The organism is Gluconobacter sp. P5H9_a, from assembly GCF_018812085.1.
In the GTDB taxonomy this organism is placed as follows: Bacteria; Pseudomonadota; Alphaproteobacteria; order Acetobacterales; family Acetobacteraceae; genus Gluconobacter.
In genome coordinates, this window is sequence record NZ_JACRVW010000009.1 from 1 (window position 1) to 57,671 (window position 57,671).

Annotated in this window: 40 protein-coding genes and 2 pseudogenes (1 of these 42 running past the window's edge); 22 read left to right on the forward strand and 20 right to left on the reverse strand. The window is 54.4% G+C overall.

Features of this window, described 5'->3' with window-relative positions; genetic code table 11:
* A pseudogene (locus tag KP708_RS10005) lies at positions 1-1,356 on the reverse strand (hypothetical protein); the annotation flags it as partial.
* 806 nt (positions 1,357-2,162) lie between these two features.
* Positions 2,163-2,612, reverse strand: a complete 450-nt coding sequence (locus KP708_RS15770; protein WP_252348094.1) for an ATP-binding cassette domain-containing protein — start codon at positions 2,610-2,612, stop codon at positions 2,163-2,165.
* Between the two features lie 1,522 nt (positions 2,613-4,134).
* On the opposite strand from KP708_RS15770, the gene mgrA reads away from it, so the two are divergent.
* Positions 4,135-5,157 (forward strand): L-glyceraldehyde 3-phosphate reductase, encoded by a 1,023-nt coding sequence (gene mgrA, locus KP708_RS10015; RefSeq protein WP_215751119.1) that lies wholly within the window; start codon positions 4,135-4,137, stop codon positions 5,155-5,157.
* A gap of 144 nt (positions 5,158-5,301) precedes the next feature.
* Here mgrA and KP708_RS10020 read toward each other — a convergent pair whose 3' ends face one another.
* Entirely contained in the window at positions 5,302-6,192 is an 891-nt protein-coding gene (locus KP708_RS10020; RefSeq protein WP_215751120.1) for a LysR family transcriptional regulator, read from the reverse strand.
* A 349-nt stretch (positions 6,193-6,541) separates the two neighbouring features.
* Here KP708_RS10020 and KP708_RS10025 point away from each other — a divergent pair, with 349 nt between their 5' ends.
* The 4 genes from KP708_RS10025 to KP708_RS10040 all read left to right on the forward strand — a co-directional run bounded on the left by KP708_RS10025 (position 6,542) and on the right by KP708_RS10040 (position 11,050).
* Positions 6,542-6,772 (forward strand): alpha-galactosidase, encoded by a 231-nt coding sequence (locus KP708_RS10025; protein ID WP_215751186.1) that lies wholly within the window; start codon positions 6,542-6,544, stop codon positions 6,770-6,772.
* Between the two features lie 643 nt (positions 6,773-7,415).
* On the forward strand, positions 7,416-8,033 hold the full coding sequence (locus tag KP708_RS10030) for a sorbitol dehydrogenase family protein (RefSeq protein WP_371822784.1): 618 nt from the start codon (positions 7,416-7,418) through the stop codon (positions 8,031-8,033).
* A gap of 19 nt (positions 8,034-8,052) precedes the next feature.
* A complete protein-coding gene (locus KP708_RS10035; RefSeq protein WP_215751121.1) occupies positions 8,053-9,690 on the forward strand; it encodes a GMC family oxidoreductase in 1,638 nt (545 codons plus the stop codon).
* On the forward strand, positions 9,683-11,050 hold the full coding sequence (locus KP708_RS10040; protein WP_215751122.1) for a cytochrome c: 1,368 nt from the start codon (positions 9,683-9,685) through the stop codon (positions 11,048-11,050). The genes KP708_RS10035 and KP708_RS10040 overlap by 8 nt, the downstream gene beginning before the upstream one ends.
* Before the next feature lie 838 nt (positions 11,051-11,888).
* Here the strand turns inward: KP708_RS10040 and KP708_RS10045 are convergent.
* The 3 genes from KP708_RS10045 to KP708_RS10055 all read right to left on the reverse strand — a co-directional run bounded on the left by KP708_RS10045 (position 11,889) and on the right by KP708_RS10055 (position 16,191).
* Positions 11,889-12,854 (reverse strand): DMT family transporter, encoded by a 966-nt coding sequence (locus KP708_RS10045; protein WP_252347543.1) that lies wholly within the window; start codon positions 12,852-12,854, stop codon positions 11,889-11,891.
* 328 nt (positions 12,855-13,182) lie between these two features.
* The gene (locus KP708_RS10050; RefSeq protein WP_215751189.1) at positions 13,183-14,256 is read right to left on the reverse strand and encodes an L-dopachrome tautomerase-related protein; all 1,074 of its coding nucleotides are present in this window, start codon (positions 14,254-14,256) and stop codon (positions 13,183-13,185) included.
* 762 nt (positions 14,257-15,018) lie between these two features.
* Complete coding sequence (locus tag KP708_RS10055; RefSeq protein WP_215751123.1) at positions 15,019-16,191, reverse strand: FAD-dependent oxidoreductase; 1,173 nt, start codon at positions 16,189-16,191, stop codon at positions 15,019-15,021.
* Between the two features lie 513 nt (positions 16,192-16,704).
* On the opposite strand from KP708_RS10055, the gene KP708_RS10060 reads away from it, so the two are divergent.
* The 15 genes and pseudogenes from KP708_RS10060 to KP708_RS10130 all read left to right on the forward strand — a co-directional run bounded on the left by KP708_RS10060 (position 16,705) and on the right by KP708_RS10130 (position 39,858).
* Complete coding sequence (locus KP708_RS10060; protein WP_215751124.1) at positions 16,705-17,595, forward strand: LysR family transcriptional regulator; 891 nt, start codon at positions 16,705-16,707, stop codon at positions 17,593-17,595.
* A 140-nt stretch (positions 17,596-17,735) separates the two neighbouring features.
* Positions 17,736-19,343 carry a serine hydrolase gene (locus KP708_RS10065; RefSeq protein WP_215751125.1) on the forward strand — a complete coding sequence of 536 codons (1,608 nt, stop codon included), beginning with the start codon at positions 17,736-17,738 and terminating at the stop codon, positions 19,341-19,343.
* Between the two features lie 164 nt (positions 19,344-19,507).
* Positions 19,508-20,728 carry an FAD-dependent oxidoreductase gene (locus KP708_RS10070; RefSeq protein WP_215751126.1) on the forward strand — a complete coding sequence of 407 codons (1,221 nt, stop codon included), beginning with the start codon at positions 19,508-19,510 and terminating at the stop codon, positions 20,726-20,728.
* Between the two features lie 71 nt (positions 20,729-20,799).
* A pseudogene (locus KP708_RS10075) lies at positions 20,800-23,034 on the forward strand (penicillin acylase family protein); the annotation flags it as partial.
* Between the two features lie 7 nt (positions 23,035-23,041).
* Positions 23,042-24,232 carry a serine hydrolase domain-containing protein gene (locus KP708_RS10080; protein ID WP_371823799.1) on the forward strand — a complete coding sequence of 397 codons (1,191 nt, stop codon included), beginning with the start codon at positions 23,042-23,044 and terminating at the stop codon, positions 24,230-24,232.
* Positions 24,229-26,310 carry a prolyl oligopeptidase family serine peptidase gene (locus KP708_RS10085; protein WP_215757174.1) on the forward strand — a complete coding sequence of 694 codons (2,082 nt, stop codon included), beginning with the start codon at positions 24,229-24,231 and terminating at the stop codon, positions 26,308-26,310. Before KP708_RS10080 ends, KP708_RS10085 begins: the two co-directional genes overlap by 4 nt.
* 243 nt (positions 26,311-26,553) lie before the next feature.
* Positions 26,554-29,442: a TonB-dependent siderophore receptor gene (locus tag KP708_RS10090; RefSeq protein ID WP_215751130.1), complete on the forward strand. Its 2,889-nt coding sequence runs from the start codon at positions 26,554-26,556 to the stop codon at positions 29,440-29,442.
* Between the two features lie 120 nt (positions 29,443-29,562).
* Positions 29,563-31,068, forward strand: a complete 1,506-nt coding sequence (gene dacB, locus KP708_RS10095) for a D-alanyl-D-alanine carboxypeptidase/D-alanyl-D-alanine-endopeptidase (RefSeq protein WP_215751131.1) — start codon at positions 29,563-29,565, stop codon at positions 31,066-31,068.
* A gap of 40 nt (positions 31,069-31,108) precedes the next feature.
* A complete protein-coding gene (locus KP708_RS10100) occupies positions 31,109-32,404 on the forward strand; it encodes an exo-beta-N-acetylmuramidase NamZ domain-containing protein (protein WP_202208182.1) in 1,296 nt (431 codons plus the stop codon).
* A gap of 334 nt (positions 32,405-32,738) precedes the next feature.
* A complete protein-coding gene (locus KP708_RS10105) occupies positions 32,739-33,461 on the forward strand; it encodes a response regulator (RefSeq protein ID WP_215751132.1) in 723 nt (240 codons plus the stop codon).
* Positions 33,458-34,837 carry an ATP-binding protein gene (locus KP708_RS10110; RefSeq protein ID WP_215751133.1) on the forward strand — a complete coding sequence of 460 codons (1,380 nt, stop codon included), beginning with the start codon at positions 33,458-33,460 and terminating at the stop codon, positions 34,835-34,837. Before KP708_RS10105 ends, KP708_RS10110 begins: the two co-directional genes overlap by 4 nt.
* A 147-nt stretch (positions 34,838-34,984) precedes the next feature.
* On the forward strand, positions 34,985-35,740 hold the full coding sequence (locus KP708_RS10115) for a DUF3313 family protein (RefSeq protein ID WP_256445267.1): 756 nt from the start codon (positions 34,985-34,987) through the stop codon (positions 35,738-35,740).
* Positions 35,741-36,654: 914 nt separating this feature from the next.
* Positions 36,655-37,638, forward strand: a complete 984-nt coding sequence (locus tag KP708_RS10120) for a DUF1852 domain-containing protein (RefSeq protein WP_215751134.1) — start codon at positions 36,655-36,657, stop codon at positions 37,636-37,638.
* Between the two features lie 27 nt (positions 37,639-37,665).
* Entirely contained in the window at positions 37,666-38,694 is a 1,029-nt protein-coding gene (locus KP708_RS10125) for a methionine synthase (RefSeq protein WP_215751135.1), read from the forward strand.
* 267 nt (positions 38,695-38,961) lie between these two features.
* Positions 38,962-39,858 carry a LysR family transcriptional regulator gene (locus KP708_RS10130; RefSeq protein ID WP_215751136.1) on the forward strand — a complete coding sequence of 299 codons (897 nt, stop codon included), beginning with the start codon at positions 38,962-38,964 and terminating at the stop codon, positions 39,856-39,858.
* Between the two features lie 239 nt (positions 39,859-40,097).
* On the opposite strand, the gene pdeM is transcribed toward KP708_RS10130, so the two are convergent.
* Positions 40,098-40,763, reverse strand: coding sequence for a ligase-associated DNA damage response endonuclease PdeM (gene pdeM, locus KP708_RS10135; protein ID WP_215751137.1), 666 nt, complete (start codon positions 40,761-40,763; stop codon positions 40,098-40,100).
* Positions 40,760-43,177, reverse strand: coding sequence for a ligase-associated DNA damage response DEXH box helicase (locus KP708_RS10140; protein WP_215757175.1), 2,418 nt, complete (start codon positions 43,175-43,177; stop codon positions 40,760-40,762). The genes pdeM and KP708_RS10140 overlap by 4 nt, the downstream gene beginning before the upstream one ends.
* Before the next feature lie 70 nt (positions 43,178-43,247).
* Between KP708_RS10140 and KP708_RS10145 the strand changes: the two genes are divergently transcribed.
* Both KP708_RS10145 and KP708_RS10150 read left to right on the forward strand, forming a co-directional pair.
* Positions 43,248-44,270 carry a ligase-associated DNA damage response exonuclease gene (locus tag KP708_RS10145; protein ID WP_215751139.1) on the forward strand — a complete coding sequence of 341 codons (1,023 nt, stop codon included), beginning with the start codon at positions 43,248-43,250 and terminating at the stop codon, positions 44,268-44,270.
* Entirely contained in the window at positions 44,267-45,862 is a 1,596-nt protein-coding gene (locus KP708_RS10150) for a cisplatin damage response ATP-dependent DNA ligase (protein WP_215751140.1), read from the forward strand. Before KP708_RS10145 ends, KP708_RS10150 begins: the two co-directional genes overlap by 4 nt.
* A gap of 347 nt (positions 45,863-46,209) precedes the next feature.
* On the opposite strand, the gene KP708_RS10155 is transcribed toward KP708_RS10150, so the two are convergent.
* From KP708_RS10155 to KP708_RS10210, 12 genes are all read right to left on the reverse strand, one after another.
* Positions 46,210-46,938 carry an SDR family oxidoreductase gene (locus tag KP708_RS10155; protein ID WP_215751141.1) on the reverse strand — a complete coding sequence of 243 codons (729 nt, stop codon included), beginning with the start codon at positions 46,936-46,938 and terminating at the stop codon, positions 46,210-46,212.
* A gap of 23 nt (positions 46,939-46,961) precedes the next feature.
* Entirely contained in the window at positions 46,962-47,927 is a 966-nt protein-coding gene (locus KP708_RS10160) for an ABC transporter permease (protein WP_215751142.1), read from the reverse strand.
* Complete coding sequence (locus KP708_RS10165; protein ID WP_215751143.1) at positions 47,911-49,458, reverse strand: sugar ABC transporter ATP-binding protein; 1,548 nt, start codon at positions 49,456-49,458, stop codon at positions 47,911-47,913. Before KP708_RS10165 ends, KP708_RS10160 begins: the two co-directional genes overlap by 17 nt.
* 36 nt (positions 49,459-49,494) lie before the next feature.
* Entirely contained in the window at positions 49,495-50,415 is a 921-nt protein-coding gene (locus KP708_RS10170; protein WP_252347546.1) for a substrate-binding domain-containing protein, read from the reverse strand.
* A 99-nt stretch (positions 50,416-50,514) separates the two neighbouring features.
* Positions 50,515-51,285 carry an SDR family NAD(P)-dependent oxidoreductase gene (locus KP708_RS10175; protein ID WP_215751145.1) on the reverse strand — a complete coding sequence of 257 codons (771 nt, stop codon included), beginning with the start codon at positions 51,283-51,285 and terminating at the stop codon, positions 50,515-50,517.
* 20 nt (positions 51,286-51,305) lie between these two features.
* A complete protein-coding gene (locus tag KP708_RS10180; RefSeq protein ID WP_215751146.1) occupies positions 51,306-52,319 on the reverse strand; it encodes a helix-turn-helix domain-containing protein in 1,014 nt (337 codons plus the stop codon).
* A gap of 15 nt (positions 52,320-52,334) precedes the next feature.
* Positions 52,335-53,372, reverse strand: coding sequence for an NAD(P)-dependent alcohol dehydrogenase (locus KP708_RS10185; RefSeq protein ID WP_215751147.1), 1,038 nt, complete (start codon positions 53,370-53,372; stop codon positions 52,335-52,337).
* A 380-nt stretch (positions 53,373-53,752) separates the two neighbouring features.
* Positions 53,753-55,156, reverse strand: a complete 1,404-nt coding sequence (locus tag KP708_RS10190; protein WP_215751148.1) for a diguanylate cyclase — start codon at positions 55,154-55,156, stop codon at positions 53,753-53,755.
* A 107-nt stretch (positions 55,157-55,263) separates the two neighbouring features.
* Positions 55,264-56,322 (reverse strand): glycosyl hydrolase family 8, encoded by a 1,059-nt coding sequence (locus KP708_RS10195; RefSeq protein ID WP_252347559.1) that lies wholly within the window; start codon positions 56,320-56,322, stop codon positions 55,264-55,266.
* 49 nt (positions 56,323-56,371) lie between these two features.
* Positions 56,372-56,710, reverse strand: a complete 339-nt coding sequence (locus tag KP708_RS10200; protein ID WP_202208163.1) for a hypothetical protein — start codon at positions 56,708-56,710, stop codon at positions 56,372-56,374.
* 43 nt (positions 56,711-56,753) lie between these two features.
* Positions 56,754-57,185, reverse strand: a complete 432-nt coding sequence (bcsD, locus tag KP708_RS10205; RefSeq protein ID WP_215751150.1) for a cellulose biosynthesis protein BcsD — start codon at positions 57,183-57,185, stop codon at positions 56,754-56,756.
* Positions 57,186-57,671, reverse strand: partial view of a cellulose synthase subunit BcsC-related outer membrane protein gene (locus KP708_RS10210; protein WP_215757176.1) — the 3' end only. It continues 3,360 nt past the right edge of the window; only the last 486 of its 3,846 coding nucleotides appear in the window; the start codon falls outside the window, past its right edge — the gene reads right to left on this strand; its stop codon occupies positions 57,186-57,188.

A 57,671-nucleotide genomic window follows, 5' to 3' on the forward strand; every position in this document is an offset into this window, starting at 1 on the left:
GACCAGACCGCCATTGCTGTCAGACGACAGGGTATAGCCATACGTGCTGGCGTTCGGCACGTTCAGCGAATACGTGCCACCGGTGGTGTAGAACGTGATGCCACTCGCCGTTGTGCTGACACTGGTGACGCTGGCCTGCGGGATGGACGCCAGCTCAATCGTGTCTGTGGGCGACCAGCCCGAAATGGTATTCGTCGGCATGGTCGTGCCACTGATAACCAGGTTCGCACCATCACCAGAAAGCAGGATGCTATTGCTGCCAACAGTGCCGTTGACGACCAGTGTACCACCAGAAGAGACAACAGCCTGCCCTGAAATTGTACCCCCGGAAACAACAGATACAGTACCTCCACTCTTAATTGTAGGTGTAGAGATCGCTGCGCCATTCAAAACATTGAAGGTAACGTTATTGGAAACAGTCCAGGTTCTATTATCTTTAAAACCGGATTCCAGATTAACAACGCCACCATTTGACGTAAATGTTGTATTATTTGTTCCACCGGTCGCTGTGTAAACATTCATTGTTCCACCATCGACGACCGTGCTCGATACAACACCGCCCTGAACGTTTATCGTACCACCGGAAGGAATACGCGAAGCGGACAGAACAGCGCCCGAATTAACGGTAATTGTGTTTCCGCTGGTGGCGTAATTTCCGCTAGTGGCAGTAAATGTTACACCAGACTCCAGAATAAAGTTACCACCAGTACCAACGATAGTCGTGTTTGACGTATTGTTTGTGTATAAATCCAGCGTTCCACCGCTGATGACCAGATTTCTTCCTGCTCCTGCATTGGCGAGAAGAGTTGCAGATGCACCACTGCCGATTGTCTGGTTAGCAAGAACTGCACCGGAAGACGTGATTTCCGTTGTGCCAGATCCGGAAAGTACGCCGCCTGAAATAGTGGCTGCGTTTGTAATAGTGCCCTTCAGAACAGTTGCGGAATCCGCAATAATGGACGCACCAGTGGTGATCTCCGCCCCGCTAATGACAGCACCAGAAGTTGCGCTCAGCACACCACTGCTGAAAGCATAGGCTGCCAGTACTGTCGAACCACTCTGAGCGTCAACAGTTCCACCACCGGCGATAAACGGGTTATCGGCTGTGCCGCCAACGTAGACGTGCCTGATACCCCCGCTTTGAATCACCCCTTGATAGGAAGAGCCACCACTAGAGATATAATCCTGTCCTGCGCTGCCAACGACACCGTTGCGGACAATGCCACCGAAGCCAACGTAACGTTGCCCACTGTTGCTTTGATCCTGTGTGGCTCCGCCGGATGAGACAATTTCTACATCCCCATAAACGAGAGCATTTGAGACCACTTGCCCAGAAGTAACTCTATAAGTCGCCATTGCGTGTGCATCCTCAATCATCAGCCATCAAGCGTAATGTGAAAGTGTTCACGCTCTGGCCAAGTGAACTGTCTCACTGCAATTGCCGGTCATTTTTATGAGGGACAGCAGCGGTGAGAGAAAAATGTAAACACCGGAGAAACATGAGCTCAAGCTTTTTTCGTGGGAATATCTCAGGGAACTTTAATGTTTTATTTACGAATGGATGATGGAACCGATCTGAAGAAATAAGCAGATCAAAAAACTTGGGAAATAATCACATGTTTTTCTGTTTCCTCATTCTCATCCCTAGAGATGCTTTCAATTCGAACCTGAGAAATATAGATGGATCAAACAGAAGATTTTTCTCTTACAAGCAGGATCATATTATGGATTCGGACTCGCATTTGATGATTCTTGATTTAACTCATTCTTGAAATATAGTCCGAAACGGCACTTTTTTGAGGTCATGATGGGGCTTGAGGGTTTTATACCTTACCCTTCCCTTCAGCATGGTTAACGACCGCCTTTGATCATTTTGAGCCTTAAACCCTGCTGATATTTTGAACTGCTCCTACTGATGCCCCCCCTGTTGCGCCTGCCATTCCCATCACGAACAACAACGAGAGTCCTCGCGTTTCACGCATAAAATCAGACTGCGCGGCGTTTGGTGACATCCACTTTGACGTAACGTCGAAGTTCCTCTCCCGTAAGAGTATCTGTAACATTAACAATCGTGGATGCCTGACCAGCATACATGACCTTCCCTCGATCCAGCATTCGCTCCAAGGTCGATGATCCAGTCTGCCGCGAGCATTGCATCCAGATTATGCTCGACCACCAAAACTGTTATCCCGCGTTCTACAAGTCCGTTGATCACAGTCAATAACCGGGATGCCGTGCAAACCCGTTGTCGGTTCAGCAAGGATAAGTATATCGACATCCTCATCAAGCACGGACGCGAGCTTCACGCGCTGTCTTTCGCCCCCTGAAAGGATTGAAGTGGAGCGTCCGATTGTGAGATATCTCAGACCAACGTGCCGTAGACACTCAAGCATCTTTCCGGCATCCGGGTCCGTGAAAAACGATGCAACCTGATCTACCGGCATCGCCATAAGCTCGGAAATATTGCGATTATCGAAGTAATAGCCAAGTGCTATTTCATTAAATACAGTACCATTACAAACTTCACAGGTCATCGCCGTACTTTCAAGAAAAGCGAGTTCCGTCACAATGACACCGCCCCCTGCAGACGAGACAAGCTCCCTTTGACGCATTGGTAAACCAGCTACCGGATAAACCATTAGATCGCGCAAACAGATCTCGGATGTGCTCCGTGCCCCCCCCCCTGTAAGTCGCGACCATAGATGTCGTGCTCCCACGTAAGAGGCTCTGGTTGATAGCCGTCGCGGAAGGCATGACCTCTAGAGTTTTCTTGATAAGAGAGCTTCTGCCGGAGCCGACAACCCCGTCAGGGCAGTGAGAACCTTACGGGGAATATCGACGTCAATGCCCTGAAGGTTATTGAGATGAGCATTAGGGACCTGGATAGGATCACCGTGAGGCGTGCGACAGGATGTAGACTACGTTCTGCTCAAAAGTATTCCCCAGTGGGCGTTTGAGTCTTTTGTAATTTTGTACGGGGCCCGGAAAATAGAATTTCTCCACCTGCTTCCCCTGATCCAGGTCCCATATCAACTACGAAATCGGGAATGTCGATTATGTCAGGATCGCGTTCCACAAGAAGGTTCGTAAACCTTTGTCGCAAGGCACCTCAGGATCGCCCCGAGATGGCGCAGGTCCCGTGGATGCAAACGCCAGTTTGAAAAGCAAAACAGGCAGCATGAACCAATATTTTCATTCTGAATTAAAAATGAAAATTTATAAGCATCAGCGATCGCTGCACGGAATCATTTTTCGCAGAGAATACAGCGGTCATCTTAAGCAAAGGTAATAGAACGTCAGGATGCATATGGTGTGATGACGCTACGGTGGCTGTCTCCGCTTCAACGTCGCGAGCATAGAATAAACATTGGCATATGATGGGTCTTGGAGGCGTCTTGCCCGCAAGCTTTCTCCTGCCTTGCGACAGAAGCTGCCTTTGGAGCGACAAGTGCAACAGTACGCATTTCGGACATAAGAGGCAGATTACGAATATATTCTGGGCCATCAAAACGGTACCAACAAAAATGAAGCGCGTTAGCCAACATTTTCCGTCATTAGGATCGTAAAATTTGGTATACACCAATATGTAAAAGTGTTAAATTTATACAACTTACATAGTTAGCTATATAGGACCTCGTTCGATGCTGGCTGCTACAGATCTGACACCTTCCTGCGAAGTGCGCTGGCTTTCAGTCCTCTGTGAGAATGACTACGAATTTCTTGGCTTTCCAGATGTCACCCTTCAGTCATCCGGGGACCACACGTGCAATATCGTGCTTAGTGCTGAGAGATAAGGGTTTGACCACCTCCTCCTGCCTTCTGGATATAGTCTTGGATTAGGCATGAGTGCATTTGTCAGCAGAATGGCTCCGACGCTGCGACAGACGTTTTTCTGATGGAGCCCGATCCGCTTGAATGGGCGCAAAATGTTGTCACTCCCGATCAGATCCCGACCAAATTACGTGTCTATCAGGACTACGAAATGAAAGCTTTCATTCAGTCTGGATATCCCCATCAGAGTGAAGGTGAGCTGTTCACTCGGCATGTCTTTCCGTCCCTAAACCGTGCCCGCCCTCCCGGCTCAGCTGAAACCTACATGTTGCTTTACGAAGCACGCACAACAAGGACTTTTCCATGACCTGGACCCCCGATCCATCCCGTTATGAAACAGCGACCTTCCGCCGTTGTGGTCACTCCGGCCTTGATCTGCCACCTATCTCCCTTGGTCTGTGGCATAATTTCGGCGGCGTTGATGTGTTTGAAACAGGTCGGGCCGTCATCAGGCGCGCGTTTGATTGCGGCGTCACACATTTCGATCTAGCCAACAACTACGGCCCTCCTTACGGGTCCGCAGAAGAAAATTTTGGCACGATTCTGAAAAAGGATTTTGCAGCTCACCGCGATGAAATGATTATTTCTTCGAAAGCTGGATGGGACATGTGGCCCGGCCCCTATGGCAACGGCGGCTCACGCAAATATCTACTCGCCTCTCTTGACCAAAGCCTTCAAAGGATGGGGCTTGAGTACGTCGATATTTTCTACTCCCATCGGCCAACACCAGATGTGCCGCTCGAGGAGACGATGGGTGCCTTGGTGCAGATGCACCGACAAGGAAAAGCACTCTATGTCGGTATTTCGTCCTATGGTCCTGAACGGACAAAGCAGTCTGCTGCCATTCTGAAGTCTGAAGGTGTACCACTGCTCATCCATCAACCTTCTTATTCAATGCTCAATCGCTGGGTCGAGATAGAACTGCTCGATACGCTTGAAACCCTCGGCGTCGGCTGTATCGCTTTCTCTCCACTCGCCCAAGGTCTTCTGACGAACAAGTATCTCAACGGGACGCCAGAAAATTCGCGGGCGGCAGCAGAAAATTCTTTTAAACGGACAATGCTTTCGGATGAGAACATCGCACACGTGCGCGCCCTGAATGATATTGCACGACGGCGCGGTCAATCCCTCGCGCAGATGGCTATCGCCTGGATCCTGCGAGATCCCCGCGTCACGTCCGCGCTCATTGGCGCACGAAACATCCAACAGCTCGACGATTCACTTGATGCTCTTCAGAACCCGTCATTTAGTGACGAGGAACTCCAGTTGATCGATCAATATGCACGTGAAGGGCATATTGATCTGTGGCGAAATCTTTCAGAATGAAATGCTCATAAATTACCCAAGAAATATTTTACCCAGCCTACAAAATTAGGCTGGGTCTCGATATTTTTCAAAAATCAAAAGCATATATAAAGTCCAACCTCAGAATACTCCCACCAACTACGTGAAGTTTCTTCTGTAAATTACCTATACTTTGTAGCGTAATTTATCGACGACGAGAGGCAATACGGACGAATTCTTTCGACTTGGATAGTACAAGTGGTAGCCTGGGAAGGTTGGACACCAGTCCTCTAGAACCCTTACCAATCGACCAAACTTGATATACGCCAGCACTGCATCTTCAGGGAGATAGGCAACCCCTAACCCATCAAGCGCAGACTTGATTCGCAGAGCTAGATTGTTGAAAACAAGCTGCCCTTCAACGCGAACATGTATTTCCTGCCCATCTTTTTCCAGATCCCAGGGAAAAATGCCCCCATAAGTCGGCAAGCGAACATTAATGCAATTATGGTCCATCAGATCCTGAGGCGTTTGCGGCAAAGGATGCCGCTTGAAATATCCCGGCGATGCAACAACCGCCATGCGCATATCAGGCCCGATCCGAACCGCAATCATGTCTTTGGCGACCTGCTCTCCCATCCGGACACCAGCATCATATCCTTGCGCCACGATATCGGTCAGGCCATAGTCTACAATCAATTCAACATTGATATCTGGATGATCAGAGAGAAAACGTTTCAAGGCCGGCTGAAGAATAGAAAGTGCTGGATGCTCCCCGGCTGTGATCCGCACTGTACCGGCCGGCTTATCACGCAAGGCAGTCAGAGCTGTTAGCTGGGCTTCTATTTCGCTCAATCTCGGCGCCAGTGTCTGGAAAAGACGCTCACCAGCCTCGGTCGGAGCGACACTCCGGGTTGTTCGTGTCAGCAAGCGCAAGCCAAGCCGCTCTTCAAGAGCACGAATGGTCTGACTGAGAGCTGATTGAGAAACCCCCATTTTTGCTGCCGCTCGTGTAAAGCTCCGTTCCTGTGCAACAGCCGCAAAGGCTGCAAGATCATTGAAATTCTCATGCGCCATTGATTAGACTTTCTAATAACATGGTTCGCTTTATAGCGTCCCATCACAGAGCACAATGCGAGAAAACCGCTCAGGAATGCCTTATAAGGCATGAATCCAGACTACGAGTGGACAGAAGTTTTAGTGCTGAAATCGTCCATTCTGGCGAGCAAACAGCGACAAACGGCCCCTCAGGGACACAGCTTGTAAAAGCTACTCTCAATGGCACAATCCGGGCCATGCAGCGACGCAGACAGTTCTTGTTGAGAGTTAAAGAAGCTTATTTTCATGCCGCTTATATGCCCGTGCATTCCAGCATCATGCCCGACAGCGTGTCCTGCCCTTCTGAACTCGCGAGAAGGCACATCTTCTGCGACGAATTAACACAGCAGAGAATCTGGGCATCGAGAATTTTGTGTTGCATGAGGGCTGGTTCGACAGCCTGATAACTTACGCAGTCTCGGAAGTTGGAATGTCACCCCTCAATATTTCCCCGAACGGACTAAACGCCCTGGCCGACCATGCTCATGGCCTTGGCATGCAACTCGGTCAGTGGTTCGAGTCTGAAATGGTCCATCTTTCTACGGTGAGCCCCGCTTGATTTGAAAAAGGAATCACTGTCAGCGCTGCTGTTTTGCAAGATATGGAACGAACACTCTCTAGACTTTATCCTGCGCGGGTACTGGTTCTGGAATGCCGACCGGTTCACGGCATGAATGGCTAATTTCGATGCGGAGCGTGTCTCTCGCAGCATGGCTCCACAGTAGAACGTTTCTCCTTCAAACACGCCCAAATCGGCATCCAGCACTTGGTTTCGCAAACTAAGCTACGAAACAGCCCTCCCTCTCAGAATGTTCGTGACGAAAAACAGCAGGCCCCAAAATCAAATTAATAAGTGAGACTTATATCTGTATATAAATATAAGGACCTAATCATATACGATATTTGACGATAAGATCTTTAGGGTTTTTATAAATTTCAGTTTCCGGTAGGTGGATGTTCGTTTCCGGAAGGGCACAGGAATATATATTGGCGTCAGACTATCAGGGCATACCTTCTCTACTCGCATCAATTCTGATGGAATCTTCATCCTTTCTGAATGAAAGCGTTTCTGCTGTCTGTGATGCGATAGATTCTGTTGGCATGCCCTGACCCTGCATCAATCTGTTTTGCGTAGTTTCAGCGCAAGATATTTCCCGGCCCTTCCACACGATTGGATAATGGTTTTTGTGGAGTAGGTTTTTGTGACACGAAATGGAAATGGCTCGTTTCCTGGCCATCTCAATGCCTCGCCTAATGCGATCAGAACGAGCCAGTCCTTGAGACTGATGCGTCGGGACGTTCTGCTTTCTGGATTTGGGGCCATGCTCGCTTACGGAATTGGTGGGGGGAGTTCTGAGGCAGCAGGCGTTACGACTGATCCGAATATTGCACAATTCATGGATATATCCTGCCGCATGACGGATCGTCAGCATCTTGATCCACAGGTTGGTGCGGCACTCTACAATGGAATTATCCACTCCGTTCCAGAACGCAAAGCCCAGCTTTCCAAGCTATACAACATCATGAAGGCCAATAACCCGGGCACTTCTGCGGAACTCGCAAAGGCCGCAGAACAGGCTGATCTGGCTTTCAAGGATGTCATTCATGACATCATGATCGGCTGGTATCGTGGCGTTGCTGACGGAAAGGTCGTTGTCTATCGCACGGCCCTGATGTTTGATGTCACCAAAGATGCCATTTATCCCAAAACCTATGCGGCGGGCGGTCCGTTTTACTGGACCACCCAGCCCCCAGAGGTGGAGCGTCCGACGGGACAGCCTGCGCTTTCCGCATCCCCCTTCGTCGTAGAACCCACCTAAAGCCGGAAAAGCCTCATTCATGTCTTCTGACCAGAACCTCTCCGCCGATGTCGTCATCGTCGGCTCCGGTGTCGCGGGCAGCTCTATTGCCAATGAGTTGGTGCGCGCCGGAATTTCTGTTGTCGTACTCGAAGCTGGCCCCCGTGTGGATCGTCAGCATTTCGTCGAGAATTTCCGCAATCTGGAAAACAAGCCGTCCTATCAGGGGCCTTTTCCATCCACCCCGTGGGCCCCTCACCCGCCCAACCAGATAACGCCCAACAAATACCTGCACACGACCGGGCCAAACGCCGAAGCCTATCAGCAGGTTTATCTGCGAATGATGGGCGGCACGACGTGGCATTGGGCCGGTTGTGCATGGCGTTACCTGCCGTCTGACTTCGAGCTCAAGACCCGCTACGATCAAGGTCGTGACTGGGCCGTCAAGTACGAGGATCTAGAGCCATTCTACTATCAGGCTGAGGTCATGATGGGCGTGTGTGGCCCTGATCCGAAAGTCGAAGATCTAGGCTCTCCGCGTGCGCAACCCTACCCGATGGATGCACTACCGCTCTCGTATGCGGCGCAGCAGTTCCGCCAGCTCATTTCAGAACAGACACCGTGGCGCGTTGTCCATGAACCTCAGGCTCGCAATACGCGCCCGTATGATGGGCGCCCGACCTGTGAAGGCCATAACAACTGCATGCCGATCTGCCCAATCGGTGCCATGTATAATGGCAGCTATTCCGTCTACCACGCGGAAGCCGCCGGCGCGAAGTTCGTAACCAATGCCGTCGTGTACAAGATTGAGCGCGACGAAGCGAACAAGAAGGTCACGGCTGTTCACTATTACGATCCGGACAAGGGATCGCACCGCGTGACCGGCAAGTACTTCGTCATTGCGGCACACTGCATCGAAACAGCCAAGCTGCTTCTGGTCTCCGCCGATGAGAAAAGCCCGACCGGGGTTGCCAACAGCTCCGATCAGGTTGGCCGCAACATGATGGATCATACCGGCGTTCAGGTGACGTTCATCAGCGGCGACAAATCTCTTTGGCCTGGGCGCGGACCTCTGGAAACCAATGTCATCGACAATTTCCGCGATGGCGACTGGCGCGGTGAGCATGGCGCATATCTCGTCCACATGGTGGATGACAACCAGGTGGATTTCGCAACACAGCTTGCAATTTCAAAGGGATATGTCGGCAAGGATCTGGAAGAGCAGATCCGCTATCTGGCGTCGCACACCGTCCGTCTCTTCAGCCACAATGAGGCCCTGCCCGATCCGGACAACCGTCTGACATTGAGCAAGACGAACAAGGACGCGCTGGGGATCCCGCATCCGGAAGTCTATTATAAGCTTCCGGAATACACAGTTCGCAGTTGTGAGCACACGCGAGGCGTCTTCAAGCAGCTTATCGGCCTGATGCATGGGACCGATGAGGAATGGACACCGGGCTACTTCCCGCAGGATCACCCCTCCGGGAGCACCATTATGGGAACGGACCCGAAGAACTCCGTGGTGGATGGCCATTGCCGAACGCATGACCATGACAACCTGTTCATCGCAAGTTCGTCCGTGTTTTCCACGGTTGGAACCGGGAACATCACCCTCACCGTCGCAGCCCTTGCGCTCCGTGTTGCTGATACGCTGAAAAAAGAACTGCTTCATGCCTGATTTCAAGAAAGTTTTTGCGTCTTTTCTGATCAGTGGCGCCGTTCTGGGTGGAATGGGATATTCTACTGCCCGTGCAACTGACGTGGGACAGGACGTTATGTCCCGTGGTGCGTATCTGGCGACTGCAGCAGACTGTATTGCCTGTCACACCCGCCCAGGCGGCAAGCCGTTTGCCGGGGGCCTGAAAATTGCGACCCCGCAGGGTGACGTTATTTCCACCAACATCACACCTGATGCGGAACACGGGATCGGCGCCTATACGGAAGCTGATTTCGAAAAGGCGCTCCGTCACGGTGTCCGCAAAGACGGTGCTTACCTTTACCCGGTCATGCCGTACGTCTCCTATGCGGGCATGACGGACCAGGACGTGCATGCGCTCTATACGTGGTTCATGCATGGCGTTCGCCCTGTTGCAGAGAAGCCCATCGAGACGCATCTCAGTTTTCCTGGCAACATCCGCATGTCGATGATGGCCTGGAATCTGCTTGCTGGCAGAGAGAAGCAGGAGACCGGGGATTCCTCCCAGTATGACAAGCTACGTCGCGGCCACTATCTCGCAACTGCTCTTGAACACTGTGGAACCTGTCACACACCGCGTAACATGATGCTGATCGAAAAGCAGAGCCAGTATCTGGGTGGTGCACCGCTTGCCGGCTGGTATGCACCAAACATCACGCCTAGTGCGACAGGAGGGATCGGAGACTGGAGCGAGGATGACCTCGTAGCCTATCTCAAAACCGGCCGTGCCAAGAACCGCAGCCAGGCTGCAGGCCCCATGGCTGAAGCCGTCGAGCATAGTACCAGCCATCTGACGGATGAGGATCTGCACGCGCTTGCGGCCTTCATCAAGCAGATCCAGCCTCATGATGATGACAAGGATCATCAGGCCCGCGACAGTCTGGGCAAAGCGGCTTACAATCCGGACCTTCGCTCTGGCGAACTCACCCGTATTGACAATCTGCACGAAAAGTCTGGCGCAGAAATCTACACCGGCAATTGTGCCGCCTGCCACGGGCAAGACGGTGCAGGCACGGCAGATCAGTATGCCCCGTCACTGTATGCTAATTCAGTCGTCGGTTCCGAGCGTGTTGACAACCTCATTATGGCCATCGTCTACGGTGTGGACAGGAAAACGCCTGCAGGCGGCCATGCCAGCATGCCAGGATTTGGTTACAATTCTGACGTTCAGCGCCTGAGCGACGAAGAAATCGCTCGACTGGTCAACTACGTAACCGCGACGTTTGGCAGCGGTGATCATCATGTCACAGCAGAACAGGTCGCCAAGACCAGAACAGATCATCTTGAAACCGCAGTTTCCCATGTCATGGTCAAAACCACGACGGGTAACAGCACGCCATAACGTTTGTTAGGTGGAGTGGAAGCGTCAGAAGGGAGCATTTTTCCCTTCTGACGCTTCTACTATTCTGAGCTTGGTACTGACCACTCTATGGGAATTAACGTCCATTTCCTTGGTATTTTCATCTCTTAATTTACAGAAAAAATGCTTTCCCGAAGAAAAACATCCAAGTCTCGTCATTCTTGGGAAATATTTTTTTCGCGCTTTCCTACGGAAGAGATGGGCAAATCTCAGGCTTCTTCATTGTATGACAGTCGCCATCTGTTCGAGCGCCAAAGCAAGAACTAGCAGTAAATGATGCGCCATAACTTATACCTCATTGTCGCATGCGACGAGGTATTCATGGGTAATGTAGCAGCCCACTGGAGCGCCTTGCCTGCTCCGGATTAACGGTCTCTGGAGACATCTTCTGGCTTGCCGACAGTCGTGAGCGCAACTTTAGCCGGCACCTTGGGCTCACCATCGCAAACGGGGAACGCGGTACTGTGGTCACTTATCTAGTGATAATGTGCGGCGAAAAAACGTTTCTGAACAAGCCGAATATTCTGTCTCTGGGAGACATCCCTAAAAGCAACTGTTAAGCGTAAGCTATATCGCTTACTCTTTCATGAACGTTTCGGTTTACCGCAATTTCGCGCGAGGGAAACAGGCCCCTAGAGGCCGAGACTGGCAATCTGATCACCTTATTTGAGCATAAAGCTGACCTAAAACTTCTAGGCTCTCTTTTCACCTAGGGGAAGCATCCTTTTAGTGGATGCCTTCCCCAGCTTTCGACAGGAAAATAGCGGAAAAGCCCGGTTCCTTTCGGAACTAGCTCAATCTTCCACTCTGCCCTGCCTCATTACGCAGTAGGGAGAGCGGTTTTCCTGGTTGCTTTCAGAGAGTCCTTGGCAATTTTTCGAGCCTTACGGCGTTCAAGGCGCTCTTTCATTGCCATTTTCTCGTAACGTATCCGCTGACGGATCCAGTTCAACATGCCGGAAGCCGTCAGGACGGCGATACCAACGAAAGTCCAGCGGTCGAGAGGTTGACGAAAGACAAGATAGCTCAGCGCAACTCCCCACGCCATCTGACTATACTGCGGCAACGCAACGCGGTTCGCGGGTGCCCGAGCGGTTGCAAGCATCATGCACAACTGCCCCAATGCAGTCAGAAAGCCATACCCAAACAGGTAAATCCAAGTCTCGACATGAGAAGGCCAAGTGGCATGGGCAATCATCAGGATGCCGTTTCCAACCAGCGGCCCCATGAGACTGGACCCAAACAGCGACAGCCTCACTGTTTCCTTACTAGCTATGCGATAGGCAATGACACTTCCTGCATTCGCACAAGCGGCTAGAAGCGCACAGAGATGCCCTAGATTGAGCGGACGCATTCCAGGCCTCAGAACTATGAGAACCCCCGCAAAACCGAGCCCAACAGCCAGCCATGCCCAGAATGTCACTTTCTCCTTGAGAAGAAGAACCGATAGAATGGTTACAAAAAGCGGCATCAGAAACGTAATCGACAGAGCTTCTGGCATCGAAAGAAGCATAAAGGCTTTAACGCTGGCCGCTGTCGCCACGAAGACACAGAAAGCCCTCAGCAGCCACATTCCACGAAGCTGAGGCCGCACAATGTCTAGATAGGATTCCTGGGGTTTACGAATGAAAGGAAGAATAAGAAAACCAAAAACACCTCCAAAAAACGCAACCTCAAACGGGTTCAGACTTCCGTCCAGCAGTTTGGAAAAGGCATCACTAACGGCAAACGCAGCATACGCTCCGAAGGCCAAGGCCATTCCGGAGAAGAGGGTTTTGGTGTCCATAAGACTCTGGGATTCGATTGAAAAAAGAGAGGGCCGTGCTGAAAATTACTCAAGTGCGCCCGAAGAAAACGCAAATGTACAGAGCTGATCTATCCACCTGTAATTTCGGTAGGCTTCTTAGAAGAGTAATTACAGAAATTCAAACCTATTTTCTGCGATATTATGAATTTTTACAGCGCGCATTAAATATAACACGATATAAATGATTTATAACAAGCATGAAGTTATTGTGATTATAAAATATAATTAATTTATTAAGTATAATTATATAAATTAAAATTAAATCCGGGATCAATAAAATAATAAAAATAATTGATCCCGAATATAATTATTTATTCAGTGGAATTTTAACGATAATAAATGGCATCTCTTCAAGACTTTTACCATCATGAAACACAGGAAGTCGTGCCCATTGTCCAATTACACTATACACTGAACCGTCATGATATGCGAGGCCGTCCGGCTCTATAAGGCGGGCATCACGCGCAACCATCATAACTTGACCATCGACCGTGCGCCGAAGAATGCCGTGCCGCTCTACATCCGAGATGTACAAAGAGCCATCCGGGCCGGTTGCCATCCCGTCTCCCATTGTGGTCTCTCCTTCATATGTCACAGCGGCTTCAATCTGCGCCTCTGCCGTCTTTGAATCCGATAGGAGTGCGGTAGGGGCAGAGTATAGCTTGCGGCTGCTCAGAGACTGCCAGTAAAGCGTTTTCTGGTCAGCGCTTAGATCAATTCCATCTACTCCGCCCTGCGGAATGACTGCATGATCCGGATCATAACGCCCTACCACACCATCAATCATGCCGATGAAGCCAGGTTCGGCTGAGACAACCTTGGCATCAGCGAGAATACGCCGCTGCTTTCCGGTCGCAAGATCAATGACAACAAGACCTGGATGAACCCCTGTTGAGGTGTCGGTGATAAAGGCCGTACCAGCAGTACCGTGTGTCAGGTCAATCCGGACGTCATTCAGGTGGCTGTCCGGCAAGAGCGCAGGCGCCGTAACCGGGTATACCTTGACGATCCGATTTGTCACAGGATCGACTTCAAAGAGCTTCTGAGCACCGGCAACGGTGCCCTGCCCTTCGACCATACCTTCGTCCAGAACCCAGAGCTTGCCTTGTGCATCGACAATCATGCCAAGCGGCGAGACAAACTGCTCCTGCGATGCCGCATCAGGAAACGGAATAATCTTTCCCTTGGCATACACCCCAAGCCGCGCCCCTGCGTGCTCATGAGCACTCCGCGGAAAGCTTACGACCATCCGGTTATCGGGAAGAAATGCAATGCCGGATGGCTGAACATGAGGAAAGCGGGCAACAACCTGGACATTGCCTGAACTGATGGAGCCCTTATCTACACTATCTTTGGCGAGAGCCGGACCACCGGCAGCCATCGAGAAAAAACCAGCCGCGAAAACGGCTGCGAGGGAAAGGTTGGCTTTCAAGAACTGTTCTCCACTGATGGACCCAAAGGAGAGACGTTCTGTCTTTCAGGTCGCACTGATTTTCGTGACGCTCAGTAGTCCACGGATAAGGATACTCTGTCACTTCAGAAAGTGGACTTTCTCACGAAATATCAATCTCCTACTTGCCACCTTACAGGCGTAAGCGCATCCGTCGGCAGAGATACACGATGCATCGGAAAACCGATCATGTGGTCATCAAGTTCATGCGTTTCAGCGGTCGTAGGGTAAACAGCAACGCCTGCTCTTTGAATTACTCGCCACCCCAAGCATCCACAGCGAAAAAATTTTAATCGCAAACGAGGCAATCGCGAAAGTGCCAAGCCCGTCCTCGAACAGCCGCTTCTGCTGCCCAAAAGCATCTCCAGTTCCTGCGGCGAGTAGAAGGAAATCACAAAATGTCGGGCCGTAAGAACTCTGGGCATAAGCCAGACTGACATCTGAAAATCTGAGAGGTTACTAAATTTGGCTAAACCCCTCAGGACAACCGAACCATCAAAGACAATGATGAGATAGGCGCCCTAAATGACCGCCTTATTTGCAGAGTGCCTGGAAGGCAACTCCGATATAATGGTGTGGCCTGCACTTGTGGTCGAGGAAAGCCAAGGCCATGCTGTTCACACCTCTAAGCGCCTCAAACAATTGAGGCCCCAAGCGATGTATCTGGATAATTATTTCCGATTAAAAATCGTTCTAAATATTATACCCTATCCGCCTGTATAGTTTGTTTATTATCGAAACACTACGGTTAGCTTCTACTAGATCAGGCATTTCGTCTGTGTTGTTATATCCAAACCCCATATCATGACCCATCCACTGGACAACGATGCCGTCTCTTCGTGATACGACATATACGTTCTCAAAACTCATGCTGCACAGCGCCTCTGGCTGAGGAATTAGCCATGCGATCTGCCCCCGTATGGGAACAATGCTGTCATCATGCCATAGGACTCTGGCGCCATATCCGGTACAATTAATAAAAACAGGTTCTGGGAGAGTTGTCAGTTCTGAAGGATGATGAAGGGTCAAGATTTTGATCTTGCCGCCACGCTCCAAAAACTGCCGCAAAAGATAATCCGAATAGCTTGTGACGTTGAAAATCAGGTTCGGTTTCTTGTGAACTTCCGAATATGGAAGTCGAGTGTCGTCTATCCTGATCAGGTTTCCCTGAGGTTCGATGTCCTGAATACGCTCATCAAGTTTGGCGAAACCAATGGGATCTGCATGAGGCACCGAGGGTTCCCGGGAACGCATACCATAAAAAGTATCCCATTCTACCGGACTTCCTGGCAGCCCCTGAAGGCCTTGATAACAGGAGAAGGAATGCCGGGCCATGCTTTCCCATCGCGCGGCAAACTCCGGCGTCACAGCGTCTTTCTGGGCAATACGAGAAGACGGTGTCCAGCTTCCGGAGGCCCGTGCAGAACGGACGAACGGTGGAAGAGCCTCAGCATAGATCGTGACCTGAGCGCCAGCCTGCTGAGCAACAATTGCCGTCGTGAGGCCAATCGCACCGCATCCAATGACCCCGATATTCCGGGAACTGACKGGTAACGCCCGCTCTACCGCCAGCTTTGCGCTGCCCCATGAGAGCGACCAGCCGCTACCGCCATGCCCATAATTATGCACGACTGTCTTTCGGCCTACCTGCTCCACCTCCAAGCGCGGTCCAGCAGCCCGGAAAGGACGTAGACAGACTGTAATCCGGTCAACTCTGTCAGTTCGTGCCCGGATGACAGGTATGGAACGTACGTCCGCATCCAGGTCGGGGTTGATAAGAGTTCCGGACGCGCATCCGGAGAGGCTGGAAAGCCCTACAAGAGATGCTCCTCTTGTCAGGGCATGGCGGCGCGAGAGAAGGAGCATTGAGAAAAACTTCCAGCTACGAAAGGGAAAAGAGTGATCTACATACAGGTGCCAGATTAGGTTGGACCGCCTAACTTCAGAACGCTGGCATCGACTTTCTTCGACAGGCAAGCATCAGGGTGTAAATGGTTTTGCATATAAATTTTGCTATGCCGCGATGGTATTCTCAAGCCGAACTGCCAATCAGAAACCATTCAGGAAACCACCATCTTCATTTTGAAGTCTTATCAATCATTACGAAAACTCAGCCAGAATGAAATTCTCAAAAAGCTTGCAAAGCATAACTTCGGGTTAAGAAACTTCCGCAAGCAGCCTATTTTCCATACAAGCGTGGTTCGTTCTTGTTTCAGATTGAATTTCCATTCTGAAGTCAGCATAACCCATGCCATGTCTTTGGCATCGGCTTTTGCAAAAGGGTGATAAAAGACGTTTCATTCGCGCGTAGATGTTACCCCTCTTGCCTCCCCTCCTGTGAACAGTTCAGAAACCTCTCTTTCAAAGTAAGGACCCCCAATGCGCCTGCGCCAGATCGAAGTTTTTTATGCGATCATGACGACGGGTTCGCTCCGACGTGCTGCCGAGTTACTTCACGTCTCGCAGCCAGCAGCAAGCAAGGTTCTGCGCTACGCCGAACAATCGTTGGGTTTTGCGCTATTTGAACGAACGGGCGGCCGACTGGTGCCGACACGTGAAGCCCGTATCATGCTCCCGCATGTCAACGCGATCTTCGAGAAACTATCCGATCTCAAGCGCCTGACCGACAATTTACGCTACGCGCGGGATGGACATTCAATCAGTATCGGATGCGTACCAAGTCTGGGGTTAAGCCTGGTGCCTCGTGTGGTGCAGCGATACCGTGCCGATCATCCGGGAATGGAACTGACGATCGATGCGATGCACGGGACTGAAATCGTGTCTCGCATCATGAATCATGACCTCGATCTGGGAATTGTTTTCGGCGATTACACATACGATGGACTGACAGCACTCCATATTGCAGACATTCCGCTGATGATGATCGAAGGAGAAGCGGGAGAAGGACCAGTCAGCGTTACCGGGATCGATCCTGAACGCTATATCGGGTTAACCGAAAACGATCCCACGGCCCGCATGCTGGATATGGTGCTGGAAGAGGCTGGAATTCCCATCAAGGCCCATGTGCGAGTACGAACTCATTTCATGGCAGCTGAACTCGTTCGCCTCGGTGGCGGATGTGCAATCGTGGATGCTGTGACAGCCCTGCATCATCCGGGTCTGTCTCGCCCCCGCCCTCTCTCACCCCCCTTAAGCGTGAGTTGCACGGTTCTATTCCGGGCAGACCATGCCCTGTCGCATATTTCACAGAATATCCTTGCCCTCCTGCGAAGTGAACTGGACGTCGATCTCCTCGCCTTGAAAGAATGAACGGCGTATTTTAACCCAAGGTTAAGGGTTCACTCCATCTTTAAGACAGGACAGGCAGAACATTTCGTGCTCTGAATCATCTTTCTTTCTTCACGGTCTCCTCCTGCTCCGGAGCCGGAAATTCGTATTCAGAGCCGTTCATGATCCAGCCTTTTAGACAGTCACTCATGCTTGCCGTCTCGACGGCCCTCTTCCTTTCCACAACATGCATCACCCATGCCGCGACGCTGCCACGCGGACTAACCGAGCAGGACATCACCGCGACGGTGGAACGTGCGCGATCGGCCTTCGACGTGCCAGGAGTTGCGGTTGCCGTGGTGCAGGATGGCGAAGTCGTGTTCAGCCGCGGCTATGGACGACGCACGCAGGACAGCGCGAGCGCACCGGTTGACGCCCGCACAATGTTCGCTATCGGCTCCAACACCAAGGAATTCACCACGACGGCGCTGGCCCAACTGGTCGATCAGGGCAAGCTGAAATGGAACGACCGGGTAATTGATCATATGCCGGACTTCCGCGTGGCCGATCCGGCCATTACGCGGGATTTCCGCATCTCGGATCTGCTGACGCATCACAGCGGCATGGGACAGGGCGCCGGAGACCTGATGCTGTTTTCACACAGCACGTTCACGCGTCCGGAGATTTTGGCAGGCTTGCCGTTCATGCCTTTCACAGCCCCATTCCGCAGCGAGTACGCCTATAACAATCTTCTGTATGTCGTCGCAGGCGCGCTGGTGGAGCGCCTGACAGGACAGAGCTGGGAAGATGTGGTCCAGAAGCACTTGATCGATGCGGCGGCCCTTCCGGCCTGTCAGAGCACGCCGCCGGTCAAAGGCCAGACGAATGTGGCAATCGGCGAAGGTGAAAGCACAGTTCTGCCTGAGCGGAGCGCCCTGCGCCTGCCGGGTGTCGCACCAGCAGGCGGCATCTGGTGCAGCGCCGATGGCGTGGCGCGATGGGCCCAGACTTATCTCAATGGCGGCCGCGCGCCTAACGGCCAGCAGATTTTCAGCCAGACCAGCCGCGATACCCTCTGGGCGCCGCACGGGCTCCTGCCGCTGGCCGAGACGGCGGAGGCTACAAAGACGCATTTCCGCGCCTATGGCTACGGTTGGTTCATGGAGGATTTCTTTGGCCTCAAGCGCGTCTGGCACACCGGCACCATCAGCGGAATGGTCAGCTACGTAACCTTCCTGCCCGAACGCCGATCAGGCATTGTCATTCTGACCAACCATGACGATCACGCGGCGACTTACGCAATTGCGACAACACTCAGCTCCTATGTCGCAACCGGCGCAAGTTCAGACTGGGTCACGCATTTCCAGAACGAGAAAAACGCCAAGCAGGCTGCAAACGCGAAAAAGGCCGCCGAGAGTGGCCCTGGCTCCCCCGCGCGACCTTTCATCACGCTCTCACACGATGCGCAGCAGGACTATGTCGGGACCTATCGCGATGACTGGCGTGGCCCGATCACAATCAGCCGTCGTGGAAAAGATCTGCGGATGTCCTTCAGCCATGCTGACGGCCTGATCGGAACGCTCTCCGCCCTGCCGCATGATCTGTTCATTGTCCGCTGGGAAGACCGTGAGCAGGATGCGGACGATGATTCCTATGTGCAGTTCGAACGCGACATCTCGGGTCAGGTGAGTGGCATGAAAATGCAGGTCATCGGCTCTGATTTCAGCTTTGATGCGCAGGACCTGCACCCGCAGAAAGTCCGTTCTGCAACAAAACCTTCCAATCCCTGAATTCTTGTTTTTATGTCAAAACAAAACCTTAACCACAGGTTATGGAAAGATGGCCTCTTTGCATTAGCCCGACTGAGTTGGAGGCTGTAGGCTTAGGACATGATAACGGCGCAGGGGATCGCAGCGTCTCCCCCGCGCCCAGCCTCTGGACGCTCAGGATTTTTATGGCCGGCAAACGGACCATCACCATCATCGGCGGAGGCGTTATCGGCCTGACAGCCGCCTACGCCCTCGTTCGGGACGGACATGACGTCACCCTGATCGAACGCCGCAAGGACGTCGGGCAGGACGCCAGCTTCGCAAATGGCGGCCAGCTCAGCTACCGCTATGTCAGCCCGCTGGCCGACGCCGGTATCGCGCAGGACGCCTTGGGCTGGCTGTTCCGCCCGAATTCTCCGATCTCGCTGCGACTGAAAGCCGATCCGCATCAGTGGCGCTGGCTGCTTGCGTTCCTGTTCGCCTGCAACCGGCAAACAAACCGCCGCAACGCCGCAGTCCTGCTTGATCTGGCTCTCAGCGGACAGGCCGAGCTTCAGAACTATCGCGAGGAAGGTCTGGGCGATTTCCTGTGGCGTCGTCCGGGAAAACTCGTCTTGTACAGGAACGCCACTACCTTCCGTAAAGCCGCAAAATCCGTCAGCGATCCGCAGCTCCAGCGCGCGCTCTCGCCTTCCGAATGTGCTGATGTTGAACCCGCCTTCGCGGGTCTGCGCGGGCAGATTGCAGGCGGGATTTTCTCGCCTGAGGACGAGGTCGGGGACTGCTTCCTGTTCTGCAAGGCTCTACGCGAAGCCCTTGCCGCTTCACCGAACTTCCGTCTCGTACAGGGCGACGCCACGCTCACCGCAGGGCCAAAAAAACACTGCGCCGTCCAACTTGATGGCAAGCCCTTCGAGACTGATGTTGTGGTTCTCTCAGCCGGGATCGGCTCCCGGAAACTGGCACGCCCGCTCGGGATTGACCTGCCGCTTTACGGCCTGAAAGGCTACAGCCTGACCACGCGTCCGCGTCCCGGCCTCGTGCCCTCAGTCAGCGTGACGGATTACGACAACCGCGTGGTCTATGCCGGTCTAGGCGATCGCCTGCGGGTCGCCGCAATGGTCGATATCGGTTCGGAAAATACCGATCTGAACCCAAAACGCCTCGGAGAACTGCGCGCGCTTGTGGCGGAGACGCTTCCCGGCGCACTGGGTCAGGGCGACGATACGCCTTGGGCCGGACTGCGGCCCGCCACCCCGACCGGCGTTCCGATCATCGCCCGCACCCGGTATGACAATCTTCTACTCAATGTGGGGCATGGTGCCCTTGGCTTCACACTCTCGGTCGGCTCGGGCCTGAGACTGAAAGAGATCGTGGCCGGGTTCGACACCCGCGCCGTCAGCTGAGAAAGGAACAGGTTTCTATGCAGGCCACCCGCCGCACGGTTCTTCTTGGCGGCGTCGCCGCCACCCTGTCCATGCCAGGACGTAGCGCACGCGCCGCCTCTCCCCTTCAGAGCTTGCTGGGCCTGAGTCAGCCGGTCGAAGTTCTCGAAGACCGCTGGGGCGTCCCCCATGTCCGCGCGCAGACCATCCCCGACGCCTTCTTTGCCGACGGCTATCTGGTCGCGCGCGACAGGCTATGGGAACTGGATTTCGGCCATCGTCAGTCTCTAGGACGACTGGCAGAAGTCTTCGGCCCGGCCTTCGTGCCTTTCGACACGGCCAACCGGCTGGTGCTGTTCCGCGGCGATGCCGAGCGCGAACTCGCGACCTTTCCTCAACTGACCCAGGACTGTGCTCGCGCCTATGTCGCCGGGATCAATGCGCGCATCGCGGAAGTCACCGCAACACCCACCCTCCTGCCCCCGGAATTCGGCATTTTCGCCACTGCACCCTTGCACTGGGATGTGCTGGACCTGATCCGCATCCGCGCCGAAGTCACGGGCAACACCCGTACCGAAATCCGCCGCGCCCGACTGGCCGCACGCGGAGCACTGGCCTACGACGCCCTCATCACGCCGCTGGAACCCGTCCACGACCTGCGGATCCCAGAAGGGCTGGACACCGCTGCCATCTGCGAAGACGACCTCGGACTGTTCGGTGTGCTTCAGGCCCCCCTACCACGGCACGACCTCCATGCAGCCGCCGAGAACGAGACGCGACGACGGAATGAGGGCAGCAATTCTTGGGTCATCGCCCCCTCCCGCACCGCGACCGGCCGTCCCATTCTGGCTAACGACCCGCATCTGTCCTTCGGCATGCCCGGCCCCCGTCACGTCATCCATCTGACGGCGCCGGGACTGGATGTGATCGGCGGCGGTGGCGCGGGCATGCCCGGCGTCATGCAAGGCCATAACGCGACAATCGCCTTCGGACGGACGAATTTCCATATCGATCAGGAAGACCTGTTCATCCTGCGCACCAACTCCGCCGATCCGCTGCTTTATGCCCATCAGGGCGGCTGGAAACGCATGGAACAGGTCGAGGCGCGGATTGCAGTCCGTGGCGAGGCCGAGCGCGTGGTGAGCCTGTTCTATTCCGTGCACGGGCCGGTCGTCTCTCGTGATCCGGCACGCAACCGCGCCACGGCGGTCTCCGCCACCTGGCTCGCTCCCGGCGCGAACGGGCTTCTGGCCAATATCGGGATCAATCTGGCGCATGACTGGACCAGCTTCCGCGAAGCCCTGCGCGTCCATACCAGCCCGACCAATTTCACCTATGCCGACACCAGCGGCAATATCGGCTGGCAGGCCGCAGGCGGTCTGCCGCGCCGCGCTCCGGGACATGACGGGCTGATGCCCGCACCGGGAGACGGACGATACGACTGGCAGGGCCTTCAGCCGCTCGAAGCCCTGCCCAGCAGCTTCAACCCCGCACGCGGCTGGTTCGGAACATCCAACGAAATGAACCTGCCCCCCGGCTATCCGGTCGAGGAACGGCGCGTCAGCTTCGAATGGCGCGACGGCTTCCGACACGAGCGCGTGGCCCAGATGCTGGATGCAACCCCGCGCGCGACCCTTGCCGACAGCGTAGCCCTGCAACACGACACATTCTCCGTGCTGGCCCTGCAAATGGTCCGGCTCCTGCCCGACGTCCCGCCTGACCTTGCCGCAGAGGCCGCAGTGCTCAAAGCATGGAACGGCCGCGTCGATGCTTCAAGTGCGGCAGCAGCGCTGTATGAAGTCTGGTGGACCGGGCTCGAACGCGCCCTGCACGCGCTCATCATCCCAGCCGCTCTGCACGACCTGCTGCCGGGGCCGGTGAACGCCACGGTTCAGCTCTCCCTGTTCCAGTCCCCCGATGCCCGCTTTGGCACAGATCCAGTAAGCGCGCGGAACAGGATGCTCGTCGAACAGTTCCGGGAAGCCGTTCAGGAGTTGCGGAAGCGCCTCGGCCCGCTTCCCGCCGCATGGCGCTGGGGGGCACTCCATGCCATCACGCTGCGTCATCCGCTCGCTTCCGTCCCGGCCATCGCGGCGGCTTTCCCCGCGGTTGGCAGCCCTTCGGCCCAGAGCGGCGGGGACCCCTATACCGTCATGGCCCGCTGGTACAGTCCGCAAACCGGCGGTGCCGACGCCTATGCCACGACCGGAGGCGCCAGCTATCTGATGGTGTGTGACGTCGGCCACTGGGACCGCTCGCTGTATCTCAACTTTCCCGGTCAATCCGCCAATCCAAAATCCCCGCATTACGCCGATTTCCTGCCTGTCTGGCTGCGTGGCGCTGACACAGGGCGAAGTCCGCCCGCTGGCCGCCATCGCCGCCGTCCGTCTGCGGCACGGTCGCGTCGCCTACAGCTATTATGGCGGATTTGCACGACGCACCTCGGACGGACCCATTCCCGTTGGACCACAGACGCTCTTTCGTATCGCCTCGATTTCCAAAGTCGTCACAACCATCGGGCTGATGGAACTGGTCGAGCAGGGCAAAGTCGACCTCGATCACGACGCCTCCGACTATCTGGGCTTCAAGCTCCGCAACCCGGATTTCCCCCAGACACCGATCACAGTGCGGATGCTGCTCAACCACACCTCCAGCATCCGGGATGCCGACGGCTACATCCTCCCACCGGACCACAAGATCAGCGAGTTCTTTGATACAACCCGCAAACCCGGTGAGCTCGGCTACCACTTCGCGCATGGCGACGGACACGCGCCGGGCACATGGTTTGAATACTGCAATCTCTGCTACGGCCTCGTCGGCACGATCATGGAGCGTGTCAGCGGTGAGCGCTTCGACCACTACCAGCAGACACATGTGCTGGATCCGCTTGGGATCGACGGCGGCTATAACCGTATGTCCCTCGCCCATCCCGACCGTTTGGCCACGCTCTACAGCCATCAGCCCAGAGGATGGGAAGCCGAGACGGACACCCAGCCCCTGACACCGAGTTGGAACGCCGCATCCCTCGCCAGCTACACGCCGGGCACCAACGGCACGCTGTTTTCCCCGCAGGGTGGCCTGCGTATTTCCATGGAAGGGCTGACCCGTCTTGCCCGCTTCATGCTCGGCCACGGCACCCTGGACGGCAGAACGCTGCTTTCGGCCCACAGCATCGCCCTGATGCAGACCCCCACCTGGCAGTATGACGGACAGAATGGCGACTGCCCCTACCCGATCGCCAGCTATGGTCTGAGCATGGCGCGCCTGACCGGAGCGCGGGATTCTTCGGGCCGCGAAACCCGGCCCTATAAAGGCTATTCCGGCGATCTGGCGGGTCACCTCGGCGATGCCTATTCGCTGCATTCGGGCTTCTGGTACGACCCCGCAACCGGCGATGGCTTCCTGTTTGCAGCGGACGGCTTCCCCGATGCCGGGCAGGAACGCCCGGGTGTCTATTCATCATTCACCCGTATCGAGGAAGAGATCTTCACCGCCCTCGCCGAAGCCGGGAAATCAGCCCCATGACTGTTCGACTGTCCCTTCTCGCCGCCTCAGCACTGCTCGCGGCCACTTGTTCCGGCGCAATCGCGGCCCCCACGCAGGACGCAACCCAGTTGGGCGCCCTGCTGGCCATGCCCTATGCCAACGGACTGACAGGGGCCGAAAAAACAGCACGTCTGGCCTGGGTGGAACGTCGGAACGGCATCCGCAACATCCTGATTTCCGACGGAGGCGCGCCCCCCCGCAAGGTCACCGCTTATACGCAGGATGACGGAACCGATCTGTGGGGCCTCGCCCTCAGCCCGGACGGACGGACACTGGCCTTCGTTGAGGGCGGCGATGCGGAATATCCCAATGACCACGCCCCCAACGCCGACAATACAGCCGTGCCCGGCAAGGAAACCGTGCGCGTCCTCCTGCCCGATGGCCGGACGACCACCGCCGGCGAAGGACACAGCCCGGTCTTCTCGCCGGACGGACGCCTGCTGGCCTTCATGCGGGGCGGCGCGCTTCTGGTCGGAAAGCCGGATCAAACGCCTCATGTGGTCATGACCACACCGGGCGAGATCACCGCACTGCACTGGTCCCCGGACAGCCGCCATCTCGCACTCGAAATCGACCGTGGCTCCCACAGCCTGATCGCGCTCTGGGACGCCAGAAACAGCAGCGCCACACCCCTGTTTCTGCCCGCCGCACTGGGCCACGATCAGGAAGCGACCTTCTCGCCAGACGGCCGCTCCCTCGCCTTCGTCCGGGCCTATCACCCCCTGATGACGGCCGAACGCGGAAAGGGACATTTCTGGTCCCTTCAGGTCTATGACACCGCATCCGGCGCGGAACAGACGCTCTGGACCGCACCCGAAGGCGCTGGAAACCGCTTCTGGGCGCCGGAAGGCATGGACCTGACATGGACCCGCAACGGACAGCTCCTGTTCCCCTGGGAAGGCAGCGGCTGGCTGCGCCTCTGCGCCCTCAGCGTCACCGCCCCTGGCTCTGGCGCAACACCACGCTGCCTGACGCCGGATCAGGCCGAAATCGCATCCTACCGTCTGTCAGTGGATGAAACCCGCCTGCTCTACACGGCCAATATCGGCGATCCGGATCACTGGCGCGCCTGGTCCCAGCCCCTCGAGAACGGCCAGCCCGTATCCCTCAGCGCACCCAACGAACAGGTTATGGACCTCACACTGGCGGGACCGGCCATCGCCATGATGGCCACCAGCCCAGACCAGCCCGCCCMTCCGGTCGTGCTCCAGAACACTGTCCGACACCTCCCCGTAACCCCCACCGTCCCGAACGGCTTCACATTCACACCCCCTCAGGTCGTCCATTTCCGCAGCGAGGACGGCCGCGACATTCACGGACAACTGTTTCTGCCTCCCGCCGGAACACCACCGGGCCCGCATCCCGCGCTGATCTTCGTGCATGGCGGGCCGCACCGGCAGATGCTCCCGGCCTTCAATCCGATGGGCTATTATTCCAATGCCTACGCCATGAACCAGTTTCTGGCATCGCGCGGATATGTCGTGCTGGCCGTCAATTACCGTAGCGGCACCGGCTACGGCGTGGACTTCCGGACCGCCCCCGGCATCGGCCGCGCGGGCGCCAGTGAATACAAGGACGTTCACGCAGCCGGACTGTTCCTGCGCAGCCGCTCCGATGTGGTCCCCGGCAAGATCGGCATCTGGGGCGGAAGCTGGGGTGGTTATCTGACGGCTCTGGCCTTGGCCCGCAACAGCGATCTGTTCGTAGCCGGTGCAGATTTCCACGGCGTCCATGACATGACGGAACCAGATCATTCCGGCCTTTCTCCCGAGGAGAAGCAACGGGAAAAGGAGAGCGAGTGGCTATCATCCCCAGTTGCCGACATCGCGCACTGGCGCTCACCAGTCCTGCTGATCCACGGGGATGACGACTTCAATGTCGAATTCGAACAATCTGTCCTGCTGGCCCGCATGCTCGTAGAACGGAATATTCCGTTCGAAGATCACGTCTTCCCCGGTGAACGCCACGCCTTCCTGCGAACACAGGACTGGCTGAACGCCTATCTGTGGACGCTGCATTTCTTTGACACAAAGCTACCAGTCGTACAGCCAAACTGACTCCTGCCGGATCTGCGTGCGGGACAAACATTTCCAAAAGGCAAATCCGGCCGGGAACCGAGGCCTATCCTTCCCCGTCACCAACAAAATGTTGCCTTCATGAAACGTAAGGGGATGTCGCGCACTTAACTTTTGGTTATATAGCGCGCGCAGTTTCGAAATCGACGGTTGCGTTACAGGCATGCAATATTAGTTCGATATCGCAACATCATCGCCCATCGGCGTTTATGAGGGAACCAGGGTATGACGGCCAGACTGCCCCTGAAGTCTTATCTCCTGTCCTTTGCAGCTCTGTCGTCGGGCGCAGCGTACCTTGTGCCGCAGCAGGCTTATGCTGCCGCAACAGTGTCCAGCCCTGCCGATGCCAAGGACACATCATCTCACTCTACAAAATCCTCCGCGGAGCACAAAAAAACTCAAAAACCGGTTAAGGCCAGCCGGGAAGTCATTACGGTTACGGGCAGTCACATTGCGAACACGCATATCAAGTCTCCGACCCCCATCAGCTCCCTTAACCAACAGGAAATCCTGAATCAGGCCCCAAGCAACAATATTGCTGACCTGATCAACCAGATGCCGCAATTCGCGGGAAGCCAGACACCTCAGAATTCCGCCTATTCCCTAAGTGATGGCCTCGCTGGCATTAACGCACTCAACCTTCGTAATCTTGGTGCCGTCCGGTCACTCGTGCTTCTGGATGGACGACGGATCACGCCATCCGCCATCACCGGGATTGTCGACATCAACACAATCCCACAGCAGCTGGTCAAACGTGTGGATGTAGTGACGGGAGGAGCATCGGCGCAGTACGGCTCCGATGCTGTCGCAGGGGTCACGAACTTCGTACTCGACAAGACCTACACAGGCCTGAAGGTGACTGCGGATTCCGGCATCTCGGACTATGGGGATGGAGAGAACCAGCATGCCGCCATAGCTGGCGGCTTTGGCTTCGCACATGGGAAGGGGCACGTTCTTCTTAGTGGCGACATTGCCCATCAGGACGGCATTTTCAGTGTAAACCGCAGCTGGAACAGAAACGGCGACCGCATTATCGCCAATCCCGACTATGCAGCGGGAAACGGGCAGCCCTATTACATCCGCGTTGGTAATGCAGGAACCAACAACGTCATGCCCGGAGGGATCATTAATGCCTCCAAGGGAGGCGTGACCAATTCGCTGCGTGGGATCTATTTTGGTCCGGGCGGAAGTGTCAATCACTACAATTACGGCTCTCTGTCGACCTCCAGCGTCTCGGTCGGCGGTGATCAGAACCTGGCCAACAATAACAAAAACATTGGCCTGGAACCTCAGAGCGACCGTAAAAATCTCTTCGGACGCCTGAGCTACGATGTCGCGCCGTGGATGACCCTGTATGCCGAGGGTGCCTACAATGAGAGCGAATACGTCTACAACGCCGGGCCACAGTATCTCAGCTCAATCTCGCTGAAAGGGACCAACCCCTATCTTGTGGATGCTCTTGGCGCTAACGCACTTCAGAATGTCTCGAACGTCACTGTCGGGACGACTGCGCTCGACATGCCCTACCGTCGGACTGACAATCTCCGCAACGTCCAGCGTTATACGTTCGGTGGCGAAGGCAACTTCGAGATGTTCGGCAAACGCGCCTCATGGAACGCCTACGCCCAGTATGGCGTCACCCACACACACGAGCAGATCTACAACGTCATGAACACGGCAAAAATCGCCAATGCGACCGATGCCGTGCGAAACTCGGCCGGGCAGACTGTCTGCCGCTCTTCCCTGACCAATCCCGGCGATGGCTGCTCCCCGATCGACTGGCTGGGAACGGGCGTCATGTCGTCATCGGCCATTGATTACGCTCTTGGCGCACCATGGCGGAATCAGCGGTTTCAGGAAGTCGTCTCGGGCGTCAACCTCTCCACGATCCCCTTTGCAACATGGGCCGGAGATGTGAACGTCGCCGTCGGTGGCGAATATCGTGACGAGCGTGCCTCGGGTTACGTTCCGGCAGAATACCAGTCGGGCTGGTCGGTCGGCAATTACCGGCCAACCTTTGGGCACTACAACGTCAAGGAAGCTTACCTGGAGACGGCCGTGCCGCTGGCAAAAGGTCTGTCCTTTAATGGTGCCGTCCGCGGAACGGACTACTCGACTTCTGGCTATGTCACGACATGGAAAGTTGGCGGAACGTGGCAGCCTGTCAGGGATGTTCTGTTCCGCGCCACCCAGTCGCACGACATCCGTGCACCAAACATCAACGAACTTTACAATGCAGGGACATCCCAGACGACGAGCGTGCTCGACCCGGTCACGGGTCAGACGGCTACCGTTCTCTCCACGACGACCGGCAATACGAAACTGCGTCCCGAGACGGCTAACACAACCGTCGTCGGCGCCGTCATCACTCCGCGATATGTTTCGGGCCTGGCGGTTTCGGTTGACTGGTTCCACACCAAGATCAAAGGTGCGATCGAACAGTTCTATCCGCAGTCCATCATTAACGAGTGCTATGCAGGATACACGACCTTCTGTTCGGCGGTCCGTCCCGATCCGAGTGGGACGCGTGATCTTCTCATCAGCGCCTCTCCGTTCAACTTTGCCAATCTTGAAACCAGTGGCATCGATATCGACGCCTCTTACAGCTTTCCGCTCCGCCGCCTGCTACGCGACGCCGATGGCAAGTTCACCCTCCATGGTCAGGCCACGAACTACCTGAAATATGTTTCTAATTCCGGTGTGGGCTATACCGTCGACACATCAGGCGACATTTCGTCCGGCCCGCCGCGCTGGATCTACCGCTTCTCGGCCACCTACAGCACATCACGATACAGCGTCACGGCCATCGCCCGGGGCATCAGTGCAGGCAATTATTCCAACAGCTATGTTCAGTGCTCGGGGACCTGCCCAGCGTATAACGCCAATTATCCCACGATCAACAATAACCGTGTCACGGGCATTTTCTACTTCGACATGAACGCGACCTACAATCTGCCAGTTGAAAAAATCGGCAAGATGCAGCTTTTCCTGACCGTAACCAACCTCGCAAACACCTCTCCGATCCTTCTGCCGGAAGGCGGACTTGAGGCCGACGAAACCTATAGCAACCTGCTCGGGCGGACTTATCGCGGCGGTATTCGCATGGAATTCTAAGGGCGGTTTTTCCACTCCAGATCATCCCCGCACTGAGGCTGCCTGCACACCAAGCACAGGCAGCCTCTTATTGTTTCAGCGTCAGGATGAACTTTGTAATTCCCAGTCAGCCAAGGTCGTATGCGTCAGATCTCCAGCTTTACTCTGAAAGGTTTTCGCCGGGTTTTCCTCTCCTTCGGGACAGCCGGACTTCCCATAATCCTGAGCGCCTGTGCTTTCCACAGTTCCTCTGCCCCTCTTGGAACGCATGCCCTCGCTGAGCGACTTTCGCCCATCCTCCGGACCTCCCAAGAACAGGGCGTACGCTGGGGAGTTGTCATTGCCACGAGGGATGGAAAAATTCTTTTTTCCCGAAATGCCACCGGGCGCTTCACCCCAGCGTCAAATGCCAAACTCTTCACGACAGCCGCCGCAATGGCTGATCTTGCCGAATTGGAGCGCGATGAAGCCACACATCCCACTGCCCTTCTGCTGGCGCCCCACGCTCACGGCGCGCCAGATCTCATTCTCCAAGGCTCAGGAGATCCTTTCCTCTCCGATGACGCTGCATGCAAAACCGACTGCCTGAAAACGCTGGCCGATGCTGTCTTCGCCAAAAAGCTCAGACGCGTTCATGCCATTATTGCTGAAGACCAGTTGTTCGCGGATGAGCGCTGGGGTGATGGATGGAGCTGGAATAACCTGCAAACACAATGGGGCACGGCCGTTTCGGCACTTACACTGAACGACAATATCTCTGAACTGGACGTACAGCCCGGCGCACACCCTGGCGAACGCCCGTTGTTTCGCTGGTCATCCCCAGCCGAGGAACTGACGGTAATCAATCAGGCTCTTACCGTACAGGATGGAAAACCTGAGCTGAGTTTTGGAAAGAAGCCCGGTGAAAACCGTCTTGTCCTGACAGGCACGCTACCTGTAGGAGCAGCAGTCCAGACATTAAAAATCGGGATCGACGATCCAGCACTCCTGACGGCACACCATTTCAGGTCGCTGCTTCACGACGCGCGCATCAAGGTTCAGACTGTGAAAGCTCGTCATCGCCTGGCGAACAGTCCAGCCGAAATCATTGCGCCAGATGCTCAAGTCCTTGCCACCCTCCCAGCACCAGATCTGAAAGAGGACATCCGTTATCTCCTAAAGACCAGTCAGAACCTTCATGCCGAACTCCTCCTCCGCCGTTTAGCTCTTGTCCATGGGAATGGTTCTGTCGAAGACGGACTAGCCGAACGCCGCCGGGTTCTGACTGCTCTGGGGTTGGCGCCTGTGGGCTTCTCTCTTTACGACGGCTCAGGAATGTCTCCCTACAACCGCGTTACGCCTCAAACTGTGATCCAACTCCTTCTCCTCGCTGACCAACAACCTTGGGGCGCTGAATGGCGGGACGACCTTCCGCTGGCAGCATCAGACGGAACACTTGCGCACCGTTTTATTGGCACGGCCGTCGCTGGTCACCTGCATGCAAAAACAGGTACGCTCGCAGCAACCCATTCCTTATCGGGTTATCTCCAGACAGTGCGGGGTCAGACCCTTTTGATTGCCGTATTCACAAACGACGTGCCGGACAGCCTGCCACATCCGACGAAAATCATGGACGATCTGGTGACTGCTATCGCCATGGCCGAATAATCGCCTGAAGAGTACATTTTGAAGGATAATGTCTTAATTCATGCATGAGCTTTCTGGGGTCCCAGCCCGAAAAACGTCCCTCGGCCGCCGCTCCTTTATGGGCCTTTGCGCAGGAACAGCTGCATTATCCTGGGCAAACGCTTCGGGGATGCCACGTGAGTGTCTGTCCCCTGTCGCGATCCGAACCGGCTATGACAGTCTCGAAGCTGATGGCTATCAGGCTCTTAAAGGGAGAAAAGTCGGTCTGATCGCCAACCCCACAAGCGTGGACCGCCACCTGCGCCATATCGCAGACAGGCTGCATGCTGCACCGGGAGTAAACCTGAAGGCCATCTTCGGGCCTGAACACGGGTTTCGCGGCTCGGCGCAGGCTGGCCATTCTGAAGCCAAAAGCATTGATCCCCGCACGGGCATCCCCGTTTACGACATGTACACGCTCTCCGGCCCGAAGCTGGATGCGCTCCTAAGAGCTGCGGACATTGATCTTCTCGTTTTCGATATTCAGGATATTGGCGCCCGGTTCTACACCTATATCTGGTCCATGTTCGACGCACTTGCAGCCTGTGCACGCTGCGGCGTCGCGTTCATGGTTCTGGACAGACCCAATCCCATTACAGGCCTACCCGCCAGCGGCCCTACCCTCGACCCGGCATTTTCATCATTCGTGGGCAGGGTCCCCCTTCTTCTGCGGCATGGCATGACTATTGGCGAACTGGCACGCCTCTTCAACAGCCAGTATGTCCCACAACATGCAGGCCACGCCGCCGAATTGCATGTCATTCCCATGACTGGCTGGCGTCGGGACTGCTATCAGGACGAAACCGATCTGGTCTGGGTGCCGCCGAGCCCGAACATGCCCAACGTGACGACAGCCCTCGCCTATCCGGGGACATGTCTCTTCGAGGGGACAACCTTTTCAGTTGGTCGCGGTACGGCATCCCCTTTTCTCACGATTGGCGCCCCTAACCTCCAGGCAACCCGATGGGTAGAGAGCCTGAACAACGCAAACCTGCCAGGCTGTCTGTTCAGGGAAGACTGGTTCACGCCCGGATCGGACACTGCAAAGGAGCAGTTATGCCACGGGCTTCAGATTGCCATCACGGACCGGAAGGCTTTTGACCCTCTGCTGACCAGCGTTGCGATGCTCCAGACAGTCATAAAGATATCGAATAGCCCAATATGGAGGAAATCCGGGTCGACCTTCGACATTCTGGCTGGGAGTAGCATAATACGAAGACAGCTTTCACAGGGCATGTCAGCACCTGATATTGTAGCAACCTGGAAAGCGGATGAAGCAACGTTCAATATGCAACGCCACCCCTTCCTGATGTACTGACACAACAACAGGTTTGACTATTGCTCAACAAATTTAGCGTCCCCCTTGCACCAGGCCCAATGGCTATTTGACCTAGAATATCTGGGCGGAATGCCTAGATGTTTGTGATGTGCACGAGACAGTCTGTCGGGGATTTTCTTTGATCGAGAATATGCATCCGGACAGCACGATGCTACTGCCCCTCCTCGTCCAGAAACAAAAAAAGAACTCTGAGTGCGGCATTTCTTTTGCAGTGTGATATGCGAAATTCCTGACCTGTTCATATGTGTCCAGGTTGAAACATCGTGTCCCACCCAGACATCATCCCGCAGACCTTTCATGTTAAAGGTAAGAGATGACACCCATGCCTCATCTCCTCATTGTTGATGATGATCAGGACATCCTGACGCTCCTGACCAGTTTCCTGCAGAGACACAACTATTGCGTTTCCGTCGCTGAAGACGGCGAGGCGATGTTTGAAATCCTGCGAACGCAGACCATTGACCTTGTCATTCTAGACATCATGCTACGCAAGGAAGACGGTTTCAGCCTCTGTCAGCGCCTCCGGACTTCTTCGAAAATTCCGGTCATCATGCTGTCTGCCATGGCCGACCATACTGACCGGGTGGTCGGACTGGAAATCGGTGCTGACGATTACTTGACGAAACCCTTCGACCAAAGGGAACTTCTGGCCCGCGTCAAGGCCGTCCTGAGACGCACAACAGAATTCGCCCCCACAACAGCTCGCATTCCGACACGCCCCATCCTCAAATTCGGGAGCTGGAAGCTCGACGTGGCCCGCCGCGAACTTCGTTCGGCCAGTGGCTCTCTCGTTCTGCTGTCCAGCGGCGAATTCGATTTACTTCTGTCCTTCGTTGAGCATCCCCAACGTGTTCTGACCCGCGACCAGTTGATGGACATGGCACGCGGCCCCGACCATGCGGCTTTCGACCGAAGCATCGATGTGCAAGTCAGCCGCCTTCGCCACAAACTGGAGGAAGACCCTAAAAACCCTACCCTCATCCGAACTGTAAGAAACGGCGGTTATATCTTCTCAACGACAGTAACACGCACATGAAGCGCCTTACCTTTATGGAAGATACTATCGCAAGGCGTCTTATCATTACGGTTACACTGGCCGCAGTCGTCACACTTGCGCTTCTGGAACTGTTTTTTGTCTTTGGAGGCACGTGGGCCAAACCGGATATTCAGGAAACAGGCGTCGTAAGTCAGGTGGGGTCAGTCATTCGCATCGTCAGCTCAGCGCCTGCATCAGACCGTGAAGGACTGGCACAGGCAGCCAGCACCGATGACGTTCATTTCGCCTGGTATGCAGCCCACACTCCACTGGCACAGGCGCTGGAGAATGGTCAGTACCGTAGCGACGAAATTTCCCAGAGCTGGCGGTTCCTTAAGCCCTATCTCCGACACCGTCCAAACCGCTTGATCGTCTTTCGGGAAGACAACCCCGTCTCCCAGGCAACTGGCCTCCCTTATGACAAATCGCGCTTCCACGACGCCTATTTTGCAGGCATTCGCCTCGACGATGGCAGCTGGCTCCTGTGCGTTGCCCTTACCCGATTTTGGGGGCTGTACGCCTTTCAACGTTTCACCCTTCAACTCCTGTTCCTTGCAGTGTGGGTTGTCACGGTCTCCATGATTGCGTCACGCCAGCTATCACGGCCTATCGAGCACCTTTCAGGTGGGGTGCGCAGCCTTGGTCTTCAGCCACGCTCCGCGCGTCTGGATGAAGATGGCCCCCGTGAAATCCGGCTGGTCGCAGAAACGATCAATGGGATGCAGGCTCAGATCCAGCAGTTCATTGAATACCGCACCACAATGCTGGCAGCCATTTCGCACGACCTTCGCACACCCCTGACCCGCATCCGCCTCCGCGGCGAATTCATTGATTGCCCCGAACAGCAGAAACATCTTTTCCGGGATGTGGACGAAATGCAAACCATGATCGATGGTGCCTTATCCTTCTTTCGTAACGATGCCTCCCGCGAAGAAAGCATCATGTTCGACTTGCCCGGCCTCCTGCAGACCATTGCAAACGACTACTGTGACCAAGGCTTCAGTGTAGAATATTACGGCCCAGCCAAGGCGGGTTACGTTGGCCAGCTCTATGCCATGAAGCGCGTATTCTCCAATCTCGTCGAAAACGCCATCAAATACGCAACGCCTCCCACCCTCACCCTGAAGACACAGCAGGACGGCAGCTACATGATTTATATCCGTGATAATGGTCCGGGTATTCCTGAAGCTTCCCTTTCCGAAGTTTTTGAGCCCTACTTTCGCCTCGATAAGTCTCGTAACCGTCAGACAGGCGGCGTCGGTCTGGGGCTGACGTCGGCACAAACGATCGTCCGCTCCAATGGAGGTGAAATCACAATGGCCAACCGTTCTGAGGGTGGCCTGGAAGTCCTGATTTACCTGCCGAAAATCTGCTAATAATGACCATATTTCACAACTGCAATATTTGAGACACACGCTGGAAAAAGACGAGCTTTAAGAGTGGCTTTACCACGCAGCGCCTTATACCAATCAAAGGCGCTGCACCTTCCGGACCCACCCTCTTTTCGGAAACGAGCCACCAGCATGACGTCTCATTCACAGCGCGCGCAATCCTACAAACCATCACGCTTTCCTCCAGTGCCTTCGGTACTGATTTCCTGTGCCTTCATATTCTCCCTGACAGGATGCGCAGGCCAAAAAAACACCCAGACGGGTTTCATTCCTCGGGATACGTATGGACAGATGGTTCATCAAAAAAACCATACGGATGATCTGGTTTATGTCTCCCCCACGATAGATGCTTCGAAGTATCATTTCCTTGTCATCGAACCTGTTACCTGGCATCCGGTAGCAAAGGCTCCAAAACTTAAACCTGCGGTCGAAGCACGCATGACCAAGGCTTTCCAGGACGCACTCGTCAAAGCTCTTGCGCATGATTTTCAGGTCCTCGCACCCGAACAATGTGACCCGACTTGCCCCAACACAATCCGGGTCCGCGCGGCTATTACCAATATCCGCCGCAGTAAGTGGTATTATAATGCCCTTCCTATCGTTGCCGGATTTGCCGCCGGCGCAGCGGGAGGTGGCATGCCGCCAATCCCTCCCCCATTTCCGGGGGGCGCCAGTGAAGAACTCGTCGCCACGGACGCAACCACAGGGGAAACCCTGATTGCCATCTCGACTTATAACAATGGAATGCCATGGAACATGATGGGACAGTGGCTTCCATATGCACATGCAAAGAGAGCCTTCCGTCTGGCGTCCGAACTCATGGATGAAGAGTTTCACAGGATCAAGAAGAACGAGAGCACGCAGTTCGCCTATCGGAACCCTTCGTAACTCACATGAAAGCAGGAGAAGCGGATAATGAGCCCGTTAAGAATGAAAATCCGTAAAAACTGGCCTCTTCTTGGTTTGGTCGTAAACCGCTCTCTTCTGAATATTCTCGAGTTTTATATACCTCTCACAATTCATCTTGTCGTCACTCGCACTCACCGTAAAACATAGTCACTTCCTTGCTGGAAACTATGTCATTCTTTATTCACAATGGAAGAACCGTGTATTCATACCCTTTCGACCTGATTTCAGGTACAACTGACAGTAATTGACGGTTTTTTTCTGGATGTTTAGCACCTACAAAATACATTGCACTTTGGTGCCTCTATAGTACCGATCAGAAATGGCACGCAGCAATTTGCAGCCTGTCGCGCCTCTCTGAAAACAAAGCAGAGACGATCCATCTAGTCGTCCTTTAGCCTAATATCGACCGCTCATCCTCAATCTCTTCACAGACGCCTGAATTGGACTTCTACCCTGACATCAATTGCGCCTATACGCCGTATTTTATTATCGGAACTATGTTTCAGTAATTCCGCACGCAACTCAGAAGCCTAAGCCATTAATATTCCTGTTACAGGGAATTTGAATTGCCTGCTCCAAAGCTTCCAGCATCAGACATTCATGCATCGTTCGCTTCTCGAAGCGATTGTCTTCATCCCGTCCAACTAGAAACTACAGATTAGTGTCAGATGCTGGCGGGTATTCTAAGCTTTTTTCTCCTACAGTTAGGATATGAACGATTTTCATGAATCAATGAAATAAAATCATTTTTGTTCACTCAACATCTCGGGCATACCGTTCACCAGCACCACTCACAATGCACGGCATGAAGCTTTCTGCCCTGGCAATGTAAATCCGAATAAATCCTCAAGTGAAAATATGAGGAATTTTCAACTCGCAAGGTCGAACCGCATATGTCCATAGAGTTTACTTTCAATCTAAAAAAAACGCGGTTTGACGAGGACTATTGTCCCTCAAACGATACGCGTCTAACCACAAATTTTGCCAACCTCGCCAGAGGAAACTATCGTCAACAGAACTTGCAGAATGTCCTGCAAATGATTGATAACCGTTTTAATGCGTTAGCCCATTGGGACAACTCAAAGGCAGATCGCTACTCCGTCGAAATTGAAATCATCTCTGTCGAAACGACTATGAGTTGTAATGGTGAACATCAGTCATTTCCCTTAATCGAAATCCTGAACACTTCTATTATTGATATTATCGACAACGAACGTATTCCGGGCATCGTCGGGAATAATTTTTCCTCCTATGTCCGCGATTATGATTTCAGCGTCCTCCTTCGAAATTATAATCAGAACCGTTCAGAATTTGGCATTCCCGAGCGCTTTGGTGATCTTCATGGTAAGATGTTCAGATCTTTTCTCGGCTCTGACGAATACAAGAATAACTTCAGAAAAATGCCGGTCATTTGCCTGAGCATTTCAAGTAACAGAACGTACCATAGGACTGAGAATCATCACCCTGTCCTTGGCTTTGAGTATGAACAGAGAGAGTATTCTCTTACTGATCAATACTTTGAAAAAATGGGTATGAAAGTTAGATATTTCATGCCTCCCCATAGTTCAGCACCTCTAGCATTTTATTTTTTTGGAGATCTTCTGGCAGATTACTCCAATTTGGAACTCATCAGCACAATTAGTACGATGGAATGTTTTCAGAAAGTCTATCGACCAGAAATCTATAATGCGAATTCCCCGGCAGCCGGATGCTACCAGCCCAGCCTGACCCATCAGGACTATTCGACAACTCAGATTTTCTATGACCGAGAAGAACGGAACAAGCTGGCAATTGAACAGGGAAAGTTCACCGAGGAAAATTTTATCATTCCCCACCGGACGGCTCTTGAGCGGTGGTCTGCTCATTTTTCAGTTTGAACTCTAAACCGTACAAGGCCTTTGACCATGACAAGATTACTCCCGACTTCAACCGTTGGCAGCCTGCCTAAACCGTCTTGGCTTGCAAAACCTGAGACCCTTTGGTCCCCATGGAAATTGCAGGGCGAGGAATTGATTGAGGGCAAACAGGATGCTTTACGTCTGACACTCGACGATCAAGATCGTGCCGGCATTGATATCGTAAGCGACGGTGAACAAACGCGGCAGCACTTCGTCACGACATTCATTGAACACCTGCGCGGCGTTGACTTCAAAAACCGCCAAACCGTCAAGATCCGTAACCGGTATGATGCGAGCGTGCCGTCCGTTATTGGGAATGTAACACGTGAGAAACCTGTCTTTGTAGAGGATGCAAAGTTTTTAAGAACACTGACAAAAAAGCCGATTAAGTGGACACTCCCAGGCCCCATGACCATGGTCGATACGCTCCATGATAGCCACTACAAAAGCCGTGAAAAGTTGGCCTGGGAATTCGCCAAGATCCTCAATCAGGAGGCGAAGGAACTGGAAGCTTCTGGCGTTGATATTATCCAGTTCGATGAACCAGCCTTCAACGTTTTCTTCGATGAAGTTAACGACTGGGGGGTTGCGGCCCTAGAAAGAGCAGTTGAGGGGCTCACGTGTGAAACCGCAGTCCATATTTGCTATGGGTATGGTATCAAAGCCAATATCGATTGGAAAAACAGTCTCGGTGCAGAGTGGAGACAATATGAGGAAATTTTTCCTAAGCTGCAGAGTTCCAGTATCGATATGATCTCTTTGGAATGCCAGAATTCCCGTGTTCCGATGGATCTCATTGAACTTATTCGTGGTAAAAAAGTAATGGTCGGAGCCATTGATGTGGCTACCAATACGGTTGAGACACCAGAAGATGTGGCGGATACGCTCCGAAAAGCCCTCCAGTTTGTGGATGCAGATAAACTTTACCCTTCTACCAACTGTGGTATGGCGCCTTTGTCCCGCCGTGTCGCACGGGAAAAGCTGAACGCTCTTGCCGCAGGGGCTAACATTCTGCGAAGAGAACTTTCGGCATAACAAGCGCAGTCTTCAGCGCCTGATTGTCAAAAATAACGGATAGCTGAGCGGAGACTGTTACTGTCTCCACTCAGTCATAACTCCAGAACGGCCCAACAATTTGACCACCGCGTTCCAGAGCCCCAGCGCTCCTGAATTGCCGAAGGCAGATACAAAAACAAAAAGACCTGAAGAGGAACAAGCAATCCTCTGGAGAGAGGTTTTTAACGATAAGCAAAAATGATATAATTTAGTGATTTTATAAAAGACACGCATGGACTGGAAAGTATGGCTATCCTGGAACGCAACCATCTGATAATCATTCAGGCAGTCGCACAGGAAGGGTCGCTAACAGCAGCAGGTATCCGATTAAACCTGACCCAGCCTGCTCTCAGTCATGCCGTTCGTAAGATCGAGATACAACTCGGTGTAAAGATATGGCGACGCGAGGGACGCTCTCTGGTCCTGACGCAGGCAGGGCAATGGCTACTCGCTCTGGCAAATCGTTTGCTACCCCAGTTTTCACTCGCCGAAGAGAGGCTGGAACAATTCGCCAATGGCGAACGTGGCATCCTGAGGATCGGTATGGAGTGCCATCCCTGCTACCAATGGCTCCTTAACGTTGTCTCACCCTATCTCGAACGATGGCCAAAAGTAGATGTCGACGTTCGGCAGAAATTTCAGTTTGGTGGCATCGGAGCCTTGCTAAGCAACGAAATTGATATTCTCGTCACACCCGACCCACTTTACAAACCGGGCCTTAACTTCACACCGGTGTTCGATTACGAACTTGTTCTTGTCGTAGGGAGTGGTCACAGACTGTGCGGCGAAACATCCATTACGCCTGAGCAACTTGCTGGGGAAACGCTCATTACCTATCCCGTACCTTCTGAACGTTTGGATATTTATACACAGTTTCTGCAGCCAGCCGGCATCGCACCGCGTCAGCAGAAGCAAATCGAAACGACAGATATCATGCTGGTTATGGTGGCGCATGGGCGCGGTGTCACAGCCCTACCTCGCTGGTTGGTAGAAGAACATGCCTCACGCTACGGTTTGCATGCGATAAGGCTTGGCCATCAGGGGATTGCAAAGCAGATCTCTCTCGGACGTCGCGAAACAGATGATGACATTCAATATCTCACCGATTTCATAGACTTTTCTGCCCGACCTGAAGAGTTCTGAAAATCCTTTCTTTTGGGCAGCTTTCTGTGCTCCTCTATCACGTCGTGATGGGATAGAAGAGCATCAAATAGCCGGGCTTTCTCAATATTGAAAAGCACCCGTTTCCTCAAAGAAATTTCCGGGCTTTTAGATTTGAAATATTTGTGGATCAGCATACGTTCTTGGGAACCACTCAAGAATTCTACCGATAACGGCGGTCTCGATTGCGCGCCTCTCCACCGTGGGCTTAGAGCTGCCCACTAGACAACCCGATTAATTTGATCAGCTCCCCAGACATAAGCCGCATATCCGTGGAGAAACAGTCCTGCGAACACCTGATGGGAGATGTCCAATCCGCCGGTATATGATCCCAGTGCTGGTAGAATAAGGCGTTCTTCTCCCGTGAGGAAGCAGGCGCGGCTCATAACATGCCCCCTGATCCGTATTCTGATCTTCGGATGAAGATGGCCTGCCAGTTCCGCACTGCCAGAAGGAATTGTCGCAGATGGTATATGCCTGAGGATCAGATTGCCGACCCGGTATTCTTCAACCCACTCGCCCCCGATACCCGAAATCGGGAGCGCATCGTGATTACCTGTAATCCACAAAGTCGCTGCTTTTGTGGTTATCGTATCCAGCAGTGTTCGTTCTGCATCAAGAAGACGCTCTCCCGCCTGACAGTCATGAAAGCTGTCTCCGAGCGCGACCAGAACCCGGGGGGAATGAGCCTCGACAAGCTGGAGCACGTTCTCGAGCGTCGACATCGTATCTCCTGGTGGAAGCAGTACCCCACGTGCCCGAGCAGACGTCCCCTTACCCAGATGCAAGTCAGCCACCACGAGCATCTGCGTTTCAGGCAGGAAAACAGCCCCTCCGGGCAGGAGCCATATCCGCTCACCTGCCAGCGTTACCTCACGAAAACTCACGCTTTCTCTGCCAGTGCATAAAGCTTGTCAGCCTCGGCCAGAAGATACTCTTCGCCCTCTCCTCCCCGGATTTTTTCACGTCCCTGCTCAAGAAGAACAGGAACCGCAAGCGGCGAAACATGGGAAAGACTAACATGCTCGATATGCCCTTGAATGCGATCCAGCATACCGGAAAGACGCCCCAGATCAGTCAGGCCTTGCTCCGCCTGAAGCCGGGTTGCACGCAGGAGAATATGGTCAGGGTCGTATTTTCGAAGCACGTCATAAAGGAGGTCGCTGCTGACTGTCATTTGACGTCGATTTTTCTCGCGCCCCGGATAATTGCGTTCTATCAGCCCGGCGATGATGGCCACATCCCGGAAGGTGCGGCGGAGCATGGCGCTCTCTGCCAGCCAGTCTGATAGATTGCCTCCAAGCAGATCTCGGGTGAACAGGTCCGTCATAGAGCCCGTTGGGTGAACGCACCAGCAGGCAACCATATAATCGTTAGCCACAAAGCCCAGAGGGCCCTTTCCAGTCTCCTCCAGCTTTTTTGTCAGGAGAAGCCCCAGAGTTTGATGCGCATTCCGCCCTTCAAAGGGATACGCCACAATGTAGTGCCATCCTTTGTGTGGAAAAGTCTCAACAAGAAAATTGTCCGGTCCAGGCATATGTGAGCGCTTTGTCTGAAGGGTAAGCCAGTCCTGCACAGCCTTCGGAAGCACGGTCCACAAGGATGGCGTATACAGCATTTCACGGACGTGTCTGGCCAGACCGGGCGAAATGGAAAGCTGATTGCCCCCGTAAACCGGTACGCGCGGATCCTTGCCTCGACCCCGCGCCGCCTGAACGGTCGTATCGTGCAGCCCAAGAAATTCCAGCAGTTCTCCGCCCAGCAGGAATGTATCGCCCGGAACGAGCGTTGAGGCGAAATACTCGTCAATCTCCCCAAAAGCTTTTCCACGCCGGGATTTGACGCGAAGCATCGGAGTATCGACGATGGTACCGATATTCATCCGAAACTGCCGGATGATCTGCTCATTTTTAACCCACAATTGCCCCAGTGAGTCTCGGAAAAGACGTTGGTGGCGTTCATAGGCCTGTAAGGCATAGCCGCCGTCTTCTACAAATCGAACAACCTCATCGAAATCTGTACGTGAGATCTGGCTATAGGGCGCAGTCTGACGAATTTCTTCATACAGAACGTCTGGGAAAAACGGTCCTGCACAGGCCGTGACCACCACATGCTGAGCCAGAACGTCGAGGGCCCCGGCGCGAGGCGGATCACCGTCGAGTTCATGCCGCAGAACAGCATCTTTGGCCGCTTCACATTCCAGCACTTCAAATCGGTTGGCTGGAGCAAGAAGCGCACGCGATGGTTCGTCCATCCGGTGATTGGCCCGGCCAATCCGCTGTGTCAGGCGGGAGATCTGTTTTGGTGCCCCCACCTGAATGATCTGATCCACTGCGCCCCAATCCAACCCAAGATCCAGTGAAGACGTGGCCACCACAGCCCGCAGAGCGCCTTGAGCCATGGCTTCTTCCACTTTCGCCCGACGCACCGCATCCAGACTGCCATGATGAAGCCCAATAGGCAGATTGTCTCCGTTGTCTTTCCACAGAGCCTGGAACAGTAGTTCTGCCTGCGCCCTACTGTTGACGAACACGATGGTCAGGCGAGCACGGGCAATTTCAGTCAGGATTGCAGTAGCGCTTCCCAACCCCGTACGACCGGCCCACGGAAGATAACCCCGCTCGTCAGGCAAAAGCACATGAMCGTCCGGACGCACCCCATCTTCTGCTTTGACAAGACGGACCCCAGAAGCTTTACCCGTTGGGGAAACCCAGGCCGCCATGGGGGAAGGGTGAGCCACGGTTGCGGATAAGCCATTGATCCGGAGCGACGACGAAAACGTTCGCAAGCGGCTGGCACAGAGGGCAAGTTGGTCTCCCCGCTTGGTGCCAGCAAGCGCGTGAACTTCGTCGATAATCAGAACCTTGAGCGTGGAAAAATACGCCGCAGCATCTGGGTATGACAGCAACAGCGCCAGGCTTTCCGGTGTTGTCAGGAGTATATGCGGTGGGTTCTTCTGTTGCCGTTTCCGGCGCGCTCCGGACGTATCTCCACTGCGGACCTCAACACGAACCGGAAGATCCATGTCCATAATGGGTCGGGACAGGCTTTCTGCGATATTGGTCGAGAGGGCCTTCAGGGGACTGACATAGAGCGTATGCAGTCCTGAATATGAACCGTCTGCCAATTCGATGAGGCTGGGCAGAAAGCCCGACAGTGTCTTTCCTCCGCCGGTTGGCGCGATCAGAAGCGCAGACACTCCATCTTTCGCTGCCTGAAGCATAGCAAGCTGATGAGATCGGGGAGACCAGCCCTGTTGGGAAAACCAAGTCTGAAAAGGTTCGGAAAGATGTTTGCTCATTAGCTGAAGGAACGCACACGCGTTTCGCGGGTTCTTTCCCCGTTCCTGCACGCATGGTGGAGAAGACTGGGTGGACTGGCTTGAGTTGAAACCGGATGGGCTCTTCTGTGTACCTGGCGCATTCTATATCGACCCTCTCCAGCCAGTGGCGCACGCCGTCATCACACATGGTCATTCCGATCATGCCCGACCCGGCCATGACCTTGTCACCGCAACACCCGAAACCTTGGCGATCATGCGACTACGGATGGGCGAAGGCCGAGCGGGCGTGACCCAACAGGCACTTAATTATGGAGAAATCATCTCCGTCGGGGACGTGCAGCTCTGGCTCGCACCTGCCGGGCACGTTCTGGGAAGTGCACAGGTTGTCATGGAGTATCGTGGGCAGCGCGCCGTGGTCAGTGGCGATTACAAGCGCGCGCCTGATCCAACATGCGTTCCTTTTGAGGTCGTGCCCTGTGATCTATTCGTAACTGAAGCCACGTTTGGGCTGCCAGTCTTCCGCCTACCCGATCCCGCTCATGAGATTGCTAAACTGCTGCAGGACGTACGCCTGTTTCCAGAGCGCACGCATGTTGTTGGCTGCTATGCCCTTGGCAAATGCCAGCGTCTGATCGCTCTGCTTCGAGAGGGTGGCTACCATGCTCCTCTCTGGCTCCATGGTGCTCTTCTGCCGATGTGTAAGCTGTACGAAGGTTTTAGTGTCCCCTTGGGGGAACTGCGTTCTGCAACGGCAGCAAAGAAAGGTGAGATGCGCGGGGGCATTGTCCTCGCGCCTCCATCGGCCATTGTAGACCGTTGGGCACGTCGGCTTCCAGATCCGGTCGTCTGTCTGGCATCAGGCTGGATGCATGTTCGCCAGCGAGCGAAAGCACGTGGGGTCGAACTCCCTGTCGTGATCAGTGACCATGCCGACTGGGATGCTTTGCTGGAAACGTGTCAGGCAACCGGGGCAAAGGAAATCTGGGTCACGCATGGGCGCGAGGATGCCCTGATTTATGCGTTAGGCAAGATGCAGATCCGCGGCCGCGCGCTGCGGCTTCTGGGCTACGAGGAAGAGGATGAACAGGCGGAACAGGGCACTTTGACATGATCGAATTTGCGACCCTGCTGGAACGCCTGGCCTTTACCCCGTCGCGGAATATGAAGCTTGCACTTCTCAAAGAATATTTCTCCATGGCACCCGATCCTGATCGGGGATATGCGCTGGCTGCGATGGCAGGAAGCCTGTCCTTTGCCGCAGCCAAACCTGCCATGCTCCGGGCTCTGGCCATGGAACGGATCGACCCGGAACTCTTTGCATGGTCTTATGATTACGTTGGAGACCTCGCGGAAACAGTCGCACTGATCTGGCGCCCGGAAACCGGTGATCATGTTACGCCAGCGGCACCGGGTCTTGCGGAGGTCGTTCATACCCTGGAGCGCCTTCCAAAGGCGAATGTCCCGGATGTTGTAAGGGAATGGCTGGACGCATGTGATGCCTCATCCCGGTACGCCCTCCTCAAGCTTATTACGGGCTCGCTTCGTGTTGGCGCATCAGCCCGGCTGGCGAAAACGGCTCTTGCAGAGTTAGCGTCTGTGGCTCCGGATGACATTGAGGAAGTTTGGCACGGACTTGAAGCGCCTTATGGCCCCCTCTTCGCATGGGTGGAAGGAAAAGGCCCGAAACCCGATGCGAAGGATGCTCCGGTTTTCCGGCCGCCTATGCTGGCCCAGCCCTTGGAAAACGTTGACCTGACAACATTCGATCCAGCGGAATGGCGAGCAGAATGGAAATGGGACGGTATCCGAGTTCAGCTTGTTTCCACACCTCAAGGGGAGCGTGTCTACACCCGTACGGCAGAAGATATTGGAAAGGCCTTTCCGGACGTGCTGGCCACAATGCAGGATCTGGGCAGCAGGGTGGTCCTGGATGGTGAGCTTCTGGTCGTCCAGGAGGGTGTTGTCGCCCCGTTTGCGGATCTCCAACAGCGATTGAACCGAAAATCGCCTACGGCTTCCATGCTTAGAGACATGCCAGCCGGTATCCGACTGTACGATATCCTGTTTGAAGACGGAAAAGACCTGCGCTCCCTGCCCTTCGATACCAGACGACAGCGGCTGGAAAGCTGGTTCGCACGCCTGAATCCGCCCAGAATGGTCTTGTCTGATCTCATTGCGTTCCAGAACTTTGAAGACCTAGCCAAGCTTCGCGAGAATGCACGGAGCGAAGGCATTGAAGGGCTAATGCTGAAAAAGGCTGATAGTGCCTATGTTCCAGGTCGTCCGCGAGGCCCATGGTGGAAATGGAAACGTGAGCCACTCACCGTCGATGCCGTTGTCATGTATGCACAACGCGGGCACGGCAAACGCAGCAGCTTCTATTCCGACTACACGTTCGGCTTATGGCGCACCGTGGACGGAGAACGTGAACTTGTTCCGATTGGTAAAGCTTACTCAGGCTTTACGGACGAAGAACTGAAATTTCTGGACAAGTGGATCCGCGATCACACCACCAAGCGTTTTGGTCCGGTCCGGGAAGTGGCGCATGGTCTTGTTCTGGAAATTGCCTTTGATGCTGCTCAGTATTCCAAACGCCATAAAAGCGGCGTAGCCCTTCGTTTTCCGCGCGTTTCACGTATTCGCCGTGACAAACCTGTAGAGGATGCGGACACGCTCGATGAGTTCATTAGAGCTTTTCTATAGAGGAAGTACCTCATCCGTTTCGACACACGGCACTCCCCCTCTCGCGGACAACGATGGCTCTAGGGGAAGAACAGACGCAGAAAAATTTTAATTAATCCCGCGCTGATGTTCTGATGGGGCGCCAGTCGCACCTCTTCGCACGCTCGTAACAAGCAAAGGATATGATCGCGAGAGGATGCTGGAGAACCTACTCTTTCGAGGCGATCCTCCCGTCATCCCACCACATTCAAATCAAACAGAGGGTATTCTCTATAATTTCCGTTTTCACAGAAGGCGCAACCGTATCGAGCGGATGTTCAATAAGCCCAAGGAGGTTAAGCCTCGCCCTTCTATGAAAAACCTTTGTATCAGGCATCAAAGTTATGCGGCAGAACGACCAGATCCCGCACCATCACGCCCTTTGAACGTGTCAGGATGAAGATCAGGGCTTCGGCCACTTCCTTGGCTTCCATCAGGGCACCAGCCTTGATATTGGCTTCAAGCCGTGCCTGATCCCAGTCTTTCAGCAACGGCGTGACCACAGGCCCGGGCTGGATTGCGCCCACCCGGATACCGTACTTCGCGACCTGTCGGCGCACTGTATGCACAAAGGCCTGCACAGCATGTTTCGAGGCTGTGTAGATTGGCTCGGCCATGATGGGGATCATGCCCGCAATTGAACTGGTCATGACGATATCACCAGTCTCCTGCTTCATCATCTGCGGCAGCACGGCGCGGACCGAGCGGAAGGCAGCATTGATGTTCAGGTGCAGCATCGCATCCCAGCTATCAGGATCGCCTTCCCAAACATTGCCGCCAACATACGCCCCGGCATTGGCGTGAAAGATATCGATCCGGCCCTGTTCCTGAACGATCTGCGCAACGGCAGCATCTACGGTTTTATAGTCGAAGAGATCGACAATGATCGCATGAGCCTGGCTGCCGAGCTCTGCCGTCTTATCTTCGAGCGTTTTGGCATCACGGTCCAGAAGATAGACCACGGCCCCCGCTTCGATGAGATAGCGGGCACATTCGAGACCGATACCCGAAGCCGCGCCCGTGATGGCGGCGATCTTGCCCTGAAGAGACTGTGTCATATGCACTATCCTGTGATGCTGTCTCAGTGTGCGGACGCTGTGCCGCGCTGACGACTGATGAAAATTGCGAGAAGGATGATCGCACCCTTGATGACGTTCTGAACGTAAGGGGAGACCTCAAGCAGGTTCAGCCCGTTGTTCAGGACACCCAGCAGCATGGCACCGATGAGGGTGCCGATGATGGAGCCACGACCACCGGAGATTGAGGTGCCACCCAGCACCACGGCTGCGATGGCATCGAGTTCAAAGCCGACACCAGCGTTGGGCTGGCCGCTCATGAGGCGAGAGGACAGAACAACGCCTGCCAGCGCGGCCGTAAATCCACCAATCAGGTAAACGGCGATCTTGTATTTACGGGAATCGATGCCGGAGAGGCGGACGGCCTCTTCATTGCCACCGATGGCGTAAATGTACCGGCCAATCGGCATGCGCTGGAGCAGCAGATAGGCCAGCGCATAAACCACCAGCATGATGAGAATTGGCGTCTGGATTCCCAGAACCTTTCCGCGGCCAATAAACGCGAACCAATCCGGAAGGCCCGAGATGGGATAGCCGTTCGTGTAGATCAGCCCCAATCCGCGGGCGATACTCATGGATGCCAGCGTCACAATGATCGGCGGCATCCCGAGACGGGCGATACACAACCCGTTTCCGGCACCGAAGAGCGCCCCGACACCCAGTCCAGCCAGAATGGCCAGCCCGGCATTGAGGCCGGAAACCAGCAGGCCCGCTGTAATAGTTCCAGCGAGCGCCATGACCGCGCCTACGGAGAGATCAATGCCCCCCGTGAGAATGGCAAAGGTCATGCCCACGGAGATGATGGCGTTGATCGAGACCTGTCTGGCGACGTTTTCCAGGTTGCCGAAGGACAGGAAGCGACTGTTGAGCGCGATCATGCAGGCCACGACCACGAACAGTCCAACCGCCGGGAGAAACGCCGTTGAGCGAGCGAATTTAGACGCTCTGTAACGCTCAAGCAGAGAGTGCATCGACTGCGGACTTTTTAACGCTTGCTGTTGCATGACGCATTACCTCTTCCGAACTGATGGCATCCCCCTCCAGAACCGCCGTGATGACGCCATGGCTGAACACGGCCACGCGGTCACACATTCCGACGACCTCCGGAAGCTCGGATGAGATCATGATGATGGCGTATCCCTCTGCCGTGAGGTTCCGCATGAGTGTGTAGATTTCCGCCTTGGCCCCGACGTCGATGCCGCGGGTAGGCTCATCGAAGATCAGGATCTTGCTCCGGCGGTTCAGCCAGCGCGCAATCACAACCTTCTGCTGATTTCCGCCACTAAGGCTCACCACAGTCGTCTCGTCCGAAGGGGCTTTGATACGGACGGCGGACATCAACTCCTGTGTCTTCCGCTTCTCCCGCGCGGTGTCGATTGTGCCAATCGGGCGGGTATATTGCGGCAGGTTGTTGATGGAGATGTTGTCCCGGATACTGAAGCCAAGGATCAATCCTTCGGTTTTTCGGCTTTCCGGCAGAATTCCGATACCGTGACGCAGAGCCTGTGCCGGATTCCCCATAGACACGTCCCTGCCCTCAATCCGCACCGTTTTTCCTGGACATGGCAGTGCGCCGATTAACGCCAGAGCCGTTTCCGTTCGGCCAGAGCCAACCAGCCCAGCGAAACCGAGGATTTCACCTTTCCGCAGGTAGAAACTGTTGGGGTGCCCGTTACTCGCAAAACGAATGTTTTCGGCTTCCAGAATGCGCTCGGCAGTCTGGAGCGCGGGTTTGGGCGGGAACGTATTTTCAATTTTCCGGCCGACCATCCGCTCAACCAGATGATCCATTGTGCACTCCGCCGTTTTCAGGACGCCTACATGAGCACCATCGCGAAGCACCGTAATCCGGTCACAAATTTCAAAAATCTCTTCGAGGTGATGCGACACGAAGAAAATTCCAATGCCCTGGTCCCGGAGCTGCCGCATGACGTTGAAAAGCAGTTCGGCTTCCGTCGGGGTCAGGGTCGCGGTTGGTTCGTCAAGGATCAGAACCTGCACATCCAGTGACAAAGCCTTCGCGATTTCCACGAACTGTTGTTCCGCTACGCTGAGACGCGCGACAGGAACGTCAAACCGTGTTTTCACCCCGAGCCGCTCGAAAATTCCCTGCGCGATGCGCGTCATTTCGCTTTTGCGGGAAAAGCCGAGAGCGTTCCGCATCTCACGCCCGAGGAAAATATTATCCACCGCGTCGAGTTCAGGAATCAGGCTGAATTCCTGAAAAACAATTCCGATCCCCGCGCTGATGGCATCCTTGTAACTGGAGAAGTGACATTCTTTTCCGTTGAGAAAGATCTGCCCTTCATCCTGAGACTGGATACCTCCCATGATCTTGATGATCGTGGATTTTCCAGCACCGTTCTCTCCCAGAAGAGCATGGATTTCTCCACGCTCCAGGCTGAGGCTGACATTCCGCAAGGCCCGGACTCCCGGAAAGCTTTTGGAGATTCCCTCAAGCGCCAGAAGCGGTTCTGGGGATGTCTGACTAGGTTCTGTCATGATGTTCCCTCCGGAATCCAAGGCCGCCTCCGGAATTTACCAGCTGAACGTCTTGGCTTTCGTCGCGTCGATCAGTTCGACATCAACTGGCAGAACTTTCGGGACTTCTGCGCCCCATTTCTTAGCGAGGGCGAGCGCGAGTGCCAGACGGATTTCCTGCCGGGGGAACTGGGCTGCCGTGGCGATGAAGTGGGATCCCGGCTTGCTGATGGCCTTCACAGCTTCCGGATTGCCATCCACGCTGACCAGCTTCACGTCAGAGCCATTGGACTCAATGGCTGAAAGAACACCGAGTGATCCATTATCATTGACGCTGAAAATCCCCTTCAGATCCGGGTTGGCCTGGAGCATGTTCTCGGCCACCGTCAGAGCCTGATCGCGCTCCTGCTTGCCGTTCTGAACGCTGACAATCTTGATGTCGGAATGCTTGGCAATGGCGTCCTTGCAGCCTTTGACACGCTCAAGAATGGGAACGACCGGGATACCGTCGATAATCCCGATATTGCCGCTCTTGATCGTCGTGGCGAGGTACTCGCACGCCTTGAAACCGGCATCGTAATTCTTGGACCCTACGAACGCATCCAGCGGGCCGCCAGCCTGAGCATCTACCGAGACGATCGGGATGTTCTTGTCATGAACCGCCTTAACAACGGACGTGACGCCTACGGTATCGGTCGGGTTAATGATGATGATCTGCGCGCCCTGCTGGATCATGTCCTCAATGTCACTCACCTGCTTGGAGACATCATGATGTGCATCGCTGATGATGACATTGGCGCCGATTGTGGCAGCGGCCTCCTGCAACGCGTCCTTCATGGTGACGAAGTACGGATTGTTCATTTCCTGAAAGGAAACGCCAATTTTCAGTGGTGTTCCGGCTGCGGCAGCCGGGTGTGACAGGGCCGTCCCGCCAAGAGCGAGAGACAGAAGGGCCAGCGGAAGCGTCTTGATCTTCATGTTACACCTGTTGATCTGCATGCACTGTGCAGGTCATTTCCTGCACATGGCCTTGTCAAAACCGTAAAATTACCTGTCTCTATTTGAAGATGCGGCGGCCTAAAGGGCCGTGTATCCGCCGTCGACAAATATTTCCTGCCCGTTGACCATGCTCGATGCATCGGAAGCGAGATACAGAACTGTATCCGCGACATCTTCCGGTGTTGCGACACGACCTGCGGGGATTTTTTCCAGCAGCTTTTCCAGCTTGTTCCCAACGCTCCAGACGCGTTCGCCCATGGGCGTCCAGACGACCGTGGGGCAGATAGCATTGGCCTGAATGTTATGAGCCCCCCACTCCGCCGTCATGACCTTGGTGAGACCGTTCAGACCCGCTTTGGAGGCGACGTAAGCACCATGGTCAATCAGCGCGACAGAGCTGGCCTGGGAACTGATGTTGACGATTTTACCGCGCTTACGTTCGATCATGCCCGGCGCGAAAGCACGGGCGAGAAGCCATGGAGCACGCAGGTTGATGGCCTGCACGGTGTCCCACTCCTCAACTGTCTGCTCCACCAGAGGGCGAGGAAAACTCACGCCAGCATTATTGACGACAATATCGACGCCCCCCCACGCAGCCGTCACTGTCTGGGCGACAGCGTCTGGAGCCGTGGAATCATTAAGATCTGCAACAACCGTGAGGCATTGACGGCCATGGCTTTCCACAATCCGGCATGTTTCGGCCATATCGGCTTCAGAACGCGCGACAGCGACGATATCGGCCCCGGCAGCACTCAGAACGTCGCAAATCGTGACCCCAAGTCCACGGGATGCACCCGTTACAAGAGCTTTACGACCATTGAGGGAAAAGCGTTGTGGAAGTGTTGGCATGATCTGTTTTCCCTTATCGGTCAGTTCAGGAACTCTGTGGCGTCTGCTGGCGAAAGGGCCGTCATTTCGCGGGCATGACGGCGATATTCCCGTGGCGTGCAGCCACGCAGGCGCAGAAAGATGCGGTTAAAATTAGAGAGGTTGTTGAAGCCGGAAGCCGCACCGATTTCCGTAATCGAAAGGGGAGAACTCGCCAGCAGATGACATGCGTGACACACCCGCAGCCGATGCAGGAACGACATGAACGTGTCGCCCGTCGCCGCCCGGAACTGACGGGAAAATGTTGAGGCGCAAAGCCCCAGATCCTGCGCCAGATGGTCATGCCGAATTTCGGACGGGTCCATAGCCATCAGGGACGTAATGACACCACTCATCCGCTGCATTTCCGGGCTGTTCAGAGCCGGGTTTTCACCTTTGAGAGACAATGTCCGGAAAGGCGCAGAAGTCAGATCTGCCAGAAGCCCCAGACACGCTGCCAGCTTCGCAGCGCCCTGCACAGTACCAATGGCGACCAGCTTTTCACCCATCTGAAGTGCTTCTGGACCAGTAAATTCGATCCCAAGGGTGGAAGCCTGCAAAAGATTGCGCAACCCTGCCAGTTCAGGGCATAGCGTCGTCAGAGTTCCAATCCATTGAGCGCTAAACTGAAGTACCACATCACGCCCGGTTAGTACTTCTCCGGGCTTGAGCGGGCTGAACCAGCCATGCGGAAGATCCGGCCCAACAAGCACCAGTTGCCGCGGACCAAAACTGCCGATGTGATCCCCGATAATGGCTCGCCCCTCCCCCTTCGTGATGAGATGTAGTTCATATTCGGGGTGATGATTCCAACGTGCGACAGGCGCTGGATAATCGTGCTGATGCCATCGGAAACTTGTGTTCGGTTCTGCATGAATGGCCTCATAAACAGGACGCGTCGCATTGCCACTGACGGGCGCCTTGGCCTGAAGCGAGCGGAGCGTACCGAGGGCCGAGGCCCTGTTGGCAATGGGAGAGAATGCACCCTGCGTCTGAGATTTCTGCGTTACGGACATGAAAATACTGTCCTTTCAGAGAACGATCTGGAGCTTCACGTCATCCGGCCGTGCTTCCGCAGCACGCTCGAAAGCTGAAATACCCTGATCGAAAGAGAAGGTTTCCGAGACGAGAGGTTTGAGGTCGATCTTGCCCGCACTGATAAGGCGGATGGCTCGCTCATAGACATTTGCGTAGCGGAAGACAGTTTCCATCCGGATTTCCTTGGCCTGCGCAGCCACGATATCAAATGGAACTTTCTGAACCGGCATCCCGACGAACACGATTGTGCCGCCTGGCCGGACGCAGACCAAAGCGTCATCATAAGCGCCAGCAAAGCCGCTGGCTTCGAAGACAACATCTACACCCCAGTCCGCACCGCAGGCTGTATCGATGACGTCGCGCACCTTCGTCTCCCGCACATTGACAGGCGTGACACCGTCATACTGACCGGCAATGGCAAGTTTGGCGGGAGCAAGATCCGTGATGAAAACCTGGCCTGCCCCTGAGGCAAGCGCTGCCAGAGCTGTCATAATTCCGATCGGACCACAGCCCGTGACGAGACACACATCGCCGGGCTTGAGTGCCGCCTTGACGGCCGCATGAACACCGACCGCCAGAGGCTCGACCATGGCGCCTTCTGCGAAACTCACATTGTCTGGCAGCTTGAAGGTGAAGGCAGCCGGATGGACAACCGACGGGGTCAGACATCCGTGAACAGGCGGAGTTGCCCAAAAACGTACGGCTGGATCAACATTATACTGCCCTAAGAGGCTGGACCGGGATTGCGGGTCAGGAATTCCAGGCTCCATGCACACCCGGTCTCCCACCTTCAAAGACCGGACATTCTGCCCCACTTCCGTAATCGTACCCGAGGCTTCATGACCCAGAACCATGGGTTCCCGGATTACGAAAGGGCCAATGGCACCGTGCGTGTAGTAGTGCACATCGCTACCACAGATTCCAACGGTATGGATGGCAATCCGAACATCATCGGGGCCAATCTCCGTTGGCAGAGCAATCTCGCGCAGGGAAAGTTCGCTCTTTTTCTCAAGCACCAGAGCCTGTGCCATATCCAGCCGTCTCCTGTCACACGTTCTAACATCAGATGTGATCAAGAGAACTGATTATATGTTATATATCACAGCGTATAGAGTGTTTTTTCCTAAAAAATAATACTTTTTTGAGTAATGCGATTTCAGATATCCAATTTTTTATCGGCAGACGTGAATCCAACATATTGATTAAAATAGATATTATTGATTATCCTCTCTCCTGAAGAAGAATGTATTTTCCTGAAGCCTGAAATTTTTCATGTTATAGATAACACAAATATGAGGTCTGGACTGCTTAGAAAGCTCCAGATTCTATCGATGAGAGATGGTAGGCCACAGCGTGTGGAGATACGGCGAAACTATTTCAGCCTGCTAAACATCAATCGGGCACGGCGCACTTACCCTGCCAAGCCATCCGAATGAACGTGTCTGCCTTTGCTTACATGCCAGCGGTTTCTACCTGCCGCCTTGGCAAGATAAAGGGCTCGATCTGCATCCTCGATGAGATGACGATAATCCGGATGGCCAGCAAATGTGGCGATGCCAAACGATGCAGTCACGCGAATATCGATTTCGTTGACTGTCAAAGCAGTATTTTGCTCAATCGCTGTGCGAATACGTTCCGCGATTTGGATCGCTTGTTCTTCCTGAGTTTCGGTCAGGAGAACAAGAAACTCCTCTCCTCCATATCGAAAAATAAAATCACTCATCCTGCACTGTGCGACCAGTATTTTAGCGACGTATCGCAGTACGGAATCACCCACAACATGCCCGAGTTTATCGTTGACGGACTTGAAGTGATCGATATCCACCATCAGAATACTGAAGGGAATATGTCGCCGTAGAGAAAGGGAGACTTCTCTACCAAGAATGGTCGGTAAGAAACGTCGGCTCAGTGTTTTGGTCAATGGATCACGGCCATTCTCAACGGCTTCCGCCGTTTTGAAAAGCTGGTCCATCATGTAATGAATTTCTTCCAGCGCGCCTTGAAGGGCTTTGATTGCCTGTGGGGGCGCAGGGCGCTCGGAGACCAGCTTCGGAACAAGCACATTATCAACGTGTTCTACGGCCTTCGATACAACGTCAATTTCTGACGCGCCTTGAAACAGAACACTTCCCTTGTGCCTTAACCAGAGCCCAAATGCAGAGTCTGAAAGAGTATTGGCTGAGTCTCCCCCATAACAGATGTCCAGAAGAAAAGACTGTCCCCACTCCAGCAAAGCGGCCCGTTGCGTCTCTCGTTCAAGGCTTATGTCTTTGCCCAGTGACATGAGCCGGAACGCCTCATTGACCTCAACTTCCTTTCGCGTTCCCTGTACAAAAGCCAGGCTCATGACCTCGATCGCAATATCGATCATATCTTCCGCATATGCGATGGCCGCGGAATATTGCGGTCCGTCCAGTCCCAGTGCCTGAATGAGCACGCGCAGTTTCCTTTTCAGGAGACGGGCACCATGCATCACCACATGAATCGGGATCTGAATACGCGCGTGCGCGGCGCCAATCTTCTGCTGAGTCTGCACAAGAATACTGGCGTCCGGCGCGTCGTGAGAGAAAAGCTCTGCCAGCCAACGCCCCAGTGCTGCACGAAGGCGCGTATCAACAATTTCATTCGAAAGAAACGGGGCTGCATCAGCGTTGTTCAGAAGCACTTCATAAAACCTTTGCACGCAGTCCACCGCGTGCTGGTCTATCACCCCTGCTACAATTTCCCGCACAGGTTCGGGCGTCTGGGAGATCAGTCCCTGCCACTCCTGCTCGGCGATAGAAGGCTCTTGTACTTCAGAGGCATCAGTAGTCATCAAATAATTTTCCGTACAGTTCTGGGGCAATTTTTCGAAAGGAACTGCACAGCAGCAGCCCATGATCTTTAAACACAAAAGCAGTTCTGTCTCGTCATTTCCCCGCCTTAGCGCAAACTTTGTGCCGCAACGATGTTAGAGAGAAGGACAAGTGAAGCAGAGTAATAATCAATGCTTCTGCTCAACACCGGGCTAAAGCCATTCTCAAACCCACAGGCTGCGCCAATGGCATGGAATCCCTGGGGGGCCGCATAAGGCGCTGTTTCATCTGTCTTCAGGTCGATCCAGGCAGGCAGCCCGCCTGACGTGTAGGCATGCCAGTAACGCACAAACGGGTTTGCAATATCCCGATCCAGCATGCCGCCCCATTGAAGATATAAAGGAACCCGGATCGCATCATACGAAAACCGGGGCGGCCAACCCGAAGCAATTTCCGGCACGTCCCGATCCTTTCCAAGCGTGAGCCAGTCAGGTGGCAGGCCCCATCTGCCAAAACGAGCCTGCCGGAGCAGAGCCATTCCGTCATGAATAGCTTGCGCCCATATTCCGGTATCGTCGAACTCCTGTGCGGCCTGCATGGATGGAATAACGTAGTAGGACATGTTCAGTGTAGCTTTGCCGGGTGACAGAAAACCCGAAATACCCGGAAGAAGGACAAGGCGACCGTTGAAATTTACGAGAAGTTTCTTCCGAATACTCGAATAGATCTGCTTTGCCTGGGTCAAAAGATGTGGCCGCTGCCATTTCCTTGCAGCGCTTGTCAGGGCAAAGGCGATCAGAAGATCACCATCTGTCGCGTTGTTATGGTCAGGCACATGCGGGATAGAATTATTGATATACCGCCAGGAGAAGAGCGCTTCCTGTGGCCTACGGAGCGTCGTGGCAGTCCAACTCCAGAGCCTGTCAAAAGACGTTTGATCATCGAACGCAACGGAGAAGAGCATCCCATATCCCTGCCCTTCACTATGGGAGGCGACACCATCATGAGCGTCGATGATGCGCCCGTCAGAGGTCATAAAGCGTTTCTTGTAATCTTCCCACAGATCATCTGCAGTCGCAGCAGAAGCATACGATCCGGTCGCCGCCAGAAATGAAGTACAGAAAACTCCTTTCATGACCATCCGCCGGTTGAAGGACTCTATTGCCATGGTGGGATCACGCATCATGTTCTTCACTGAATATATCCTGTCTGGTACTGTCGCGCTTGAAGATTACTCAACGAAAAATCTCGTTAAGTCCCTTTGCGGGCATGCCGCTTGTGATCCTGTTTTTCTCCAGCATCGAAAACACCTTGGAGAGTGGAATGCTACGGGCATCCGTGAGGAAATTTTCAATCGGCAGGGCAGTACTCTCCGTGCTGCCGTCCTGAGGACGCAAAGTCACTTCAGGTGCAGGGAGAGGCTTCGACGCTTCAACGTGTTCGGCTTCCTCCACAGGCGCCTTCACGTAAGGTGTCTGTGGAATGAAAGCGATGTTATCGAACGAACGGTATCTGAAATCCGGCTTTCCCATTGCTTTGCAGAGTGAAGGAACGTCGGATGAAAACTGGGGCATGCTTAATCGTCCTGGCTCATGAAGCGACCGGTCGCGGTTCTGTTCATTGTCCGTACTCGAACAGTAGACTTCCAATGGAGTTGGCCGGCGTCTGAGGGTCCCATGTTATTCGGCAGCCTTCCGCGGCATTGGGCTGATCCATAAGCCATTGCTCATAGAGGCCCGCCAGACATGCCGTCAGCCAGCTTCCTGGCGGAGTACCCGTACTTCCCAGTGATGGCAGACCATCATGGGTCAAACGAAGGCGTGCCTGGGTTTCTGCCAGAGAAAGGCTCGTTTGCCCCCACCCAAGCGTGGCAAGCTGGACGTTCATTTCCAACTCGAGGTTGAGCAGCGTTTTACATGGCGGCAATGTCACGCGGCACGCAATTCGATGCCCGACCTTCCGAAGAAAATTGTCCCGCGCGTCCGACCCGGCCTGTTGATCGAATTCCCGAGCCAGCTCTGTAAGAAGCAATGTAAAATCAATGGCCATTCAACGTATTCCGGAAAAGTCATAGTGAACGGACAGATTCACATCCGTCTGATTCCAGGGACCCGACTTCTGGTAAAGAAAACGACCACCAACCTTCAGATCAGGCGTAATGTGGTAATAGAAAAGCGCATCTATACCGCCTGAAATTCCAGACGAAGATTTCGCGGGATCACGATAGTTGTACTGGCTCAGCACACTTGTAGAAACACCACCGCAGGGTGTGATTGTTGACCCGTTTGCAGCAGCGAGTGCTTGCTGTTGCACACAATCCTGTGCAGCATCGTAATTTGCTCTTGCCTGTGTCTGATAGCGACTGTCTCGTGGAAAAAGCAGTGTGCTGCGCTGACGATACGCCTGGAAGCCCCCAAAACCGGAAGCCGCCCAATCCCACGCCCCCTTATGTCCTGCATACCGCACCGGAATAGTCAGAGAAAAAAAGGACTGTGGCGAAAAATAACCGCCATTCCCGGGGGTATAAAGAAACTG

Coding starts and splice junctions, on each gene's coding strand:
- KP708_RS15770 (WP_252348094.1), bottom strand. CDS start 2,612: ATGCGTCAAAGGGAGCTTGTCTCGTCTGCAGGGGGCGGTGTCATTGTG.
- mgrA (WP_215751119.1), top strand. CDS start 4,135: ATGACCTGGACCCCCGATCCATCCCGTTATGAAACAGCGACCTTCCGC.
- KP708_RS10020 (WP_215751120.1), bottom strand. CDS start 6,192: ATGGCGCATGAGAATTTCAATGATCTTGCAGCCTTTGCGGCTGTTGCA.
- KP708_RS10035 (WP_215751121.1), top strand. CDS start 8,053: ATGTCTTCTGACCAGAACCTCTCCGCCGATGTCGTCATCGTCGGCTCC.
- KP708_RS10040 (WP_215751122.1), top strand. CDS start 9,683: ATGCCTGATTTCAAGAAAGTTTTTGCGTCTTTTCTGATCAGTGGCGCC.
- KP708_RS10045 (WP_252347543.1), bottom strand. CDS start 12,854: ATGGACACCAAAACCCTCTTCTCCGGAATGGCCTTGGCCTTCGGAGCG.
- KP708_RS10050 (WP_215751189.1), bottom strand. CDS start 14,256: ATGGCTGCCGGTGGTCCGGCTCTCGCCAAAGATAGTGTAGATAAGGGC.
- KP708_RS10060 (WP_215751124.1), top strand. CDS start 16,705: ATGCGCCTGCGCCAGATCGAAGTTTTTTATGCGATCATGACGACGGGT.
- KP708_RS10065 (WP_215751125.1), top strand. CDS start 17,736: ATGATCCAGCCTTTTAGACAGTCACTCATGCTTGCCGTCTCGACGGCC.
- KP708_RS10070 (WP_215751126.1), top strand. CDS start 19,508: ATGGCCGGCAAACGGACCATCACCATCATCGGCGGAGGCGTTATCGGC.
- KP708_RS10090 (WP_215751130.1), top strand. CDS start 26,554: ATGACGGCCAGACTGCCCCTGAAGTCTTATCTCCTGTCCTTTGCAGCT.
- dacB (WP_215751131.1), top strand. CDS start 29,563: ATGCGTCAGATCTCCAGCTTTACTCTGAAAGGTTTTCGCCGGGTTTTC.
- KP708_RS10100 (WP_202208182.1), top strand. CDS start 31,109: ATGCATGAGCTTTCTGGGGTCCCAGCCCGAAAAACGTCCCTCGGCCGC.
- KP708_RS10105 (WP_215751132.1), top strand. CDS start 32,739: ATGACACCCATGCCTCATCTCCTCATTGTTGATGATGATCAGGACATC.
- KP708_RS10110 (WP_215751133.1), top strand. CDS start 33,458: ATGAAGCGCCTTACCTTTATGGAAGATACTATCGCAAGGCGTCTTATC.
- KP708_RS10115 (WP_256445267.1), top strand. CDS start 34,985: ATGACGTCTCATTCACAGCGCGCGCAATCCTACAAACCATCACGCTTT.
- KP708_RS10120 (WP_215751134.1), top strand. CDS start 36,655: ATGTCCATAGAGTTTACTTTCAATCTAAAAAAAACGCGGTTTGACGAG.
- KP708_RS10125 (WP_215751135.1), top strand. CDS start 37,666: ATGACAAGATTACTCCCGACTTCAACCGTTGGCAGCCTGCCTAAACCG.
- KP708_RS10130 (WP_215751136.1), top strand. CDS start 38,962: ATGGCTATCCTGGAACGCAACCATCTGATAATCATTCAGGCAGTCGCA.
- KP708_RS10150 (WP_215751140.1), top strand. CDS start 44,267: ATGATCGAATTTGCGACCCTGCTGGAACGCCTGGCCTTTACCCCGTCG.
- KP708_RS10155 (WP_215751141.1), bottom strand. CDS start 46,938: ATGACACAGTCTCTTCAGGGCAAGATCGCCGCCATCACGGGCGCGGCT.
- KP708_RS10160 (WP_215751142.1), bottom strand. CDS start 47,927: ATGCACTCTCTGCTTGAGCGTTACAGAGCGTCTAAATTCGCTCGCTCA.
- KP708_RS10165 (WP_215751143.1), bottom strand. CDS start 49,458: ATGACAGAACCTAGTCAGACATCCCCAGAACCGCTTCTGGCGCTTGAG.
- KP708_RS10170 (WP_252347546.1), bottom strand. CDS start 50,415: ATGAAGATCAAGACGCTTCCGCTGGCCCTTCTGTCTCTCGCTCTTGGC.
- KP708_RS10175 (WP_215751145.1), bottom strand. CDS start 51,285: ATGCCAACACTTCCACAACGCTTTTCCCTCAATGGTCGTAAAGCTCTT.
- KP708_RS10180 (WP_215751146.1), bottom strand. CDS start 52,319: ATGTCCGTAACGCAGAAATCTCAGACGCAGGGTGCATTCTCTCCCATT.
- KP708_RS10185 (WP_215751147.1), bottom strand. CDS start 53,372: ATGGCACAGGCTCTGGTGCTTGAGAAAAAGAGCGAACTTTCCCTGCGC.
- KP708_RS10190 (WP_215751148.1), bottom strand. CDS start 55,156: ATGACTACTGATGCCTCTGAAGTACAAGAGCCTTCTATCGCCGAGCAG.
- KP708_RS10195 (WP_252347559.1), bottom strand. CDS start 56,322: ATGATGCGTGATCCCACCATGGCAATAGAGTCCTTCAACCGGCGGATG.
- KP708_RS10200 (WP_202208163.1), bottom strand. CDS start 56,710: ATGCCCCAGTTTTCATCCGACGTTCCTTCACTCTGCAAAGCAATGGGA.
- bcsD (WP_215751150.1), bottom strand. CDS start 57,185: ATGGCCATTGATTTTACATTGCTTCTTACAGAGCTGGCTCGGGAATTC.